At 64.6% G+C, this 55846-nt stretch carries 51 protein-coding genes and 2 tRNA genes (2 of these 53 cut by a window edge); 27 read left to right on the top strand and 26 right to left on the bottom strand.

Annotation, left to right across the window (positions count from 1 at the left end; all coding sequences use genetic code 11):
- The 6 genes from AC0KXH_RS04945 to AC0KXH_RS04970 form a co-directional block, all read right to left on the bottom strand.
- Window positions 1–837 carry the 5' portion of a ribose-phosphate pyrophosphokinase gene (locus AC0KXH_RS04945; RefSeq protein WP_041107585.1) on the bottom strand. Its footprint begins 105 nt before the window's first position, so 837 of the gene's 942 nt are visible here — the first part of the coding sequence; it begins with the start codon at window positions 835–837; the stop codon falls past the left edge of the window.
- A 78-nt stretch (window positions 838–915) separates the two neighbouring features.
- Window positions 916–990, bottom strand: a tRNA-Gln gene (locus AC0KXH_RS04950).
- Window positions 991–1039: 49 nt separating this feature from the next.
- Window positions 1040–1114 (bottom strand) — tRNA-Gln (locus AC0KXH_RS04955).
- A gap of 18 nt (window positions 1115–1132) precedes the next feature.
- Complete coding sequence (gene ispE / locus AC0KXH_RS04960) at window positions 1133–1996, bottom strand: 4-(cytidine 5'-diphospho)-2-C-methyl-D-erythritol kinase (RefSeq protein WP_488224268.1); 864 nt, start codon at window positions 1994–1996, stop codon at window positions 1133–1135.
- Window positions 1996–2616 carry a lipoprotein insertase outer membrane protein LolB gene (lolB, locus tag AC0KXH_RS04965; RefSeq protein ID WP_165563877.1) on the bottom strand — a complete coding sequence of 207 codons (621 nt, stop codon included), beginning with the start codon at window positions 2614–2616 and terminating at the stop codon, window positions 1996–1998. The genes ispE and lolB overlap by 1 nt, the downstream gene beginning before the upstream one ends.
- 3 nt (window positions 2617–2619) lie before the next feature.
- On the bottom strand, window positions 2620–4350 hold the full coding sequence (locus AC0KXH_RS04970) for a tetratricopeptide repeat protein (RefSeq protein ID WP_043218913.1): 1731 nt from the start codon (window positions 4348–4350) through the stop codon (window positions 2620–2622).
- 183 nt (window positions 4351–4533) lie between these two features.
- On the opposite strand from AC0KXH_RS04970, the gene hemA reads away from it, so the two are divergent.
- The 6 genes from hemA (at window position 4534) to AC0KXH_RS05000 (ending at window position 9874) form a co-directional block, all read left to right on the top strand.
- Window positions 4534–5802, top strand: coding sequence for a glutamyl-tRNA reductase (gene hemA, locus AC0KXH_RS04975; protein ID WP_043218916.1), 1269 nt, complete (start codon window positions 4534–4536; stop codon window positions 5800–5802).
- Window positions 5799–6881 carry a peptide chain release factor 1 gene (gene prfA, locus AC0KXH_RS04980; protein WP_061338292.1) on the top strand — a complete coding sequence of 361 codons (1083 nt, stop codon included), beginning with the start codon at window positions 5799–5801 and terminating at the stop codon, window positions 6879–6881. Before hemA ends, prfA begins: the two co-directional genes overlap by 4 nt.
- Window positions 6882–6884: 3 nt before the next feature.
- The gene (prmC, locus tag AC0KXH_RS04985) at window positions 6885–7742 is read left to right on the top strand and encodes a peptide chain release factor N(5)-glutamine methyltransferase (protein WP_488224269.1); all 858 of its coding nucleotides are present in this window, start codon (window positions 6885–6887) and stop codon (window positions 7740–7742) included.
- A complete protein-coding gene (locus tag AC0KXH_RS04990) occupies window positions 7732–8487 on the top strand; it encodes a molybdopterin-synthase adenylyltransferase MoeB (RefSeq protein WP_488224270.1) in 756 nt (251 codons plus the stop codon). Before prmC ends, AC0KXH_RS04990 begins: the two co-directional genes overlap by 11 nt.
- Window positions 8477–9280, top strand: coding sequence for a glutamate racemase (gene murI, locus AC0KXH_RS04995; protein WP_043218921.1), 804 nt, complete (start codon window positions 8477–8479; stop codon window positions 9278–9280). Before AC0KXH_RS04990 ends, murI begins: the two co-directional genes overlap by 11 nt.
- Window positions 9281–9355: 75 nt before the next feature.
- Window positions 9356–9874, top strand: a complete 519-nt coding sequence (locus AC0KXH_RS05000) for an acyloxyacyl hydrolase (protein ID WP_043218922.1) — start codon at window positions 9356–9358, stop codon at window positions 9872–9874.
- Between the two features lie 52 nt (window positions 9875–9926).
- Here the strand turns inward: AC0KXH_RS05000 and AC0KXH_RS05005 are convergent, their stop codons facing one another.
- Complete coding sequence (locus tag AC0KXH_RS05005; RefSeq protein ID WP_041107472.1) at window positions 9927–11186, bottom strand: uracil-xanthine permease family protein; 1260 nt, start codon at window positions 11184–11186, stop codon at window positions 9927–9929.
- Between the two features lie 2 nt (window positions 11187–11188).
- Entirely contained in the window at window positions 11189–11827 is a 639-nt protein-coding gene (gene upp / locus AC0KXH_RS05010; protein WP_041107470.1) for a uracil phosphoribosyltransferase, read from the bottom strand.
- A gap of 224 nt (window positions 11828–12051) precedes the next feature.
- Here upp and AC0KXH_RS05015 point away from each other — a divergent pair, with 224 nt between their 5' ends.
- From AC0KXH_RS05015 to AC0KXH_RS05030, 4 genes are all read left to right on the top strand, one after another.
- Window positions 12052–12609 carry a hypoxanthine-guanine phosphoribosyltransferase gene (locus AC0KXH_RS05015; protein WP_041107468.1) on the top strand — a complete coding sequence of 186 codons (558 nt, stop codon included), beginning with the start codon at window positions 12052–12054 and terminating at the stop codon, window positions 12607–12609.
- Window positions 12610–13040: 431 nt separating this feature from the next.
- The gene (locus AC0KXH_RS05020; protein ID WP_488224271.1) at window positions 13041–14930 is read left to right on the top strand and encodes a DUF1302 domain-containing protein; all 1890 of its coding nucleotides are present in this window, start codon (window positions 13041–13043) and stop codon (window positions 14928–14930) included.
- Window positions 14931–15022: 92 nt separating this feature from the next.
- Complete coding sequence (locus tag AC0KXH_RS05025) at window positions 15023–16384, top strand: DUF1329 domain-containing protein (protein WP_041107464.1); 1362 nt, start codon at window positions 15023–15025, stop codon at window positions 16382–16384.
- A 212-nt stretch (window positions 16385–16596) separates the two neighbouring features.
- The gene (locus AC0KXH_RS05030) at window positions 16597–19218 is read left to right on the top strand and encodes a LuxR C-terminal-related transcriptional regulator (RefSeq protein WP_488224272.1); all 2622 of its coding nucleotides are present in this window, start codon (window positions 16597–16599) and stop codon (window positions 19216–19218) included.
- A gap of 80 nt (window positions 19219–19298) precedes the next feature.
- On the opposite strand, the gene AC0KXH_RS05035 is transcribed toward AC0KXH_RS05030, so the two are convergent.
- The 4 genes from AC0KXH_RS05035 to AC0KXH_RS05050 form a co-directional block, all read right to left on the bottom strand.
- Complete coding sequence (locus AC0KXH_RS05035) at window positions 19299–19559, bottom strand: DUF3509 domain-containing protein (protein WP_041107460.1); 261 nt, start codon at window positions 19557–19559, stop codon at window positions 19299–19301.
- Window positions 19560–19657: 98 nt separating this feature from the next.
- Window positions 19658–19915, bottom strand: coding sequence for a YebG family protein (locus tag AC0KXH_RS05040; RefSeq protein WP_041107458.1), 258 nt, complete (start codon window positions 19913–19915; stop codon window positions 19658–19660).
- A gap of 96 nt (window positions 19916–20011) precedes the next feature.
- Window positions 20012–20476 carry a hypothetical protein gene (locus tag AC0KXH_RS05045; protein WP_043218931.1) on the bottom strand — a complete coding sequence of 155 codons (465 nt, stop codon included), beginning with the start codon at window positions 20474–20476 and terminating at the stop codon, window positions 20012–20014.
- A 62-nt stretch (window positions 20477–20538) separates the two neighbouring features.
- Entirely contained in the window at window positions 20539–20994 is a 456-nt protein-coding gene (locus tag AC0KXH_RS05050) for a DciA family protein (protein ID WP_043218932.1), read from the bottom strand.
- Window positions 20995–21187: 193 nt separating this feature from the next.
- Between AC0KXH_RS05050 and secA the strand changes: the two genes are divergently transcribed.
- The 7 genes from secA (at window position 21188) to AC0KXH_RS05085 (ending at window position 30771) form a co-directional block, all read left to right on the top strand.
- A complete protein-coding gene (secA, locus tag AC0KXH_RS05055; protein WP_061338299.1) occupies window positions 21188–23929 on the top strand; it encodes a preprotein translocase subunit SecA in 2742 nt (913 codons plus the stop codon).
- A gap of 112 nt (window positions 23930–24041) precedes the next feature.
- Window positions 24042–25259 (top strand): bifunctional glutamate N-acetyltransferase/amino-acid acetyltransferase ArgJ, encoded by a 1218-nt coding sequence (gene argJ / locus AC0KXH_RS05060; RefSeq protein ID WP_041107450.1) that lies wholly within the window; start codon window positions 24042–24044, stop codon window positions 25257–25259.
- A 65-nt stretch (window positions 25260–25324) separates the two neighbouring features.
- Complete coding sequence (locus AC0KXH_RS05065; RefSeq protein ID WP_488224273.1) at window positions 25325–26266, top strand: Nudix family hydrolase; 942 nt, start codon at window positions 25325–25327, stop codon at window positions 26264–26266.
- A 158-nt stretch (window positions 26267–26424) separates the two neighbouring features.
- Window positions 26425–26988: an alkyl hydroperoxide reductase subunit C gene (ahpC, locus tag AC0KXH_RS05070; RefSeq protein WP_041107447.1), complete on the top strand. Its 564-nt coding sequence runs from the start codon at window positions 26425–26427 to the stop codon at window positions 26986–26988.
- Between the two features lie 109 nt (window positions 26989–27097).
- On the top strand, window positions 27098–28663 hold the full coding sequence (gene ahpF / locus AC0KXH_RS05075) for an alkyl hydroperoxide reductase subunit F (RefSeq protein ID WP_488224274.1): 1566 nt from the start codon (window positions 27098–27100) through the stop codon (window positions 28661–28663).
- 211 nt (window positions 28664–28874) lie between these two features.
- A complete protein-coding gene (locus AC0KXH_RS05080; protein ID WP_165563870.1) occupies window positions 28875–29996 on the top strand; it encodes a DUF3182 family protein in 1122 nt (373 codons plus the stop codon).
- Complete coding sequence (locus AC0KXH_RS05085) at window positions 29983–30771, top strand: alpha/beta hydrolase family protein (RefSeq protein ID WP_165563869.1); 789 nt, start codon at window positions 29983–29985, stop codon at window positions 30769–30771. The genes AC0KXH_RS05080 and AC0KXH_RS05085 overlap by 14 nt, the downstream gene beginning before the upstream one ends.
- 2 nt (window positions 30772–30773) lie before the next feature.
- On the opposite strand, the gene AC0KXH_RS05090 is transcribed toward AC0KXH_RS05085, so the two are convergent.
- Genes AC0KXH_RS05090 through AC0KXH_RS05110 form a run of 5 tightly spaced genes read right to left on the bottom strand, consistent with a single transcriptional unit; the run spans window position 30774 to window position 36329 of the window.
- Window positions 30774–31775, bottom strand: coding sequence for an ion transporter (locus AC0KXH_RS05090; protein WP_488224275.1), 1002 nt, complete (start codon window positions 31773–31775; stop codon window positions 30774–30776).
- 19 nt (window positions 31776–31794) lie between these two features.
- A complete protein-coding gene (locus tag AC0KXH_RS05095) occupies window positions 31795–32382 on the bottom strand; it encodes a cob(I)yrinic acid a,c-diamide adenosyltransferase (RefSeq protein ID WP_041107437.1) in 588 nt (195 codons plus the stop codon).
- A 12-nt stretch (window positions 32383–32394) separates the two neighbouring features.
- Window positions 32395–34410 (bottom strand): sensor histidine kinase, encoded by a 2016-nt coding sequence (locus AC0KXH_RS05100; RefSeq protein WP_041107435.1) that lies wholly within the window; start codon window positions 34408–34410, stop codon window positions 32395–32397.
- A 45-nt stretch (window positions 34411–34455) separates the two neighbouring features.
- Window positions 34456–35367, bottom strand: coding sequence for a putative 2-dehydropantoate 2-reductase (locus tag AC0KXH_RS05105; RefSeq protein WP_212739471.1), 912 nt, complete (start codon window positions 35365–35367; stop codon window positions 34456–34458).
- Complete coding sequence (locus tag AC0KXH_RS05110; RefSeq protein WP_488224276.1) at window positions 35364–36329, bottom strand: GGDEF domain-containing response regulator; 966 nt, start codon at window positions 36327–36329, stop codon at window positions 35364–35366. The genes AC0KXH_RS05105 and AC0KXH_RS05110 overlap by 4 nt, the downstream gene beginning before the upstream one ends.
- A gap of 154 nt (window positions 36330–36483) precedes the next feature.
- On the opposite strand from AC0KXH_RS05110, the gene AC0KXH_RS05115 reads away from it, so the two are divergent.
- Together AC0KXH_RS05115 and AC0KXH_RS05120 are read left to right on the top strand one after the other, a co-directional pair.
- Window positions 36484–36963: a YajQ family cyclic di-GMP-binding protein gene (locus AC0KXH_RS05115; protein WP_041107429.1), complete on the top strand. Its 480-nt coding sequence runs from the start codon at window positions 36484–36486 to the stop codon at window positions 36961–36963.
- Between the two features lie 75 nt (window positions 36964–37038).
- Window positions 37039–37863 (top strand): mechanosensitive ion channel family protein, encoded by an 825-nt coding sequence (locus AC0KXH_RS05120; protein ID WP_041107427.1) that lies wholly within the window; start codon window positions 37039–37041, stop codon window positions 37861–37863.
- Between the two features lie 58 nt (window positions 37864–37921).
- Here the strand turns inward: AC0KXH_RS05120 and AC0KXH_RS05125 are convergent, their stop codons facing one another.
- Window positions 37922–39622 carry an AmpG family muropeptide MFS transporter gene (locus AC0KXH_RS05125; RefSeq protein ID WP_041107426.1) on the bottom strand — a complete coding sequence of 567 codons (1701 nt, stop codon included), beginning with the start codon at window positions 39620–39622 and terminating at the stop codon, window positions 37922–37924.
- Between the two features lie 38 nt (window positions 39623–39660).
- Window positions 39661–40020: an MGMT family protein gene (locus AC0KXH_RS05130; RefSeq protein WP_041107424.1), complete on the bottom strand. Its 360-nt coding sequence runs from the start codon at window positions 40018–40020 to the stop codon at window positions 39661–39663.
- 131 nt (window positions 40021–40151) lie between these two features.
- On the opposite strand from AC0KXH_RS05130, the gene AC0KXH_RS05135 reads away from it, so the two are divergent.
- Window positions 40152–41156: a DUF481 domain-containing protein gene (locus AC0KXH_RS05135; protein ID WP_061340612.1), complete on the top strand. Its 1005-nt coding sequence runs from the start codon at window positions 40152–40154 to the stop codon at window positions 41154–41156.
- Between the two features lie 73 nt (window positions 41157–41229).
- Here AC0KXH_RS05135 and AC0KXH_RS05140 read toward each other — a convergent pair whose 3' ends face one another.
- Complete coding sequence (locus AC0KXH_RS05140) at window positions 41230–41988, bottom strand: SDR family oxidoreductase (protein ID WP_061340576.1); 759 nt, start codon at window positions 41986–41988, stop codon at window positions 41230–41232.
- Window positions 41989–42075: 87 nt separating this feature from the next.
- Here AC0KXH_RS05140 and AC0KXH_RS05145 point away from each other — a divergent pair, with 87 nt between their 5' ends.
- The 5 genes from AC0KXH_RS05145 (at window position 42076) to AC0KXH_RS05165 (ending at window position 45986) form a co-directional block, all read left to right on the top strand.
- Entirely contained in the window at window positions 42076–42816 is a 741-nt protein-coding gene (locus AC0KXH_RS05145) for a HugZ family pyridoxamine 5'-phosphate oxidase (protein WP_165563865.1), read from the top strand.
- 97 nt (window positions 42817–42913) lie between these two features.
- Window positions 42914–43372 (top strand): FxsA family protein, encoded by a 459-nt coding sequence (locus AC0KXH_RS05150; RefSeq protein ID WP_212739473.1) that lies wholly within the window; start codon window positions 42914–42916, stop codon window positions 43370–43372.
- A 244-nt stretch (window positions 43373–43616) separates the two neighbouring features.
- Window positions 43617–43910, top strand: a complete 294-nt coding sequence (locus AC0KXH_RS05155) for a co-chaperone GroES (RefSeq protein WP_041107421.1) — start codon at window positions 43617–43619, stop codon at window positions 43908–43910.
- Between the two features lie 48 nt (window positions 43911–43958).
- The gene (gene groL, locus AC0KXH_RS05160; protein WP_041107420.1) at window positions 43959–45599 is read left to right on the top strand and encodes a chaperonin GroEL; all 1641 of its coding nucleotides are present in this window, start codon (window positions 43959–43961) and stop codon (window positions 45597–45599) included.
- Between the two features lie 156 nt (window positions 45600–45755).
- The gene (locus tag AC0KXH_RS05165) at window positions 45756–45986 is read left to right on the top strand and encodes a hypothetical protein (protein ID WP_041107419.1); all 231 of its coding nucleotides are present in this window, start codon (window positions 45756–45758) and stop codon (window positions 45984–45986) included.
- Between the two features lie 19 nt (window positions 45987–46005).
- On the opposite strand, the gene AC0KXH_RS05170 is transcribed toward AC0KXH_RS05165, so the two are convergent.
- The 5 genes from AC0KXH_RS05170 to AC0KXH_RS05190 form a co-directional block, all read right to left on the bottom strand.
- The gene (locus AC0KXH_RS05170; RefSeq protein WP_488224277.1) at window positions 46006–47628 is read right to left on the bottom strand and encodes a methyl-accepting chemotaxis protein; all 1623 of its coding nucleotides are present in this window, start codon (window positions 47626–47628) and stop codon (window positions 46006–46008) included.
- 78 nt (window positions 47629–47706) lie between these two features.
- Window positions 47707–48801 carry a DUF1513 domain-containing protein gene (locus tag AC0KXH_RS05175; protein ID WP_488224278.1) on the bottom strand — a complete coding sequence of 365 codons (1095 nt, stop codon included), beginning with the start codon at window positions 48799–48801 and terminating at the stop codon, window positions 47707–47709.
- A gap of 2 nt (window positions 48802–48803) precedes the next feature.
- Window positions 48804–49880: an imelysin family protein gene (locus tag AC0KXH_RS05180; RefSeq protein WP_488224279.1), complete on the bottom strand. Its 1077-nt coding sequence runs from the start codon at window positions 49878–49880 to the stop codon at window positions 48804–48806.
- Window positions 49881–49944: 64 nt separating this feature from the next.
- Window positions 49945–51363, bottom strand: a complete 1419-nt coding sequence (locus AC0KXH_RS05185; RefSeq protein WP_165563862.1) for a di-heme oxidoreductase family protein — start codon at window positions 51361–51363, stop codon at window positions 49945–49947.
- Between the two features lie 129 nt (window positions 51364–51492).
- Window positions 51493–52827 carry an imelysin family protein gene (locus tag AC0KXH_RS05190; RefSeq protein ID WP_041107581.1) on the bottom strand — a complete coding sequence of 445 codons (1335 nt, stop codon included), beginning with the start codon at window positions 52825–52827 and terminating at the stop codon, window positions 51493–51495.
- A gap of 171 nt (window positions 52828–52998) precedes the next feature.
- Here AC0KXH_RS05190 and AC0KXH_RS05195 point away from each other — a divergent pair, with 171 nt between their 5' ends.
- On the top strand, window positions 52999–53571 hold the full coding sequence (locus tag AC0KXH_RS05195; RefSeq protein WP_041107414.1) for a LemA family protein: 573 nt from the start codon (window positions 52999–53001) through the stop codon (window positions 53569–53571).
- 1 nt (window position 53572) lies between these two features.
- The gene (locus tag AC0KXH_RS05200; RefSeq protein ID WP_488224280.1) at window positions 53573–54463 is read left to right on the top strand and encodes a hypothetical protein; all 891 of its coding nucleotides are present in this window, start codon (window positions 53573–53575) and stop codon (window positions 54461–54463) included.
- 4 nt (window positions 54464–54467) lie between these two features.
- Here AC0KXH_RS05200 and AC0KXH_RS05205 read toward each other — a convergent pair whose 3' ends face one another.
- Window positions 54468–55846, bottom strand: the 3' portion of a protein-coding gene (locus AC0KXH_RS05205) for a putative bifunctional diguanylate cyclase/phosphodiesterase (RefSeq protein WP_061337653.1). It continues 673 nt past the right edge of the window; 1379 of the gene's 2052 nt are visible here — the last part of the coding sequence; its start codon lies off the right edge, out of view; its stop codon occupies window positions 54468–54470.

Raw genomic sequence — 55846 nt, forward strand, 5'->3', positions numbered from 1 at the left:
GGCAGCAGACAGCGGAATGGTGTTGGTGACCACCAGTTCGTCGAGCACCGAGCCCTCGATGTTCTCGATGGCGCGACCGGACAGGATCGGGTGGGTGCAGTAGGCGTAGACCTTTGCCGCCCCGTGCTCCTTTAGCGCCTTGGCGGCGTGGCACAGGGTGCCGGCGGTATCGACCATGTCGTCGACCAGGATGCAGGTACGACCGTCGACGTCACCGATGATGTGCATGACTTCGGACTGGTTGGCCTTCGGTCGACGCTTGTCGATGATTGCCAGATCCACGCCGAGCGACTTGGCCACGGCACGGGCACGGACTACACCGCCGATGTCGGGCGAGACCACCAGCAGATTCTCGAAGCGCTGGGCCTGGATGTCGTCCACCAGGACCGGCGAGCCGTAGATGTTGTCCACCGGCATGTCGAAGAAACCCTGGATCTGGTCGGCGTGCAGGTCGACGGTCAGTACGCGGTTGACGCCGACGACGTCGAGCATGTCGGCGACGACCTTGGCGCTGATCGGTACGCGGGCCGAACGCGGGCGGCGATCCTGGCGCGCATAACCGAAGTAGGGCACGACAGCCGTGATGCGAGTCGCCGAGGAGCGGCGGAAGGCATCGGCCATGACCACCAGTTCCATCAGGTTATCGTTGGTCGGCGCGCAGGTCGGCTGGATGAGAAAGACATCCTTGCCGCGAACGTTTTCGTTGATCTCTACGCTGATCTCGCCGTCGGAGAACTTTCCGACATAGGCATCACCGAGGGGAATATGCAGCTGACGCACGACGCGCCGTGCCAGGTCGGGGTTGGCGTTCCCCGTGAAGACCATCATCTTGGACACGCGCAGTACCTGCCTGAGGGTGGGTCCGATGAATAAAAAGCTGTTCAAAAGGCGAGCTCTTGAACAGCTTCGGGAATATGGCAGGGGCGGCTGGATTCGAACCAACGCATGGCAGGATCAAAACCTGCTGCCTTACCGCTTGGCGACGCCCCTGTGATGTCAACTGGATGCGCTGCAGCTGTACGTTTCCCGAAGGGGTTAATGGCAGGGGCGGCTGGATTCGAACCAACGCATGGCAGGATCAAAACCTGCTGCCTTACCGCTTGGCGACGCCCCTGTAACGTACAACCGGATGCTAGGCATCCCCTTCCTGCTCCAATCTCTCGAGCATGCGGTGCAGCATCGAAACGTTGCTGCCTCGCGCCACGAAGCTTGGCAAAGTGGCTGGAAGTTGGCGGCGGACTTTATCAGCCTCGCCTTCGTTTGGGAAGCTCCCAAACACACAAGCTCCAGTGCCAGTCATCCGAGCCGGAACGAATTTGTTCAATAGGCTCAACGCGTTACGCACCTGGGGGTAACGCTTCTCGACGACCGGCTGGCAGTCGTTATGACCACCCCCTGCAAGAAGGCTGCGAACTGTAATTGGCGGGGTATTACGTGTCAACTCCGGGTCGGAAAAAATTTCTGCTGTACTAACAGAGACTTGCGGTACGGCGACGAGATACCACGGCTCCGGCAGCTCAACGGGCTGCAGGCGCTCGCCGACCCCTTCGGCGAATGCCGCATGGCCCCGTACGAAGACCGGTACGTCGGCGCCAAGCGAAAGGCCCAGTTGCGCGAGGCGATCCAGGTCGAGCCCCAGATTCCAGAGTCGATTCAGGCCGAGCAGGGTGGTAGCGGCATCGGAGCTGCCGCCACCGATACCGCCGCCCATGGGCAGGCGCTTGACGAGGGTGATGTCGGCGCCCGGTACATCATCACCTAGCTGCTGAAGGAGGCGGGCGGCGCGGACGATCAGGTTGCTCTCGTGATCGACGCCCGGCAGGTCACTGAGCAGTCGAATCTGGCCATCTTCGCGTCTGGCGAAGGTCAGTTCGTCGCCATGGTCGAGGAATTGAAACAGCGTCTGCAGTTCGTGATAGCCGTCCTCGCGCCGGCCGAGGACGTGCAGCATCAGGTTCAGCTTTGCCGGCGCCGGCAGGGTGAGGGGCGTTGCCATCAGCGGCCCAGCTGGCGCGGCTGCCAGTCCTTGATGACCAGTGTGACCTGCAGGTCGCGGCCCTCGAGGCGGATGCGCTCGGGCAGTGCGTAGCCGTCCTCGTTGCGGTAGGCGAGGTAGTTGACCTGCCAGCCATCCTGCTCCAGGCGCGCCAGGCGGCTCGCGCCGTCCAGGCTCAGGCGGCTGCGGCTGTCCGGTGCGGGCAGGCCGCGAACCCACCAAAGCAGGTTGGAAACCGGCAGCTGCCAGCCCAGCTGGCGTTCGACCAGTGCTTCGGGCGAGTCGGCCTGATAGCGACCCTGGCCGGCGATCTCCAGGGTCACGGCATCCGGGCGTCCGGTCAGGCGGGTGGCGCCACGACCGAGCGGGCCGGACAGACGAATATCGAAGTAGTCCTGGCGTTGTAGCCAGAACAGGGTGCCGCTGCCTGAGTCCTGCGGGGCGCGAATACCGATCTTGCCGCTGATCTGCCAGCCATCGATCTTGGCGATCTGGGCCTTGTGGTGACGCCAGTCCGCCGTGTTGCCGGCGCCCTCGACGGATTCGCGCGGGCCGATGCCGGCGCAACCGGCGAGCAGGAGGCTAAGAAGCGCGGGCAGCAGGTAGCGAAACAGGGGCATGGGTCAGGGCTTCTCCGAGTCGGTCAGGCGCTGGATGGTGTCGCGCAGGATCTGGCTGTCGGGCTGCTTTTTCAGAGCTTCGCTCCAGAGCTTGCGGGCTTGCTGGTGCTTGCCGCGCGCCCAGAGCACCTCGCCGAGGTGGGCGGCTACTTCGTGGTCCTGGAATTCGGCATAGGCACGACGCAGCAGGCGCTCGGCTTCGTCCAGGTTGCCGAGGCGATAGTTGACCCAGCCGAGGCTGTCGAGGATGGCGGGGTCGTCAGGGTTGATCTGGTAGGCCTGCTCGATCAGGCGCCGCGCTTCCTCATGCCGGTCGGTGCGATCGGCGAGGGTGTAACCCAGCGCATTGAGCGCCATCGCATTATCCGGCTCGCGTTCGATGATCGCCCGCAGGTCGCGTTCGAGCCCGGCCAGGTCGCCGCGCTTTTCCGCCAGCATCGCGCGGGTATAGAGCAGGTTCAGATCGTCCGGGTAGGCCTCCAGCGCGTGCTCGACAAGCGTCCAGGCCTGTTCGACCCGGTCATGCTCGGAGAGTGCTTCGATTTCGATCAGGTAGAGCTGGATCGCATAGTCGGGCTGCTCGTCCCGGGCCTTGGCGAGAACGGTCGAGGCCTCGCGGTCGCGCTTGGCGCCAAACAGCAGCTGCGCCTGCAGCAGCTTGGCCGGCAGGTATTCATTGCCCGGGCCGACCTGCTCGAAGGCTGCGAGTGCCTTGGTCGTGCGCCCCAGTGCCTGGTAAGCCCGGCCCAGGTTGAACTGTGCGGCATCCACATGGCTGCCACGCTCGACCAGCTCTTCGAGGTAGACGATGGCCTCGCGCCAGGCTTCGGCTTCCATGCAGACCAGCGCCATGGAGAAGCGCAGGTCATCGTCGGTGGGGTTCTGCTGCACGAGGGTGGCGAATTCGCCCATTGCCGCTTCCAGGCGATTCTGCTCGACCAGCAGCCGTGCGTAGGTCAGGCGCAGACGCTTGTCTTCGGGGTACTGTTCGAGCGCCCGCTCGAGCACGGCCAGGGCCTCCTTGCTGCGGTCCAGGCTCTGCAGCAGGCGGGCGCGCAGCAGTATCGACGGGACCTGTTGCTGCTCGCTGGTTTGCTGTTCAAGCAGGCTCAGCGCCTCCTCCTGGCGACCGTCCTGCTGGAGCAGTACGGCTTTGCCGAACGCGAGCTGCTCGTTGCCAGGGTTGCGCGCCAGCAGGCGATCGAAGCTCTGTAGCAGCCCGGCCCGTGTGTCCGGGTCGCTTTCGGCAGCCGACAGGGCAAGGAAGTCGAAATGAGTGCTGCCCTGGCCCTGCAGCACCTTTTCCATGAAGCCCATGGATTCTTCATAGCGCCCGGCGCGGGCCAGCTGGATGGCGGCGGCCCGCTGCGCGTCGAGATTCTCCGGTGCGTTGCGCGCCCAGACGAGGGCGGTGTCCAGCGCCGCCTGATCGGCTCCCAGGTATTCGGCTATACGAAACGCCCGCTCGGCGACGCCTGCATCCTGTGTCGCATGCGCCTGCTGGACGTAGTTACCCAGCGCGATGTCGAAGCGGTTGCGCTGGCCTGCCAGCTCGGCCACCAGAAGCGCATACAGCGTGTCTTCGCTGAACGAGCCCGCAGCGGCCTGTGAAGAGCGGGCCGGGCCTGGCTCGGACTGCTCCTGCACCGGCGGGCCGCTTTGCGGCTCGTCGTGGAGTAGCGTCTGGCAGCCGCCGAGAAACAGCAGGGCAGAGAGGGCGAGGAGTCTATTCATAGGTGCGGGGGCGGCTTTAATGCGGTCGCGGCATGATGACACAAGCGACAGGGCAAGCACATGGGGCGGCACGGGGCGGCCCGAGCGCGCAGTACGCAGCGTTCGACAATCCCGGACACAGGTTGTTCTGGCTCGGGCGAAGTAGGAGAATTGCGCGCTCCGTTTTCTGATCAGCGACCCCGCATGGCTTTTCTCGCGCTTGGTATCAATCACAAGACCGCTTCGGTGGACGTGCGCGAGCGCGTGGCCTTTACCCCGGAGCAGATGGTCGAGGCGCTGCAGCAGCTTTGCCGCGTCACGCCGACGCGAGAAGCCGCCATTCTGTCGACCTGCAACCGCAGCGAGCTCTATCTGCATCAGGATCAGGCCGAGGCTGACTCCGTGCTGGCCTGGCTGGCCAATTATCACCGGCTGAACCTGGACGAACTCAAGGCGTGCGCCTATGTCCACGTCGATGAACAGGCCGTGCGACACATGATGCGCGTGGCCTCGGGTCTCGATTCGCTGGTGCTCGGCGAGCCCCAGATCCTCGGTCAGATGAAATCCGCCTATGCCGTGGCGCGTGAGGCAGGCAGCGTCGGTCCGCTGCTGGGGAGGCTGTTTCAGGCCACCTTCAGCACGGCCAAGACCGTGCGTACCGATACCGCCATTGGCGAGAACCCGGTTTCCGTCGCCTTTGCGGCGGTGAGCCTGGCGCGGCAGATATTCAGCAATCTGCAACGTAGCCAGGCGCTGTTGATCGGCGCCGGCGAAACCATCACGCTCGTCGCCCGGCATCTGCACGAGCAGGGCGTGAAGAAGATCGTCGTCGCCAACCGTACGCTCGAGCGCGCTAGCGCCCTGGCGGCTGAGTTCGGCGCACAGGCGATCCTGCTGGCGGATATCCCGCAGGAATTGCACAACAGCGATATCGTCATCAGCTCTACCGCCAGCCAGCTGCCGATCCTGGGCAAGGGCGCGGTCGAGCAGGCGCTCAAGCAGCGCAAGCACAAGCCCATGTTCATGGTCGACATCGCCGTGCCGCGCGACATCGAACCGCAGGTCGGCGAGCTCGACGACGTCTATCTCTATAGCGTCGATGATCTCCACGAAGTGGTCGCCGAAAACCTCAAGAGTCGCCAGGGCGCGGCTCAGGCCGCCGAGGAGCTGGTGGCGGCCGGCACCAGCGACTTCATGCTCAGGCTGCGCGAGCTGGCGGCCGTGGACGTGCTCAAGGCCTACCGGCAGAACGCCGAGCGCATCCGCGACGAGGAGCTCGGCAAGGCGCAGCGCCTGCTGGCCAACGGGGCGAGCGCCGAGGAGGCCTTGGCGCAGCTGGCGCGCGGACTCACCAACAAGTTGCTGCATGCGCCGAGCGTGCAGCTGAAGAAACTCTCCGCCGAAGGTCGCGTGGAGGCACTGGGCGTGGTCCAGGAGCTTTTCGCACTTGGCGACGGCACGGACAATCGATGAAACCTTCTCTGCTCAACAAACTCGACGTGCTGCAGGATCGCTTTGAGGAACTGACGGCGCTGCTCGGCGATGCCGAGGTGATCAGCGATCAGGCGCGCTTTCGCGCCTATTCGCGGGAGTACGCCGAGGTCGAACCGGTGATCGGTGCCTATCGCCAGCTGCGCAAGGTCCAGGCGGACCTCGAGGGCGCGCAGGCGCTGCTCAAGGACAGCGATCCGGATCTGCGCGAGATGGCCGAGCAGGAAGTCGGTGAAGCACGCGAACAGCTGGACGTGCTCGAGGCCAGCCTGCAACGCATGCTGCTGCCCAGGGACCCTAACGATTCACGCAACGTGTTCCTCGAGATCCGCGCCGGTACTGGCGGGGACGAGGCAGCGATCTTCGCGGGTGACCTGTTCCGCATGTATTCGCGCTATGCGGAAAAGCAGGGTTGGCGCGTCGAAATACTCTCCGAAAGCGAGGGTGAGCATGGCGGCTACAAGGAAATCATTTCACGGGTCGAAGGCGACAACGTCTACGCCAAGCTGAAGTTCGAATCCGGTGCGCATCGCGTGCAGCGTGTGCCGGAGACCGAGTCGCAGGGGCGCATCCATACCTCGGCGTGCACCGTGGCGGTCTTGCCCGAGCCCGACGAGCAGGCGGCGGTGGAAATCAACCCGGCCGAGCTGCGCATCGATACCTATCGCTCCTCGGGCGCCGGTGGTCAGCACGTCAACAAGACCGACTCGGCAATCCGCATCACTCACCTGCCGACCGGCATCGTCGTCGAATGCCAGGAAGAGCGGTCGCAGCACAAGAACCGCGCCAAGGCCATGGCCTGGCTGGCAGCCAAGCTGCAGGACCGCCAGGATGCGGCGGCGCACAAGGAAATCTCCGAGACCCGCAAGCTGCTGGTCGGCTCCGGTGACCGTTCCGAGCGTATTCGTACCTACAATTTCCCGCAGGGGCGGGTGACCGACCACCGCATCAACCTGACGCTTTACTCGCTGAGCGAGGTGATCGCCGGTGCGGTGGAGCAGGTGATCGAGCCGCTGTTGCTCGAGTACCAGGCCGACCAGTTGGCCTCCATCGGCGACTGAGCGATGGCCTCGATTCAGTCGCTGCTACAGAACGCCGAGCTGCCCGGCTCGCCGAGCGCGCGCCTCGATGCCGAATGGTTGCTCGCCGCCGCGCTGGGCAAGCCCGCGACCTACCTGCGGACCTGGCCTGAGCGCGAGGTGCCTGCCGAGTGCGCCGAACGCTTCGCCGGCATGCTCGCCCGGCGTCGCCAGGGCGAGCCGGTGGCCTATATCCTCGGCCGCCAGGGCTTCTGGAGCCTGGATCTGGAGGTCGCGCCACATACGCTGATACCCAGGCCGGATACCGAGCTGCTCGTCGAGACTGCCCTTGCGTTGCTGCCGGACAAGGCCGCACGGGCGCTGGACCTTGGCACCGGTACCGGGGCGATCGCCCTGGCCCTGGCCCGCGAGCGGCCAAGCTGGCAGGTTGTCGGTGTGGATCGTATTGCCGAGGCCGTGGCCCTGGCCGAGCGCAACCGCCTGCGCCTGCGCCTGGGCAACGTCGCCTTCAGCCAGAGCCATTGGTATCAGGCACTGGCCGGGCAGCGCTTCTCGCTGATCATCAGCAATCCGCCCTATATCGCGGCGAGCGATCCGCACCTGGGCGAAGGCGACGTGCGCTTCGAACCGCCGAGCGCGCTGGTCGCAGGCGCCGACGGGCTGGACGACATTCGTAGCATCATCGGCGGTGCTGCGCAGCATCTCCTGCCGGGTGGCTGGCTGCTGCTCGAGCACGGCTACGATCAGGGCGACGCCGTGCGTGCGTTGCTGCAGGGCGCCGGCTTCGTCGAGGTCCGCAGCTGTCGTGATCTCGGTGGGCACGAGCGTGTCAGCCTTGGCCGTTTGATTGGGCAACCTAGCGAGGCACCGCATGCTCAGTGACGAAGAACTGCTGCGTTACAGTCGGCAGATCCTGCTCAAGCAGGTCGATGTCGAGGGCCAACTGCGGCTCAAGGCCAGCCGGGTGCTGGTGGTCGGGCTCGGCGGGCTCGGTTCGCCGGTGGCGCTCTACCTGGCGGCCGCCGGCGTCGGTGAACTGCACCTGGCCGATTTCGACCGCCTCGACCTGACCAACCTGCAGCGCCAGATCGTGCATGACAGCGCCGCGCTGGGACAGCACAAGGTCGACTCGGCCATGGCCCGGCTCGAGCGGCTCAACCCCGAGATCACTCTCGTCGCGCATCGCGTCGCGATGGATGCCGATACCCTGACGGCTGCCGTGGAGGCGGTCGATCTGGTGGTCGATTGCACCGACAACTTCGCCGTTCGCGAGGCGGTGAACGCGGCGTGCGTGGCTGCGCGCAGGCCATTGGTCAGCGGCGCGGCGATTCGCCTCGAGGGCCAGTTGTCGGTGTTCGATCCGCGTGACGCTTCGAGCCCCTGCTATCACTGCCTCTACGGCCACGGCAGCGAGGCCGAGTTGACCTGCAGCGAGGCCGGCGTGCTGGGCCCGCTGGTGGGGCTGGTCGGCAGCCTGCAGGCGCTCGAGGCGCTGAAACTGCTGGTCGGTTTCGGTGAGCCGTTGGTGGGGCGGTTGTTGTTGATCGATGCCTTCTCGACGCGCTTCCGCGAGCTGAAGGTGCGCCGGGACCCGGCCTGTACGGTCTGCGGTAGCCATGCCGGCTGATGCGGCCGCGCCCGTCGGGGTCTTCGACTCCGGCGTTGGTGGCCTCTCGGTGCTGCGCGAGATTCGGCAGCGTTTGCCGCACGAGGCGTTGCTCTATGTAGCTGACAGTGCGCACGTTCCCTATGGCGAAAAGACACCCGATTTCATCCGCCAGCGCTGTCGTGCCATTGCCAGCTTTCTCCTCGACCGGGGGGCCAAGGCGCTGGTGCTCGCCTGCAACACGGCCACCGCGGCCGGCGTGGCCGAGTTGCGCGAGTTGTATCCGGAGGTGCCCATCGTCGGTATGGAGCCAGCGGTCAAGCCTGCCGCGCGGGCGACACGTAGCGGCGTGGTGGGTGTGCTCGCTACCACCGGAACACTGAAAAGCGCGCGTTTCGCCGCCTTGCTCGACCGCTTTGCCAGCGATGTCAGGGTGATCACCCAGCCCTGTCCGGGCTTGGTGGAGCGCATCGAGGCGGGCGATCTGCAGGGACCGGTCACACGCGCGCTGCTTGCCGGCTGGGTCGAGCCGCTGCTGGCGCAAGGCTGCGACACGCTGATTCTCGGTTGCACGCACTACCCATTCATCAGGCCGCTGCTCACTGAGCTGGTACCGCAGGATGTTCAGCTGGTCGATACCGGTGCGGCGGTGGCGCGCCGGCTCGAGCAGTTGCTTGCTTCCAGTGGCCTGCTGAACCACTCTCAACGGCAGCAGCCGGCGCGCTTCTTTTCCAGCGGTGCGCCGGGCAGGCTGGCCGAGGTATTGCCTTTGCTCTGGGGCGATGAGGCAGACGTACAGGTTTGCCCGGTCTAGGAACTCCTGCCGACGCGACGCCTCAGAATCAGAGCTAACCTAAAACCAACGGTTATAGAAATAAGGAAGTTACGGATGAACAAGCTGATCTCTCTCGGGCTGGCTGCTGCGCTGGGTGTCATGCCGTTCGCCGGTGCTCATGCGATGGGCATTACCGGCGCCGTGGGCGCTACGGGCGAATCGACGATGACCTATCGTCTGGGCCTCCAGCACGATTTCGGCAAGAGCTGGTTCCAGAGTTCCACCGGCCGGCTCACCGGCTACTGGGATGCCGCATATACCTACTGGGAGGGCGACGAAACCTCCGCCAACCACAGCCTGTCGCTGGCGCCGGTATTTGTTTACGAATTCAACGGTGACTCGGTTCGCCCGTACATCGAGGCGGGTATCGGTATCGCCGGGTTCGAGAGCACCGAAATCGAGGATCGCGACCTGGGCTCGTCCTTTCAGTTCGAGGATCGGATCGGCCTCGGCCTGCGCTTTGCCGGTGGCCATGAGGTCGGCATCCGGGCGCTGCATTATTCGAATGCAGGGCTGAAGAACCCCAATGATGGCGTGGAGAGCTACGCGGTTCACTACCGCATGGATTTCTGAGCCAGCGTTCAGCCGGCGAGCGGAGCGGACGCCGCTCGCCGGGTGCCTCAACTCAAAGCGTTTCGTCCAGCTGCTTGTTCTTCCAGCCTTCGGCACCGGGAAGCAGCACGTTCAGCAAGAGCGCCACGATGGCGGCGAGGGAGATGCCGGAAAGGCTGAACTCGCCGTTGCCGACGACCATCCCGCCAATCCCGAACACCAGGGTCACCGAGACGATGATGAGGTTGCGTGCCTCGGACAGATCGATCTGGTGACGGATCAATGTGCTCAGTCCGACTACCGCGATGGAGCCGAACAGCAGGCAAAGAATGCCGCCCATCACCGGCACCGGAATACTCAGCAGGGCCGCGCCGAACTTGCCGATGAAGGCCAGCACGATGGCGAATGCCGCCGCCCAGGTCATGATCTTCGGGTTGTAGTTCTTCGTCAGCATTACCGCGCCGGTAACCTCGGCATAGGTGGTGTTCGGCGGGCCGCCAAAGAGTCCCGCGGCCGAAGTGGCCAGCCCGTCGCCCAGCAGTGTGCGGTGCAGCCCAGGGTTTTTCAGATAGTTGTTGCCCGTGACGCCGCCGATGGCGACCACGCCGCCGATGTGCTCGATGGCGGGAGCCAGCGCGACCGGCACCATGAACAGAATGGCGCCAAGGTGGAACTCCGGCGCGACGAAGTTGGGTACGGCAAGCCAGGGTGCGGCGAGCATGCCGCTGGTATCGACCACGCCGAACGCCAGTGCCAGCGAGTAGCCGACGAATACGCCGGCCAGAATCGGTACCAGGCGGAACAGCCCCTTGCCCAGGACGGCCACCAGCAGTGTGGTAAGCAGCGCCGGCATCGAGATGAGCATGGCCGTGCCGTAAGGCACCAGTTCGGTCGCGCCGTCGCCGGATTTACCCATGGCCATGTTGACGGCCACCGGCGACAGCGCGAGGCCGATCGAGATGATCACCGGGGCGATCACCACCGGCGGCAGCAGGCGGTCGATGAAACCTGCGCCCTTGATGCGCACCGCGAAGCCCAGTAACACGTAGACTAGGCCCGCCGCAACCACGCCGCCGAGCACGGCGGGTAGGCCGAATTCGCCCTTGGCCGCGATGATCGGCGCGATGAAGGCAAAGCTCGAGGCCAGAAACACCGGAACTTGCCGCCGGGTGACCAACTGAAACAGCAAGGTGCCCAGGCCTGCGGTAAAGAGGGCGACGTTTGGATCCATGCCCGTGATCAGCGGCATGAGAACCAGCGCACCAAAGGCGACGAACAGCATCTGTGCGCCAGCCAGTACCTGGCGGGCCAAGGGCTCCTGAGTGCCTGTCATGCTCAGACGTCCTTCTGCTTGGTGCCGAAGATCTTGTCGCCGGCGTCACCGAGCCCCGGCACGATATACCCGTGCTCGTCGAGTCGCTCGTCCACGGAAGCGGTATAGATGGTGACGTCGGGATGCGCCTTGTCCACGGCGGCGATGCCCTCGGGTGCGGCGACCAGGACCAGTGCACGGATCTCGCGACAGCCCGCCTTCTTCAGCATGTCGATGGTGGCAACCATCGAGCCGCCGGTGGCCAGCATGGGGTCGATGATGATCGCCAGGCGCTGTTCGATTTCCGGAACCAGTTTTTCCAGGTAGGTCTGCGCCTGCAGGGTCTGTTCATTGCGCGCGATCCCGACAGCACTGACCTTGGCGCCGGGGATCAGGCTGAGCACGCCGTCGAGCATGCCGATGCCGGCGCGCAGGATCGGCACCACGGTGATCTTCTTGCCGGAAATCTTTTCCACCTGGACCGGGCCGCACCAGCCGTCGATGCTGTATTGCTCGAGCGGCAGGTCCTGAGTTGCTTCATAGGTGAGGATCGAGCCGACTTCCTGGGCCAGCTCCCGGAAGTTCTTCGTGCTGATATCGGCTCTGCGCATAAGGCCGAGTTTGTGACGGATCAGCGGGTGGCGGATCTCTCGAATAGGCATGGGGGGCTCCGGCGGGGTGATTAACCGGCGTAGAGTAAAGCATCGCCGGGCCACGGGCTATGTGGCTTGGCTCATCCGCGCGACTTGCCGCGTGAGGTTCGGGTGGGTATCTTGCCGCCCCTTCCTGGTCGGCTGGATTCGATGGCTTTCCTGACCGCTTGGTCAGCCATGGAGCAGCGTCTTTTACCGGCCGTGGCGCACATCAATTTCAGTGGGGAATCGCGATGCCTGTCGATCTCGAACATATCCGTCAAGTCATGGCAGAGAGCGACTGCCTTTACAGCGAAGCCGAGGTGGAGGCTGCCATCGATGCGGTCGCCGAAAAGATCAACGCGGAACTGGCCGAGCGAAATCCGGTGGTGTTCTGTGTTATGAACGGAGGGCTGATCTTCTCCGGCAAGTTGGTTACCAAGCTCAACTTTCCGCTCGAGCTGTCGTACCTGCATGCGACCCGTTACCGCAACGAGACCAGCGGCGGTGAGCTGTTCTGGAAGGCCAAGCCGGAAATCTCGTTTATCGACCGTGACGTGCTGATCATCGACGACATCCTCGACGAAGGGCACACGCTTGGCGCCATCATCGACTTCTGCCGCCACGCGGGCGCAGCTGCCGTGCACACCGCCGTGCTGATCGACAAGGATCACCAGCGCAAGGCGCGTCCGGATCTGAAGGCCGATTACGTCGGCTTGAGTTGCATCGATCGCTACATCTTCGGCTATGGCATGGATTACAAGGGCTACTGGCGCAACGCGCCGGGTATCTACGCGGTCAAGGGGTTGTAACGGCTGGTTTCCCGCTCCGCCCCTTCCGGGCGGAGCCGCTGGGCCGGCAGGCCTGTTTCCTTTCTCCCCACCTGTGGCCATGCGAAACGTAACGGTCGCAGTTCGTCCCCCTGTTTGGCTGCCCTCTGTGGTCCTTGCCCTGCGACCTTGGTTGGGGGTGGCGCTCACCGATATTGATCTCCTCGACACTTTCGTCACAGAAACCGCGACCTTGCATCCGACCGCTCTGCGGCGGGCTTTCCCGTTCGAAAGAGTGCGGCTAAGCTCAAGCGCAGTCGCTTAGTCGCGGCATTTTGATATTGCCCGCAAAGCCAGCGCCTAGCGGGCTTTTCATACTTAAGGATGACAAAGCAAATCAAACCTTAGTGCGCTTAACCCACTCTTTGCGTCTGGGTAGGGTTGACGTACTTCGAACCAACCAGGAGCGCCTCATGACAAAAACAACAAGGCAAGGAATCTTCCGGCCCACATCCCTTGCTCTCGCAATCGCGCTGAGCACTGCTGCACCGGCTTACGCGGTTACCTTCAATATCGGCGAGATCGAGGGGCAGTTCGACTCCTCCATGTCGATTGGCGCCAGCTGGGCGATGGACGACCCGGACATGGATCTGGTTGGTGCGGCCAATGGAGGAACTGGCTTTACTCAGACTGGCGATGATGGTCGTCTGAACTTCAAGAAGGGCGAGACCTTCTCGAAGATCTTCAAGGGCGTGCACGACCTGGAGCTGCGCTATCGCGACAGCGGCGCCTTCATTCGTGGCAAGTACTGGTACGACTTCGAACTGAAGGACGAGAGCCGACTGTTCAAGGACATCAGCGACAGCAACCGCAAGGAGGCTGCACAGTCCTCCGGTGCCGAGATTCTCGATGCGTTCCTCTACCACAACTACTACCTCGGCGACCTGCCCGGCACGGTTCGTCTGGGCAAGCAGGTGGTGAGCTGGGGCGAAAGCACCTTCATCGGCAACTCGATCAACTCGATCAACCCGCTCGACGCCGCGGCCTTCCGGCGCCCTGGCGCGGAGATCAAGGAAGGCCTGATTCCGGTCAACATGTTCTATGTCTCGCAGAGCCTGACCGATCGCCTGAGCATGGAGGCGTTCTATCAGCTGGAGTGGGACCAGACGATCATTGATAACTGTGGGACGTTCTTTTCTGGGGCCGACGTGGCGGCCGATGGCTGTGATACCAATTACAACGTCGGCCCCGCTGCGCTTGCGGATGTACTGAACAGCGACCTCGGAGCCTTCGCCAGCGCCGCAGGCGTCACCTACACGAATGAGGGGGTAATGATCCCGCGCGGCGGCGATCGAGACGCGAGAGACTCGGGGCAGTACGGTCTGGCGTTGCGTTGGCTAGGTGATAGCACCGAGTATGGTGCCTATTTCATGAATTACCACAGCCGAACGCCGATCTTAAGCACTCATACAGCGGGGCTTTCAACGTTTGCGGCCGCTCAACAAGCCGGGGAAGCCACCGGCGCCGCAATTCTGACGCCCGTTATACAGCAGATTTTGGCAGCTTCTCCTGGATTGACTTTGGCGCAGGCAACGGCAATCGCTCAAAGTACCGCTGCAGGCCCGCTCGCTGCGGCTGCAGGTGAGGCGGTCGGCGGGGCGGTCGTGCTTGGGAATGGACAGTATTATCTGGAATATCCTGAAGACATCCGCCTTTATGGCTTCAGCTTCTCGACAACTCTCCCCACCGGTACGGCCTGGTCCGGTGAGATCAGCTATCGTCCTAATGCCCCGATACAGATCAATACGACAGACGTCACTCTCGAACTGACTGATCCAACTCGTGCAGGGCTGGACAACCGTGGCTATAACCGCAAGGAAATTACGCAGTTGCAGACCACCTTTACGCACTTCTTCGATCAGGTGCTGGGGGCGGGGCGTGTGACGGTGGTTGGTGAGATCGGCTACGCACATGTGGGTGGTCTGGAAAGCACGGCCGACGTGCGTTACGGACGCGATGCAATTTACGGCACGCCGACCGATCCAGCAGCGTTGGCTGCCAATGGCCGTCACGGTTTTGTAACCGCAGACTCCTGGGGTTACCGCCTGCGCGCCATTGCTGACTACAACAACGTCTTCGCAGGCATCAACTTCAAGCCGAACCTGTCGTTCTCGCATGACGTCGACGGCTACGGCCCGAACGGCCTCTTCAATGAGGGCGCCAAGGCAGTCAGCGTAGGGCTAGATGCTGAATATCAAAATACCTACACCGCCAGCCTGTCCTATACCGACTTCTTTGGTGGCGACTACAACATGCTTACCGACCGCGACTTCCTGGCCTTCAGCGTAGGCGTCAACTTCTAAGGAGACAGTGTGCTGCCGGCGGCCGATGCCCGGTCGTCGGCCTTAAAATTTTCGGCCCGGTTGTCGAACACGATCAAGAGGAACTGGAACCTATGAAAACAACAAGAAAGCTATTCAGTGTCTTGGCCTTTTCCCTGCTCGCGAGCAGCGTGATGGCGGCGGTATCCCAGGAAGAGGCCGCGAAACTCGGCGACTCGCTAACCCCGCTGGGCGCGGAGAAGGCGGGTAATGCCGACGGCACGATTCCGGCCTGGACGGGTGGCCTTTCAACCGATGCGGCGCCACTCAAGGGCGGGCACCTCACCAATCCGTTCAAGAATGAGCAGCCGAAGTTCGTGATCACGGCTCAGAACGTCGATCAGTACAAGGACAAGCTGACTGCCGGTCAGCTGGCCATGTTCAAGCGTTATCCGGAAACCTACAAAATCCGGGTATTTGAAACCCACCGCAGCGCAGCGCTGCCCGATTCGATCTACGAAGCCGCCAAGAAGAGTGCGCTGAACGCCGAGCTGGTGGAAGGTGGCAACGGCATCGCCAACTTCACGGAGAGCCGCTACTACGCATTCCCGATTCCGAAGAACGGCCTGGAAGTCATCTGGAACCACATCACCCGTTACCGCGGCGGCAATGTTCGTCGCAACATCGTGCAGGCGACCCCGCAGACCAATGGCAGCTACACGCTGGTGCACTTCGAAGACGAAGTCGCATTTCCCAGCGATATGTCCGATCTGGATCCGGAACGCGCCAAGAATGCGCTGCTGTTCTTCAAGCAGCGCGTGACCGCTCCGTCGCGTCTGGCCGGTAACGTGCTGCTCGTGCACGACTCGCTCGATCAGGTAAAGGACCCACGTCAGGCCTGGATCTACAACGCAGGTCAGCGTCGCGTTCGTCGCGCCCCGCAAGTCGCCTACGACGGCCCGGGTACCGCTTCGGATGGCATGCGTACCACCGACAACTTCGACATGTTCAGCGGCGCGCCGGATCGCTACGACTGGAAGCTGATCGGCAAGAAGGAACTGTATATCCCCTATAACAGCTTCGATATCGCCTCCAGCGACCTCAAATACGACGATGTGATCAAGGCAGGCCACGTCAACCAGGACCTGGCGCGTTACGAATTGCACCGTGTATGGGAGATCGAGGCCAACCTCAAGAGCGGTGAGCGCAACATCTACGCCAAGCGTCGCTTCTTCGTGGACGAGGACACCTGGACGATCGTCCAGTCCGAGCTTTACGACGGGCGTGGTCAGCTTTGGCGCGTGGGTGAGGGCCATATGCTGCAGTACTACCAGCACAAGGTTCCGGCCTACGCCTTCGAGGCGCTGTACGACATCATTTCCGGCCGCTATATCGCGATCGGCATGAGCAACGAGGAGAAGCCGTTCGACTGGGGCTACAAGGCATCGGCCCGCGACTTTACTCCTGCAGCGTTGCGCAACGCAGGTGTTCGCTGATAGCGAGATATCGCGCTGATGAATCGAGGCGGCCAATCGGCCGCCTTTTTTTGTTGTGCTGAGCCAGCGGTGCTAGGTTCGCAAGAGCCCCAGGTTGCGGCTGTGATCGACAAACCCTTTCGTTTGCGGCAGTTTTGCCAAGGACGACAGCTTGATCGGCGCCCAGCGCCGTCGGTTCGATGGACTGAACAATTCCAACAAGAGATGCTGCCATGTCCGTAAGCTTCCTGCCGGATGCCATGACTGGCGAGGCGCCAGCACAGGTGCCGGGGCCAGTGATTCCACGGCTGCCGCCTGTTCATGTCGCGCGTCCGCGACTATCCGATGCGCTGCTTTCCTGTGATTGCCGTTTGCGACTGGTGTGTGCGCCGGCCGGCTTTGGCAAGAGCGTGCTGATGAGCGAGTGCGCCCGACAGGTGCCTGGCGACACCTTGCTGGTGTGGCTCGATATCGGCGGGCGCGCTCTTTCCGTCGACCAACTCTACGCGCGGCTTGCTGCCGCACTGGGACACCCCCCGGCGGCGGGGCAGTCGCGCGAGGATGTCCTGCGGCTGCTGGGCCATGTGCGCCAGCCGCTCTGGATCATGCTCGACGACTATCCGCGCCAGCCAAGCCCCGAGTTGGACGAGTGCCTCGACATGCTGCTCGAATTCGGTCCCGAGTCGATCAGCTGGTGGGTAACCAGTCGCCGCCAGCCAGCCTGGAAATTGCCGCGCCTTCTGCTTCAGGGGCATCTGTTCGAGTGCGAAGCCCAGGCGCTCGCCTTTACCCCCGATGAGCTCGGGCAGTTGCTGCGAGCGCATCGTTTGCAGCTGCCGGGGGACAGTTTCCAGCAGCTGCTGCAGGGGACGGAGGGCTGGCCGGCAGGTGTCTGCCTGTTGCTGCTCAATGCCGATGAACAAGCCGTGCGCGAACGCCTGGTAGCCGGCACGCCATTGCTGCGTGACTACGTGCAGCGCGAGGTGCTCGATGGACAGAGTGACGAGATCAGGCGTGCGCTGTTCGCGCTGGCGCGTTTGCCACGCTTTTCCGCCACGCTGTGCGATCACGTGCTCGACGGTATCGATGGGCGGATTCTGGAAACCCTGAGCACCTACCAGCTGTTCGTGCGTCAGATCGATAACTGCGGCGAGTGGTTTCGCCTGTGGCGGCCGCTGGCTCTACTGCTGCAGCGGCTGCCCGAAGCGGTTTCGTCCAGCCACATCCATCTGCGCGCCTGTCAATGGTTCGCCAGCCGCGACGAAATGCGCGAGGCGGTCGAGCACGCACTGTGGGCTGGCCAGCCGGAAGTGGCGGCCAACTATCTGCAGCGCTACGGCCAGGAGCAGCTGCTGATCGGCGACAACGTGTCGCATTTTCTGAAATGGCGCAGCCAGTTGCCGCAGGATCTGTTCGTCAGCACAACGCGCCTGATCGTGTTGCAAGGCTGGGCGCTGATCGTTTCGGCGCGCCTGGATGAAGTAGATGAATGCCTCGCCGAACTGGCCAAGTTCTTTCCGCAGCCGGATGCGCGTCGCCAGGCTCAGCTGCTGGCGCATTGGCAGGCCCTGCGCGGTTTCGTGGCGCGCCTGAGGGGCGACCCCGCTGCCCGCGAGCATTGCATGCAGGCGCTGGAGGTGCTGACCGATCATGCCTGGGCCCAGCGCGTGCTCTGCTATCAGACGTTGTGCCAGCAGGCCATGGCCGAGGGCAGCCTGGAGCTGGCACAGCATTACAACAGCGAGGGCATGAAGCTGGCGCGGCTCAAGGGCAGCGTCATCTACGAGACCATGCTGAACGTGGACCGTGTTCAGTTGCTGGAGCTGACCGGCGAGTTCGAGCGGGCTGTCGGGGTGCTGGACGAGGCCATCAGAATGCTGCGCGACACCGTGCGTCACAGCCCGATTATTGGCCGCCTGCAGTTGCTGCAGGGACACCTGCTCGCGTATCAGGGGCTCGACGATCCGGCGCGCGAAGCATTCCAGAAGGGGCGGGTGGAAACCGAGACCTGTGGCGACTCCTACACCTTCTTCGGTTATGTCGGGCTTGCCGAGCTGGCCGCACGCAACCACGAATTCACTGATGCCTATCACTGGTTGCGGGAGGCCGAGCGGCTGACCCAATGGCGTCACGTTCCGGAGGCCCGCTTTCGCGGCATTCTGCGCTTGATGAATGGTGTCGCCTGGCTGCACCAGGGCGATCTGGCCAAGGCGCGCAGCGCCATGCAGCAGGTATGCGAGCAATACGCCGAGGGTGGGCATCTGGCGCCTTCCGGTTTCTACGAGTTGCTGCCACGCGCGAGGCGTTACCTGGCACTGCTGGATCTTCTCGAAGGGCGCCCCGAGCAGGCGGCGGCTGCGTTGCGGCAGCTGATCGACGAGAACCTGCAGGCGCAACGACTCGGTCTTGCCTGCGAATGCCGCTTCACCCTGGCCGAAGCCTTGTTTGACCAGGGCGCGCTGAACGACGCCGAGCAGGAGTTGCGCAAAGCCCTTGGCGAGGCGCTGCGCCAGCAACTGGTCAAGCCGTTGTACGAACTCCATCATCGGCAGCCGCAGTGGCTGGCGCGAATCCTGCCCGCCGCAACCAAGGGTGAGAGCCTGCGGGATCGCTTGCTACAGTACGAGCGTTCGCCGGAGGACATGGTCGTTGCCAACGATGACATGCTGCTGAGCAACCGCGAGCTGACGGTGCTCCGGCTGATCGCCCAGGGCTGCTCCAACCAGGAGATCGCCGAGCAGCTGTTCATCTCGTTGCATACCGTCAAGACCCATGCACGACGGATCAATACGAAACTCGGCGTGGCGCGCCGGACCCAGGCAGTTGCCAAGGCCAAGGCGCTCGCCTGGCTCTGAGCGCGCAGCAAGCCAGGCCGCCCGAGGTATCGGCGGCCGCGAAAATCCGTTCTGTTGTTATTGGTTTACGGGCGGGGGCGTCAGAGGGCGGGGCGCAGTTCGCCCGCCGTGGGCAAGGGAGGCTCGCCGTACTCGATCGCCAGGCTGAACTTCAGGCTGGTGATCAGGCGCTGCAGCTGCGTCTGATCGCGCCATTGCGCAGCGCTGATATACCGTTTGACCGCCACGCCTTGCGCCCCGGTCAGCGTCAGCAGAATGCTGCCGTCTGGTTTCTCGATACTGAAATTGACGTTGTAGCCTGGCTGAAAGGCGTCGCTGATCTCCTGAAACGAGCTTTTCATTGCGCAGTACCTGTGTGTAGTGGCTGCGACTAGAGACCTGCGGCAGTCGAGACAGTTTCATCGCCGGCTGCCGAGTGGTCCTGCACGGACGTCGCACCTCAGTCGGCTGTGCTGGAAAGCTCCGTCAGAACATCGGGGTTGCCCTTGAAGGCCTTGGCGAACACCTCTCGATTCTTCGCCATGAAGATGCCGAGCTCCTCGGCATGGCGCTCCTCGAGCGATGGCGCGGCGGCATGAAGCACTGCGGTGAGCGCTTCGGCCAGTTCCAGCATCTTGTCATGACGATCGGCTTCGGCTTTATCCATGAACAGGCGCTCCACATCCCGGCTACTGCGATAGACCACTTCGACGGCCATTGGCTACCTCGGTTAGGTTGGCAAATACTGTTTGTATATACAGCTTAATGGCCTTGCTGGCAGTTGGGAAGCTGCTGCGTGCCGGGGCTGCTCGGTTCAATCGGTAAATTCGCCCTCCAGGTCCGTGGCGCCAAAGCTGAGGGTACTGGCGCGATAGCCGCTGCGCAGGGTGGGAAGTGGCAGGCAGCTCTGCCAGCTGGCGCCTGCCTGCAGGTCGGCCGGAAGCGAGTAGTCCGGTTTCTCGAAGCTGCCCTGGGCGACATTCAGGCGTGAATTCGGTACGTAGGCGGCAATGCGCCAGCTGAGCTGGCTAACGCGCCTGTCGCTGTGATTGGTCAACCGTGCCAGCAAGGGGCGGGCGGCCGGGCATTGCCTGGGCTCGTAACTTATCGTCACCTCGAGCCGTTCAAGCAGCCGTGCCTGCTGGCGGTCCTGCAGGATTGCCCAGCCAACCACCAGCGCGAACGCCGCCGCAGCGCCCAGCGATATGGGCAGCGCGCGCAGCGGGTAGCGCAGCAACAGGATGAACCACAGGAGGATGAGCAAGGCACCGATCAGCATGAGCGCTCCTTTGGCCAGAGCAGTGGCCCGCATGAGGGGCGGGCAACGTTCGCGCCGACAGACTAGTCGCGTGGCAGGCCATGCGCCGCAAGGCGCTCCAGTGCGGCCCGCAGTCGCGGGTCGTCGATACCTTCGGCGCTGGCTTTTATGTGTTCCGCCGACGCTTGGGAAATCTGCGTCGGCTGACGAGGAGCCGGCCTTGTCGGTTGCGGAGGCTGCACGCGGAACAGAATACGTTGCAGGCCGGCAAATGCCTCGTGCGTCTCCAGCTGGCGCTGCAGGCGACGCTGCTGATAACGCAGGCGCGTCGCCCAGTGCCCATCGGTGATGATCAGCAGCAAGCAGCCCTCGCGCCACGAGGCTACCCGGCAGTGAGGACGCGCAGCGGGTTGCAGCTGGCTTTCGACGATCTGCTGCAGCCGGTCGAGTCGTTGCGCTTCGCCGAAAAGCGCTCGCAGCGGCTTGGCTTCGCGCAGAAGAACCAGCGGGGGGCGTGCGGTGAGAGGGCGCAATGCCATTACGGTAGCGTCTCGAGGTTGCCGGGCTCTGGATGGTAGCAAAAGGGATGGGGCGTCGCAGGCTGGCTGCGGGCTGCCGCTGCGCAACCGTGCCGCTTTTCACGAGTACGTTTCCGAGTAGAATGCCCCCTTTGCACGCGGGGCCAGCCGGCGCCGTCGTGCCTCCATCCCCAGCATGGAAACCCTTTTCGATATGTTTGCGCCTTTATTGAAGAAACTCTTTGGAAGCAAGAACGAGCGTGAAGTCAAGCGCATGCTCAAGGCGGTGCAGGCCGTCAACGCGCTCGAAGAGCAGATGGTGTCGCTCAGCGATGAGCAGCTGCGAAGCAAGACCGAGGAGTTCAAGGCGCGTCTGGAAAAGGGGGAGACCCTCGACAAGATTCTTCCCGAAGCCTTTGCCGTCTGCCGCGAGGCGGGCAAGCGCGTCATGGGCATGCGTCACTTCGACGTCCAGCTCATCGGCGGCATGACCCTGCATGAAGGGCGCATTGCCGAAATGCGCACCGGCGAGGGCAAGACGCTGGTGGCCACGCTGGCGGTGTACCTCAACGCGTTGTCCGGCAAGGGCGTGCATGTGGTCACGGTGAACGATTACCTGGCCCGGCGAGACGCCAACTGGATGCGCCCGCTGTACGAGTTCCTCGGCCTGTCGGTCGGCATCGTCGTACCGTTCCAGCCGCCGGAGGAAAAGCGCGCCGCTTACGCCGCCGACATTACCTACGGCACCAATAACGAATTCGGTTTCGATTATCTGCGCGACAACATGGCCTTCAGCATGGCCGACAAGTTCCAGCGGGAACTGAACTTTGCCGTGATCGACGAGGTGGACTCCATCCTCATCGACGAGGCGCGCACGCCGCTGATCATCTCCGGTCAGGCCGAAGACAGCTCCAAGCTGTACATGCAGATCAACCAGCTGATTCCGCGCCTGAAGCAGCACATCGAAGAAGAAGAGGGGGTCGTCACGCAGGAAGGCCATTATTCGATCGATGAGAAGACACGGCAAGTCGAACTCAACGAGGCCGGGCACCAGTACATCGAGGAACTGCTGACCCAGGCCGGTCTGCTCGGCGAGGGCGAGAGCCTGTATTCGGCGCACAACCTCGGCCTGCTGACCCACGTTTATGCCGGTCTGCGCGCGCACAAGCTGTTCCATCGCAATGTCGAGTACATCGTGCAGAACGGCCAGGTGATCCTGATCGACGAACACACCGGCCGTACCATGCCGGGGCGTCGCCTCTCCGAGGGGTTGCACCAGGCGATCGAGGCCAAGGAGGGCGTGAACATCCAGGCCGAAAGCCAGACCCTGGCTTCGACCACCTTCCAGAACTACTTCCGTCTCTACGCCAAGCTGTCCGGCATGACCGGTACGGCGGATACCGAAGCCTTCGAATTCCAGCAGATCTACAACCTGCCGGTGGTGGTCATTCCGACCAACCGGCCGATCGCACGCAAGGACTACAACGATCTGGTCTACCTGACCCAGGCCGAGAAATACGCGGCGATCATCACCGACATCAAGGAATGCCAGGCGCAGGGTCGACCGATACTGGTCGGCACGGCCTCGATCGAAAGCTCCGAATACGTTTCGCAGCTGCTGCAGAAGGAAGGTATCGCCCACCAGGTACTCAACGCCAAGTATCACGACAAGGAAGCCGAGATCATCGCCCAGGCGGGTAAGCCGGGTTCGGTGACCATTGCCACGAACATGGCCGGTCGGGGTACCGACATCCTCCTCGGTGGTAACTGGGAGGTCGAAGTCGCCAAACTCGAGGCCCCGACCGAAGAGCAGATTGCGCAGATCAAGGCCGATTGGCAGAAGCGTCACCAGCAGGTGATCGAGGCGGGTGGCCTTCACGTCATTGCATCCGAGCGTCACGAATCCCGTCGTATCGACAACCAGCTGCGTGGCCGTGCCGGCCGTCAGGGGGACCCGGGCTCCAGCCGCTTCTACCTGTCGCTGGAAGACAACCTCATGCGCATCTTCGCCTCCGATCGGGTGAAGAACTTCATGAAGGCGCTGGGTATGGAAGCGGGCGAGGCGATCGAGCACCGCATGGTCACCAATGCCATCGAAAAGGCCCAGCGCAAGGTCGAAGGCCGCAACTTCGACATTCGCAAGCAGCTGCTCGAGTTCGACGACGTGGCCAACGAGCAGCGCAAGGTCATCTACCACATGCGCAACAGCCTGCTGGCGGCTGACGACATCGGGCAGACTATTGCCGAGTTCCGCGAGGACGCGCTGAGCAACGCCATCAGCTCGCACATCCCGCCGCAGTCGCTACCAGAGCAGTGGGACATCCCCGGTCTCGAGGCGGTGCTCTACAGCGATTTCGGTCTGCGTCTGCCGGTCCAGCAGTGGCTCGACGAAGACGAGAAACTCTACGAGGAGACCTTGCGCGAGAAGATCATGCAGGCGCTGCTCGAGGCGTACCGCGAGAAGGAAGAGCTGGCGGGTGCCGAGGCCCTGCGCACGTTCGAGAAGCAGATCGTGCTGCGTGTGCTGGATGACCTGTGGAAGGACCATCTGTCCACCATGGATCACCTGCGTCACGGCATTCACCTGCGCGGTTACGCGCAGAAGAACCCGAAGCAGGAGTACAAGCGCGAGTCTTTCGCGCTGTTCCAGGAGCTCCTGGAATCGATCAAGCGCGACAGCATCCGCGTACTGTCCCATGTGCAGGTGCGCCGCGAGGACCCGGCCGAAGAGGAAGCGCGTCTGCGTCGCGAAGCCGAGGAGCTGGCGCAACGCATGCAGTTCCAGCACGCCGAGGTGTCAGCGCTCGAGGAATCGCAGGACGAACCGGCTGAAGGCGAGCAGGACGGCGCGTCGAACGTCACGCCGATTCGCAGCGAGCCGAAGATCGGCCGCAACGAGCCGTGCCCCTGCGGCTCCGGCAAGAAGTACAAGCACTGTCACGGGCAGGTGCAATAGCCCCCCTGCCAGGCAGGTATCCGCGCCGCGACCGGCCAACCGCCGCTCGCGGCGTTTTTCTCTGTTGATCGGGCGGTCCGGGTGGGTCGCCACAAGTTGAGGAGTGCGTTCAATGGCTGTCGGTCTCGGTCCTCTACCCAAACTGCATCCGGTTCCAGGCTTTGCGCTCGGGATCGCCTCGGCGGGCATCAAACGTCCCGGCCGCAAGGACGTGGTGGTCATGCGCTGCGCCGAGGGCTCGCGCATTGCCGGCGTGACGACCACCAACGCGTTCTGCGCAGCGCCAGTGATCGTCACCCGCGAACGTATGCAGGGCGAAGTTCGCTATCTGCTGACCAACACCGGTAACGCCAACGCCGGCACCGGTCCGCAGGGCTTGGCCAATGCGCGCCGGACCTGCACGGCGCTGGCCGCGCTGACGGGCGTAGCGGAGGAGGCGGTGCTGCCGTTCTCGACTGGCGTCATCGGCGAGCCGTTACCGGTGGAGAAGATCGAGGCCGCTCTGCAGGCCGCGCTGGACGACCTGGACGAGGATCACTGGGCCCAGGCCGCCAGCGGCATCATGACCACCGACACGCTGCCCAAGGGCGCCAGCCGCCAGTTCCAGCACGACGGTGTGACTGTGACCGTGACTGGCATCAGCAAGGGCGCCGGCATGATCCGTCCGAACATGGCCACCATGCTGGGCTACATCGCTACTGACGCCAAGGTCGCCCGCGAAGTGCTGCAGGACCTGGTGCGTGATGCGGCAAACAAGTCGTTCAACCGAATCACCATCGATGGCGATACCTCGACCAACGATTGCTGCATGCTGATCGCCACGGGCCAGGCCGCGCTGCCTGAGATTACCGAGGCCTCCGGTGAACTGTTCGGCAAGCTGAAGCAGGCCGTGTTCGAGGTGTTCATGGAGGTGGCCCAGGCCATCGTCCGTGATGGCGAGGGTGCCACCAAGTTCGTCACCGTGCAGGTCAACGGCGGCGGCAACCATCAGGAATGCCTGGATGTCGCCTATGCCGTGGCTCACTCGCCACTGATCAAGACCGCGTTGTTCGCTTCCGACCCGAACTGGGGGCGCATCCTCGCCGCGGTTGGCTATGCCGGCGTGCCGAACCTGGATGTCAGCCTGATCGACGTGTATCTCGGCGAGGTCTGCATCGCCAGCCAGGGCGGGCGTGCCGCCAGCTATACGGAAGAGCAGGGCGCGGCGGTCATGGCCCGCGAAGAGATCACCATCCGGATCGAGCTGGGCCGTGGTGACTGCAGCGAGACGATCTGGACCACCGATCTGTCCCACGAGTACGTGAAAATCAACGCGGAGTACCGCACCTGAGCGATCCGGCCGCTCAGTTAGCGCCTGCCGACCGGACCGAGGCCGGCAGGCTGGAGTCACAAGCGATGCAACGAATCCACGTGGCCGCCGCTGTCATTCGTGACGCACAAGGGCGCGTCCTGATCGCCAAGCGCCCCCTGGACAAGCACCAGGGCGGGCTCTGGGAATTTCCCGGTGGCAAGGTCGAGGCCGATGAATGCGTCGAGGTGGCACTCGCCCGTGAGCTGCACGAGGAGCTGGGCATCCATGTCACGCAGGCGCAGCCCCTGATTCAGGTGCGGCACGACTACCCGGACAAGCGGGTTCTGCTGGACGTTTGGGAAGTCACTGCGTTTGCCGGCGAGCCTCACGGCGCCGAGGGACAGCCACTGGCATGGGTTGAGCCGGGCGAGTTGGTGCGTTACCAGTTTCCAGCGGCGAACCAGCCGATCATTGCCGCCGCGCGGCTGCCTCGGCGTTACCTGATCACCCCGGACGGCCTCGCGCCGCAGCAAGTGCTCGACGGCCTGGCCCGGGCGCTGGAGGCGGGCATCGAGCTGGTCCAGCTGCGTGCTCCGTCGCTCTCGGCGCAGGACTACCGGGCGCTGGCGCAGCGCGCCCAGACACTGTGCGCCGGGCGTGCCCAGCTGATGCTCAAGGGGCCGCTGGAATGGACTGAGGATTTCCCGGACGCCGGCTGGCACCTGACAGCCCGCCAGTTGCGCGAGTGCATTGGCCAGGCGCGTCCCCTGCCGGCTGAGCGCTGGCTGGCGGCGTCTTGTCATGATGCGGACGAGCTGGCGGCGGCCGCGTCGTTGGCGGTAGATTTCGTCACGTTGTCGCCGGTGCATGCAACGGCCAGCCATCCGGACGCGCAGCCGCTCGGGTGGCCGCGCGTGGCGGAGTTGCTGCTAGGCTTCAACGGGCCCGCCTATGTGCTGGGCGGTCTGCAGCTGTCCGATACCGACCAGGCACGGCGCGTCGGCGCTCAGGGCATCGCCGCGGTGCGGGCATTCTGGCCGGGTTGAACTGCCGCGCTGCTGCCGGAGTCGATAGCCGGCCACTGGCGCAGGCGATCGATAGGTAAAGACAATCGGCGCTATGCCCTTAATCAATTAACGACATGCCGCGGGCTGCGTTATCGTAGGCCCCGTCAAATTTCTGAACCCCCTAAAGGAGTTAGCAGATGTCCCTGATCAACACCCAGGTCCAACCGTTCAAAGTCAACGCCTTCCACAACGGCAAGTTCATCGAGGTTACCGAGGAGTCCCTGAAGGGCAAGTGGTCCGTGCTGATCTTCATGCCGGCTGCCTTTACCTTCAACTGCCCGACCGAGATCGAAGACGCTGCCAACAACTACGCCGAGTTCCAGAAGGCCGGCGCCGAGGTGTACATCGTCACCACCGACACCCACTTCTCGCACAAGGTCTGGCACGAAACTTCGCCGGCCGTTGGCAAGGCCCAGTTCCCGCTGATCGGTGACCCGACTCACCAGCTGACCCGCGCCTTCGACGTGCACATCGAAGAAGAAGGCCTGGCGCTGCGCGGTACCTTCCTGATCAACCCGGAAGGCGTGATCAAGACCGTCGAGATCCACTCCAACGAGATCGCTCGCGACGTCTCCGAGACCCTGCGCAAGCTGAAAGCCGCCCAGTACACCGCCGCTCACCCGGGCGAAGTCTGCCCGGCCAAGTGGAAGGAAGGCGAGAAGACCCTGGCTCCTTCGCTGGACCTGGTCGGCAAGATCTAAGGCCTACGCCTCGCTTGCTGTAGAAGGCACCTCCGGGTGCCTTCCCTATGACGCCTGGACGCGACCCGTCCGGGCGTTTTGCTACCTGTTACCCGATGAGGTGCTGTTGATGCTCGATGCCAATCTCAAGACCCAACTGAAGGCCTACCTGGAAAAGGTCACCCAGCCGTTCGAGATCGTCGCTTCGCTGGACGACAGCGCCAAGTCCGAGGAAATGCTCGCGCTGCTGAACGACATCAACGGCCTGAGCGACAAGATCAGCCTGAACACCGCCGGCAACGATGCGCGCCGGCCGTCGTTTGCCCTGGTGCGCCACGACCGCGAGATCGACCTGCGTTTCGCCGGCCTGCCCATGGGCCATGAGTTCACCTCGCTGGTGCTCGCGCTGCTGCAGGTCGGCGGCCACCCGTCGAAGCTGGCGCCAGAACTGATCGAGCAGATCCAGGCGCTCGAGGGCGAATACCGCTTCGAAACCTACTTCTCGCTGTCCTGCCAGAACTGCCCGGACGTGGTCCAGGCGCTGAACCTGATGGCGGTGCTCAACCCCAACATCCACCACGTGGCCATCGACGGCGCGCTGTTCCAGGACGAGGTCGAAGCGCGGCAGATCATGTCGGTGCCGAGCCTCTACCTCAACGGCGAACCCTTCGGCCAGGGCCGCATGGGCGTCGAGGAGATCCTCGCCAAGCTCGACACCGGCGCCGGTGCGCGTGATGCCGAGAAGCTCAAGGCCAAGAGTGCCTTCGACGTGCTCGTCATCGGTGGTGGCCCGGCCGGCGCTGCGGCGGCGATCTACGCCGCGCGCAAGGGCATCCGCACCGGCGTCGCCGCCGAGCGCTTCGGCGGCCAGGTGCTGGACACCATGGCCATCGAGAACTTCATCTCGGTGAAGGAAACCGAAGGCCCGAAACTGGCCCGCGCGCTCGAAGAACACGTGCGCGAGTACGAGGTCGACGTGATGAACCTGCAGCGTGCCAGCCAGTTGGTCCCGGCGGGCGACGACGGCCTGCACACCGTGCGGTTCGACAACGGCGGCGAGCTCAAGGCCAAGACCCTGATCCTTGCTACCGGGGCGCGCTGGCGCGAGATGAACGTGCCCGGCGAGCAGGAATACCGCGGCCGCGGCGTTGCCTACTGCCCGCACTGCGATGGCCCGCTGTTCAAGGGCAAGCGCGTGGCGGTGATCGGCGGCGGCAACTCCGGCGTCGAGGCGGCGATCGACCTGGCCGGCATCGTCGCCCACGTCACCCTGCTGGAGTTCGGCGAAAGCCTGCGGGCCGACGCGGTGCTGCAGCGCAAGCTGCAAAGCCTGCCGAACGTGACCATCCTGACCATGGCGCAGACCACCGAGGTCAAGGGCGACGGGCAGAAGGTCACCGGGCTGGTCTACAAGGACCGCCACAGCGACGAGGTCCACGACCTCGAGCTCGAAGGCATCTTCGTGCAGATCGGCCTGCTGCCCAACAGCGACTGGCTCAAGGGCACGGTCAACCTGTCGCGCTTCGGCGAGATCGAGGTCGACGCCAAGGGCCAGACCAACATCCCCGGCGTGTTCGCCGCCGGTGACGTGACCACGGTGCCCTACAAGCAGATCGTCATCGCCCTCGGCGAAGGCGCCAAGGCCTCGCTGTCGGCCTTCGACCACCTGATCCGCAGCAGTGCCCCGGTGATCTGAGGCGCGAAAGCGGCATGAAAAAGGGAGCGGACCGCAAGGCTGCTCCCTTTTTCGTCGAGCCGGGACCCCGGCGCAGTTCCGCCACCGGATAGATAACCGCCGCCTGCGGTCTAGATGGCTACACCGGCCCCAACAGCGGCTCGGGTGAAAGCGCGTGCCGGCCACGATGGGCCGTGCACCTCGTCTTTACGCAGTCCATGGAGCTGTCTCGATGAGCAAAGAAGGTTCGGTGCGGGCGCCGCGCGGGGTGGTGCTGACCTATCCCAACCGACATCACGAGCCCCAGCACGAACGAAGCGTCCACGCCGCGCTGGCCGAGCGGCTGGCAGACTTGCTGGGTTACCACTACGGCGGCGACTACCGCCCCGGAACGGTACCGGGCGGGCACATCTACCTGGTGCCTTCGGGAACCATTGTCGGCAGTCAGGAGGCGCGCGAGCTCGGCCTGGAGGCTGAAACCGACCTGTTTGGCGGCTTCGTTCCGCATCCCTTCGTGCAAACCAAGGCGATTACCCATCCGCTGGTGCGCAGCGAGGCCGATGCGCCGGTGGGCTGGTCCAGGGACTTCTGTGCGCAGGTGCGCGACAGCGTCCTGCCCGGTTACAGCGCATTCACCCGTGATGATGCCCGGGATGCCGGGTTGCGCCTGCTGCATGAAGGCCCCGTGCGGATCAAGCCGGTGCGCGCCACCGGTGGCCGCGGGCAGGTCGAGATCCACGACGTGGCGGCGCTGGATCAGGCGCTGGCGGAACTCGACGAGCGAGAACTGGAAACCTATGGGCTGGTGCTGGAAAGCAATCTCGCACAGGTGACCACTTTCAGCGTCGGGCAAGTGCAAGTCGGCGATCAGCTGGCCAGCTACTACGGCACGCAGTGCCTGACGCCGGATAACAACGGTCAGCAGGTCTATGGTGGTTCCGATCTGGTGGTGGTCAGCGGCGATTTCGATGCGCTGCTGCGCTGCGATCTCGACGAGGCGACTCGTCTGGCCGTGGAGCAGGCCCGGGTCTATGACCGGGCGGCGCGCAGCTGCTTCCGGGGCCTGGTCGCCTCGCGGCGCAACTACGACATCGCCCGCGGTGTGGACGCCCGAGGCCGGGCCTGTTCCGGCGTGCTCGAGCAATCGTGGCGCATCGGCGGCGCCAGCGGTGCGGAAATCGCGGCGCTGCAGGCGCTGCGCGCCGACCCCGAACGGGTCGTGCACGCGGCGACTCGCGAGCTGTATGGCGAGAGTCAGGCGATTCCACCGGATGCCGAAGTGCTGTTTCGTGGTGAAGACAGCGAAATCGGTTTCGTGACCAAGTGCGTGGTGGTGCGGCATGGCAGCGCATAGCGAGGCAATCGACATCCTGGTCGATGAGGAGCACATCGCCGGGACCTTTCTGACGCCACCGCCGCGTATGCCCGGAGTGCTCTTCGTGCACGGCTGGGGCGGCAGCCAGCAGCGCGACCTGGAGCGCGCACGGGGCATCGCCGGGCTCGGTTGCGTGTGTCTCTCGTTCGACCTGCGCGGGCACGGTCAGACCTTCGCGCAGCAGCAGACCGTGACGCGCGAGCAGAATCTCAACGACGTTCTGGCTGCCTACGACATGCTGGCGGCTCACCCGCATATCGACCCGGCGGCCATCGCCGTGGTCGGGACCAGCTATGGCGGCTACCTGGCTGCGCTGCTGACCGGCTTGCGCCCCGTGAAGTGGCTGGCCCTGCGAGTGCCGGCGCTGTATCGCGACGAGGATTGGGCGGTGCCCAAGCGCCAGCTCGATCGCGCAGTGCTCAATGAGCTGCGCACCAGTCGCGTGCTGCCGACCGAGAACCGGGCCCTGGCGGCTTGCGCGCGGTTCGAGGGCGATGTGCTGCTGGTCGAGTCGGAGAAGGACCACCTGGTGCCGCACCAGACGATCATGAACTACCGGGCCGCCTTCCAGAAAACCCACTCGCTGACCCATAGGATCATCTTCGGCGCCGACCATGCGCTGAGCCATGAGCGCTGCCAGGAGGCCTACACCTCGATCTTGGTCAACTGGACGACCGAGATGGTCATCGGCGCGCGCCTGCACGAGCGCTCTGCTGGTGGTTTCCGCCCGGTCGGCGAGCCGCCGCCGAACTGAGTTCAGCGCGGCGGCGTGGGCGGTGGGTTGGGGCCGACGAAGCGGCTCCAGCGCCGGTCCAGCACCTGTTGCTTGAGCACCTCAAGCACATCGACGAGAACCTCTTCCAGGGCCAGATCGGTGTTTTCGTCCTGATACACCCAGGCGTCGAAGCACTTGTCGGCCAGGCGATTGGCCAGCGCCTGGAACTGCTCGCCGCGCAAGCCCTCGACAGCTGCCCTGATCAGCCGCGTGACAATATCTATGAGGGCCGTGTCCAGGCTGTCGGCCAGATGGCCACCAAGCGGCAGGCGACGCAGGCGGCGAATCTCCGGGGTGTCTTCCATGGCTTGGTGGATCAGCTGGCTGATGTACCCGTCGATGTCGCCGCGGTTATCGCGGTAGCCGCTCTCCAGCATGCTCTGCACGCGGCGCGCGATGTCGGCGATCAGCCGCTGCTTGCGCGGCCGGACCACCTCTTCGATCAGCCGGCGCGACAGGTCGTCGGTACTGCCGAGCTCCTGCTGCATGCGGCCGAACAGGCGCACCATCACCCGGTCGGAGAGTTCCTCGATCAGCAGCAGGTAATAGCGGTTGATCACCCCGTACAGCGCCCAAGTGCGCATGTCGATCACGCCCAGGCGCTGCAGGCGAATCAGCAGGGCGCCCACGCGCAGCACCCGCAGCCAGCGGAAACCGGAGAGCGGTATGCAGCCGAGCACGTCGTACCAATGGGCGAACGGGTAGTAGTACCAGCGCGCATAACGGCGCTCGAACAGGGCGATGGTCCAGCCGAGTAGCACATCGAACAGAAACACCGCCACGAAGGCCAGGTCGATGAGCGGAAAGTGGGCATGGACACGCTGGTCGTAGAGGCGGTGGGCAGCCGGCGCCACCTCGGCGATCAGCTGGTTGATCTGCGGCACCGCGAACAGGCTGTCGAACAGGATCAGCCCCAGGTTGAGGCAAACCAGCGCCACGACCAGCGCTTCCCAGGCCGCATGCAGGCCCTCGCGGGTCCGCATGCGCCTGTCGAGCGGTGAATCAGGCGTGCGTCGCATCGGGCGTGGCGGCCTGCCAGAGTACCTCGGCGCAGCCCTGGCGGCGCGCGATCAGGCGAGCCGCGACGAACAGCAGGTCGGACAGGCGATTCAGATAAGCCAGCAACACGGGCCGCAACGGCTCACTGGAGCTGAGTTGCTGGCAGCGTCGCTCGGCGGTGCGCGTCAGGCTGCGGCACAGATGGGCCTGCGCGATGAGGCGCGAGCCCCCCGGCAGGATGAACTCCTTGAGCGGGCCGAGTTCGGCATTCCAGCGATCGATCGCAGCCTCCAGGCGGGCGACTTCCGCCTCGTCGAGTGCCTGGTACTCGGGCATCGCCAGCTCACCGCCGAGGTCGAACAGGCGGTGCTGGCAGGGCGCGAGCACCGGAATCAGCTCATCGAGCGCCGGCCACTGGATCTGCGCTTCGGCCAGTTCGGCCAGCAGCAGGCCGAGGTGGCTGTTGAGGGTATCGACCTCGCCCATGGCCTCGACGCGTGGATGGTCTTTCGCCACCCTGCGGCCGTCGCCCAGGCCGGTTTCACCGCGGTCGCCGGTGCGGGTGTAGATCTTGGAAAGTCGGTTGCCCATTGCATGTCCTTGTCAGCTGTTGGCCGGCTCGGCTGTGGCCAGCGGTAAACGCAGGGTGAAGATGGCGCCCTGGCCGGGTTGCGACTGGACTTCCATCTGCCCCTTGTGATTGTTGGTGATGATGAAATACGAAACGGAAAGGCCCAGTCCGGTTCCCTGGCCGACCTCCTTGGTGGTGAAGAACGGCTCGAAGATGCGCTTGCGCACCGCCTCGGGAATGCCGCCGCCGTTGTCCTCGACCTGTATCTCCGCCCACGGCGGGTGGAACCGGGTGCGCAGGATAATCTGTCCCGGGCGGTCGCGGTCCTGCTTCTGGTGAATCGCCTGCGCCGCGTTCTTCAGCAGGTTGAGTAGCACCTGCTCCAGCTCGTTGCCGATGCAGGGCACGCGGTCGACCCGAGGGTCGAAGTCGCGGACGATACGGATGGCCTTGAAGTCGAAGCTGTCGAGCAGGGCGAAGTCGTTGCCGGCGATCTCCAGCGCCTGCTCGATCAGCCCGGTGAGCTGGCATTCGGCGAGCTGGCGGTTGCTCATGCGGCTGAAACTGAGCATGTGGCTGACGATCTTGGCCGCGCGCGAGCCGGCCTGCTGAATGCCGTCGAGCATCAGCGGGATTTCGCGCTTGTGCAGGTAGCGGTTGACGGCATCGAGGTGCACGCCGGTCTCCTCGGCCACCTCGCGGTTACGCTCCAGTTCGGGCGACAGGCGCCGGCGGATGTTCTGCACGTTGTGCAGGATCGCTCCCAGCGGATTGTTGATCTCGTGGGCCATTCCCGCCGCCAGGCTGCCGACCGACAGCATCTTTTCCGACTGCACCATCATTTCTTCCAGGCCGATGCGCTGGGTGATGTCGTCGATGCGGATCACCACGCCGCGTCCGGCGGCCCCGCTCAGCGGATAGAAAGTAAGGGTGTAATGCCGCATTTCATCGTTGCGCGTCCAGGTGACCCGCTCGATGACCTCCACCTCGCGGCGTTCGGCGGTCCGGCGGATCTGCGCGAGGTAGGGTTTGAGCGGCTCGAAGGCGATGAAGATCGGCTGGTTCAGCGCATCGTCCAGGGGGGTGCCGGACAGCACGCTGGCTTCGCGATTCCACTGCGTGATGTAGAGCTGTTCGTCGAGGGCGATCAGTGCGGACGGCATCGAGTCGATGATGCTGTTGAGGTAGTTCTGGAAACCGGTGAGCTTCTGCTCGATCTTGCTGCGTACCTGAACCTCCAGCTCCAGGCGACGGTTGGAGTTGCGCGTTTCCTCGGCCAGCCCCTGGGCCTGACTGAAGGCTTCCTGGGCATCGTCGCGGGCACGCTTGAGCTGCTGTTCGCGTGCCTCGATGCGCGACAGCATGGTGTTGAACGCATCGCCCAGGCGGCCGATCTCGTCGCCGTTGCCCGGCGCCGAACGCAGGGCGTAGTTTTCCTCGCGCGTGACCTGTCTGGACAGCGCCTCCAGGTCACGGATCGGTTGGGTGATCAGCCGACGGATCTGTCGTGCGACCAACAGCCAGAGCAGCAGGCTGATCACCAGGATCGCCGCGCTGGCGGTAAGCGTGCCGGTGTAGAAGGCGCCCGGCAGTTCGCTGCTGATCACCAGCAGTAGATGGCCGGGTGCGCCCGCTGCCTGGGGCAGCTCGCTGAGAAAGCTGGCGCGGATCTCGCCGGCGCGCCAGCTGGCGACCTCGTCCATGCGTTCCGGCAGCGGCAAGGCTTCACCGCGCTGGAGTTGGGCGTAGCGGTTGCCACGGGCGTCATAGATGGCCGCAGCCCGCAGCGGGGGATAGCCGCCGAGGCGTTGCAGAAAGGCTTGGGCGTCTTCGGCAGAGGTAAGGATGTCCTGGCTCAGGTGCGGCATCGAGGACAGCGCGCCGATGGTGTGCATCGCCTGGGGCGCGACGCTCTGGCGGGAGATCCAGTAGGCGGCGCTGATGAAGGCGAGATTGGACACCAGCAGCACGGCGGCGAGCAGGACCAGCAGCGCGGTGAGCAGCTTGCGGCCGACCGGCAGATTGGCGAGACGCTGACGCAGGTTCATCGGCTTGGCCGGGTTGCAGAGGGAGCCTGCAGGGTACCGGCTGTGTCAGTCGGGCGGCAATCCAAGCGCGATCAGCTTCGTCTGCAGGCGCCGCGCGAGCGCCTGCAGACGAGGCAGGGCGAGGCCCTGCTGCGCACCGGTGCGGCAGGCATGGCCGAGCAGGTAACCGATCTCCGTGCGTCGCCGCGCGGCCACATCCTGCTGCATGGATGAGTAGTTGGCGGCAGTCGCCTCGATCACCCGCAAGACCTCATCGGCCAGCGCGTCGGCAGCCTCCGCCTGGCCGATCGCCGTTAGCAGGTGCCCGAGCTCCTCGCACAACGCCAGCACTTCGCTGCGATGCTCGAGCAGGCCGCCGTTGCGGCAGTCGTAGAGCACGGTCAGCGGGTTGATGGCGCAGTTCAGCGCCAGCTTGCGCCAGAGCCGGGCGAGGATGTCTGGCGTCCAGTGCGCGCTGATCTGCGCCTGTTCCAGCGTGTTCAGCCAGGCAGGCGGCTGTGCGTCCTGCGGATCGCCCAGCCAGTTCTGTCCCTGGCCGGCGAACACGACTTCGAAGGGCGCCTGGCGGTAGGCGCCCTCGGTGCTCGAGATGAACAGGCTGCGCGCCTGCGGCCAGCGCTCGGCGATGCGCTGCTGGCTGCCGAGCCCGTTCTGTAACAGCAGGATTTCGCCGCCCGCTGCGAGGCGATGAGCAACCGAGGCGACCGCCGCTTCGGCGTCATAGGCCTTGCAGGCGACCAGCAGGCGTGCGATGGGGAACTCTGCGTTCGGCAGCTCCGCCGGCAGGTTGTGCCGCTGCCATTGACCGCCCGTCTGCAGGGCGAGCCCGCCGGCAGCGCGATAAGCTGCCAGTCGCGCCTCGTTGCGCAGGATCAGCTGCACGGCTTCACCGGCCTGGGCCAGCCGGCAGGCCCAGAGGCTGCCGAGGCTGCCGGCGCCCAGCACATGCCAGGTCATGCCGGTTGCTTCAGGCGTAGCGGGACGATACGGCCGGTGCTGTAGGCGCTGGGCAGCAGCGCGCCGGCCTGTTGCAACAGCTGTTCGGCATTGGTCGGCAGGCCGGAGGCATCCAGGGTGACCAGGCTGACCCCTGCCTTTACCGAAATGAAGCCTTCCTGAGTCTTGAAGGCCTTGAAATTGAGCCCTTCATGCAGACGCTTGAAACTGCTCGGCGAGCAGTTCTGCAGGTTGTCGACCTGGGCCAGCACGCCAAAATGCCGGTCGTCGATGCGCACCAGCGTATCGAGCGGGCGGACCAGCTGCTGCAGGTGCCGGGCCATCGCCTGCAGCACCTCCTCATAGGTTGCCTCGCCATGCTGCGCCCGGAGCTCGGGGCCGTTCTGCAGGCCGATGTGCAGGTAGCACAGGGCGGTGTTGCGGCTTTCCATCTGGCGCAACGTGGCCGCCAGGCGCTGCTCCAGATACCGGCGGTTGCCCAGCCCGGTAACCGCATCGACCTGATTGTGACGCTCCAGCGTGGCGACGTCGGCCGCCAGCTGGCGGTTCTCCTGCTTGAGCTGCTGCAGCGAGCCGCACAGGCGATCGGCGGCGAGCACGCGCGGCAGCAGCTGTTCATGCATCGCGGCCTTGCTGATGAAATCGTCGACGCCCTGATCGAATGCCTGGGCCAGCACCTCGACGCCGTCGCGCCCGGTCAGCAGGATGATGTAGGTGTAGTGACCGCTGCCGCCGTCGAGCTGGCGCACGCGAGCGGTGAGTTGCAAACCGTCCATTTCCGGCATCAGCCAGTCGGCCAGCAGGACGTGGGTCGGGCGTTCGGCCAGCTGACGCAGGGCGTCCTGGGCACTGCTGGCGAAGCGGACATCCCGGTAGCCGGCCTTGTTGAGCACGCGACCGATCATGACGCTGGAGAACTTGGCGTCGTCGACGACCAGGATTCCGAGTTGGGGGTTGGGCATGGGCAGACTCATCGAGAGGGGTGACATCCTTGTCGCTTCGCCGCGGGGCCAGCGGTCTCGTGTCGAGCAGTTATAATGACGGCGCATTCTCAACCGTCAAGCCAGGCGCGAGGGGCTTTGCCAACCGTCGCGCTACTGAATTGGAGAAGATTCAATGCCCTCGTTCGACGTGGTGTCCGAATTGGACAAGCACGAAGTGACCAATGCGGTCGATAACGCCATCAAGGAACTGGACCGTCGCTACGACCTGCGCGGCAAAGGCTCGTTCGAGCTGAAGGATCTGACCGTCCAGCTCACGGCCGAAGCCGATTTCCAATTGGAGCAGATGATCGAGATTCTCAAGTTGAGCCTCGTCAAACGCAAAGTGGATATCCAGTGCCTGGAGTTCAAGGATCCCTATGCCTCGGGCAAGGTCGTCAAGCAGGAAGTGACTATGCGCGAAGGCATCGACAAGGAGCTGGCGAAGAAGATCGTCGCGCTCATCAAGGACGCCAAGCTCAAGGTCCAGGCCGCCATCCAGGGCGAGCAGGTGCGCGTCACCGGCAAGAAGCGTGACGATCTGCAGGAGGCCATCGCCCTGCTGCGCAGCCAGGAACTGGGCATGCCGCTGCAGTTCAACAACTTCCGCGACTGATTACCTCGGCGGGGCGCGATGCCCTGCCAGGCGCCGGCATCGATGCCGGCGTTTTTGCATTGAAGGAGCAACCTTTTGGAATTGAACGTCGACTACCTGATCGATCTATCCGAGTCCTGGCTGCCGCTGGTCCTGCAGTATGCGGGGCAGCTGGGTCTGGCGCTGATCACGCTGGCGCTGGGCTGGTGGCTGATCAACGTGATTACCAGCCGCGTCGGGCGACTGCTGCAGCGCCGCCAGGTCGACCCGACGCTGCACGGCTTCATCGGCAGCCTGGCCAGCATCGTATTCAAGGTGCTGTTGCTGGTCAGCGTGGCGTCGATGGTCGGGATCGAAACCACGTCCTTTGTCGCAGCCATCGGTGCGGCCGGCCTGGCCATCGGCCTGGCGCTGCAGGGCAGCCTGTCGAACTTCGCTGGCGGCGTGCTGATCCTGCTGTTCCGTCCGTTCCGGGTCGGAGAGTTCATCGAGGCGCAGGGGGTCAGTGGCACGGTGGATTCGATCCAGATCTTCCACACCATTTTGCGCACGCTCGATAACAAGACGGTGATCATGCCCAACGGCAGCCTGTCGAACGGCAACATCATCAATTACTCGCGCCAGCCCCAGCGCCGCGTGGAGACGGCTGTCGGCATCGACTACAGCGCCGATATCAAGACCGCACGCCAGGTGCTGCTCGGTATCGCCGAGGACCCGCGCGTCCTGCGTGAGCCTGCGCCGGTGGTCGTGGTGACCGGGCTGGGCGACAACTCCGTGAACCTGGCGCTGCGCGTCTGGGTCGCGACGGCCGACTGGGGCGCGGTGAATGCCGAGTTTCTCGAGCAGGCCAAGGAGAAACTGGAAGCGGTCGGCATCGGCATTCCGTTTCCGCAGCGGGTGGTGCATCTGGTCCAGCAGTGAGCTGGCGCCCGAGCCCCAGGTCGGATCAAAAAAGCCCGCATCGAGTGCGGGCTTTTTTTCAGCTGCGTTCGGACACCGCCGCGGTTTCGGCCTCGTTCGGTGGCAGGTTGCCGCGCCGCCATTGCCAGAGGATCAGCACCAGCGTCGGGATACCGAGTAGGGCGGTCACCAGGAAGAAGTCGTGATAGCCGAGCTGCTCGACCATCACGCCCGAATAACCGCCCAGCAGGCGTGGCAGCAGCAACATCAGCGAACTGAGCAGCGCGTACTGCGTGGCGGAGAACTTCACGTTGGTCAGGCTCGACAGGTAGGCGACAAACGCGGTCGAGGCCAGGCCTCCGCTGAAGTTATCGCAGGAAATGGTCACGATCAGCATGTTCAGGTTGGCGCCCATTTCGACCAGCAGCATGAACATCAGGTTCGTCGCTGCCGAGGCCAGGCCACCGATGAAGAGGATCGGCAGGATGCTGAAACGCACGATCAGCAGACCGCCGAAGGCCGCGCCAAGCAGGGTCATCGCCAGACCGAACAGCTTGCTGACGCTGGCGATCTGGTCCTTGGAGAAGCCCTGGTCGATATAGAAAACGTTGGCCATCACGCCCATTACCGTATCCGACATGCGGTAGGTGGCGATCAGCCCGAGCAGCAGCAGGGCCTGCCAGCGATAGCGCAGGATGAAGTCGGTGATCGGCGTCAGCACCGGGCCCATCAGGATGCGCCCGGGCGCCGACAGACAGCCTGCGCAGATCAACAGATACATGGTGCCGCGCGGCCAGTAGCCGCCCCAGTAGGACTGGAACATGCCGGTGGTGGAGACGATGAGGATGATCAGTACGATCACCGACACCGCCTGGTGGACAAAGTCGAAGCGGGCGGGGCGCTCGCGCTGCGAGGCCTGGTGCAGCATCACCCGGACCGGTACCAGCAGCATCCGCCCCATCGGCGACAGGCTGCCGATGATGAACAGTGCGTACAGCGTGGCGCGCGGCCAGGCCTGGGCGATCAAGGCGTTGATCATTGCCGGAACCGAGATCAGCAACACCAGCAGCAGGCCGACGGCAGCCAGCTGGTGGTTGAAGCTGTAGCGCGGCGGGGTGCTTGGCAGCGGCGTGGCGACCTCCGGCTCGCTGATCACCAGACTGGTGATCAGCCCGGGCACGATCAGCAGGGCGAAGGCGACATAGGTGGCTGCCCAGGCTGCATGGTCATAGCCGAGGCTGCTCGAGCCCAGCCACTCGGCAAGAAACAGCGCGCCGGCGCTGGCCAGCAGCATGGCGACGCGATAACCGGTCATGTAGCTGGCTGCCAGCGTCGCTTGCAAGCGGTCTTCGGCGATTTCCAGGCGATAGGCGTCGATCGCGATGTCCTGGGTCGCCGAAGCGAAGGCCACCGCCACGGCCAGGGCGATCAGCAGGGTGAGGTTGTGCTGCGGATTGCACAGCGCCATGCCTACCAGCCCCAGCGCGATCACCGCCTGCGAAAGGACCAGCCAGGAGCGCCGCCGGCCCAGCCGGCCGAGCCAGGGCAGGCGCCATTGATCAAGCATCGGCGACCACACCCACTTGAACGCGTAGGCCAGGCTGATCCAGCTGGCGAAGCCGATGGTCTCGCGTGACACGCCGGCCTCGCGCAGCCACACCGACAGCGTGGAAAACACGAGGATTGCCGGCAGGCCGGCCGCGAAGCCGAGCAAGAGCAGGGCAATGCTGGCGGGACTGGCGTAGGCGAGGATGGCAGAACGCCAGGACTCACGGGACATACAGCGGTTTTCTACGACGATCGGGCGAAGCGCGCACTCTAACCGCTCGACTCCGTCGAACGCCAGCCGTGCCGACGCATGTCCACGCGGTCCTTGACGATGGTCAGGCCTTCGGCGCGCAGCCGCGCCCGCTGCTCGGCACCGGCCACCGAGCCGGCCGGCAGGCTGAGTCGGCCGCCGGCGGCGATCACCCGATGCCAGGGCAAGGTGGTGTCGTCCGGCAGTTGCGACATCAGCCGCCCCACCCAGCGTGCGGCGCGTCCGAGGCCGGCCAGTGCCGCCAGCTCACCGTAGCTGATCACCTTGCCCGGCGGAATCTGCGCCATGATCGCGTAGACGGCGCTGCGCCGTGCGGCCGGGTCGTCCGGCGAGGAAAAAGCAGAGAAGTTGTCAGGCATGGGGCCTCGCTTCGATCGGTCGCCGCTCGCTGAACTCGCATGCCGCCTGGCGGTCTCTGATTGCTGCAGCTGTGTGCATAGGGATAATGCCTCGCTTTTCCATGGCCCCCAACAAGTTGCCGTACTTCGATATGTTTTCCAGAACCCTGCTGTGCGCTTCGCTTTGCGCGTTTTCCCTGCCTGCTCTTTCCGACACCATCTGGCTGAAGAACGGCGACCGCCTGACCGGCAAGATCAGTGTGCTCGACGGCGGCAAGCTGCTCATCGAGACCGACTATGGCGGTTCCATTCCGGTCCAGTGGAAAAAGGTGCGAACCCTGCAGAGCGACCAGAAGCTGCTAATCAAGCTCGACGAGGTCACCGGCGAGGTGGCGCAGTCGATGCAGGCGGCCGAGGACGGCAAGGTTACGCTGACCAACGGTGGCGAGCCGCAGACCGTCGCGCTTGCCGACATCTCGCAGATCATTCATCCCAAGCCACTGATCCAGGATTTCCTCTGGGAAGGCAACGTCGATGTCGCGCTCGACTACAAGCGCGCCGAGAACGACACCGACGACTACGACATAGCGTTCGATACGAAGGCGCGCCACGGCCTCTGGCGGCACAACGGCAAGGCCAGTTACAACCGCGAGTACCGCGATGGCGTGACGGTGACCGACAACTGGGACGCCGAGTATGCGCTGGACCGTTTTCTCGATGACAAGTGGTTCTGGCAGGGCCGCCTGGACTACAAGCGTGACCAGATCGAGGACGTGCGCCGCCAGCGCACCGTGGGTACCGGTCCGGGTTATCAGTTCTGGGACAACGATCTGGGCGCATTCTCGCTGGCCGGGCTGATCAACCGCAGCGACTACGAGTTCGCCGATGGCAGCAAGGAGAATTTCTACCTGCTGGCCGGCAAGTGGGACTACAACCGTTACCTGATCGGCAAGACCTTCGAGCTGTTCAGCACCGGCGAACTGGGCAAGCCGCTGGAGGACGTGGCCGACTACTCGCTCGATGCCGAGGTCGGCCTGCGCTACAAGGTCACCGACTGGGCCTCGCTGAACATGAAGGCCGAAAAGGACATCATCAGCGGTGCCGACAGTGACCTGGACGAGACCCGCTACAGCCTCGGCTTTGGTGTCGGCTGGTAAGCGCGGCGGGTCTCTGCGCTCTTGCGGCCAGGCCCGCCTGCGGCGGGCTGGCTGGCTCGCGTGGTGACATCGATTACAGGCGCAAGCCGCCGTCGAGTTCGAGAATGCGTCCGCTGTAGTAGTCGTTCTCGAAGATGAACGCCACTGCCTGGGCGATCTCCAGCGGCTTGCCCATGCGCCGGAGCGGAATGCCGGCGGTCATCTTCTCCAGCGCTTCGGGCTTCATGCTGGCGACCATTTCGGTCTCGATGAAGCCAGGCGCGACGCCGGCCACGCGAATACCATAGCGCGCCAGTTCCTTCGCCCATACCACCGTGGCCGAGGCGACGCCCGCCTTGGCCGCCGAATAGTTGGTCTGGCCCATGTTGCCAGCGCGGGAAATCGAAGAGATGTTGACGATTGCGCCTTCGCACTTGAGTTCGACCATCTTCGCGGCCACCTCGCGGGTGCAGAGAAACACGCCGGTCAGATTGACATCGATCACCGCCTGCCATTGGGCCAGGCTCATCTTGCTGACCTGCCCATCCTTGACCTTCAGCAGCAGGCCATCACGCAGGATTCCGGCATTGTTGACCAGCCCGTGCAGCGCGCCGAAGTCGTTCACCACCTGGGCAACCATCGCTTCGACCTGCTCCTCACTGGCGACATTGCACAGATAGGCACGTGCCTCGCCGCCGGCCTGCTGGCAGGCGGCGACGGCTTCGCCCAGGCGCTCCTGGTTCAGGTCGACCAGCGCGAGGCGGGCCCCCTGGCCGGCCAGGTGTTCGGCCATCGCGCGTCCCAGGCCCTGGCCGCCGCCGGTGATGATGATGACTTTGTCTTTGAGCTGCATCCGAGCCTCCTGTTGTTGTTCGTTCCAAGCCTGCACGCGCCGAAACCGTTATGCTGGCGGCTTCAGACCTTTCGTGAGGATCCCGCCTTGAGCGCAGAATCCGCCAAGCATGCCCGACATCTGTTGCTCGAGGAATACCGCGGCGTGCTGTCCACGCAGTCGCAGGCAATGCCCGGGTTTCCCTTCGGTTCGGTGGTGCCCTACTGCCTCGACGAGCAGGGCAGGCCATTGATTCTCATCAGTCGGATCGCTCAGCACACGCGCAATCTCAAGGCCGACCCGCGCTGTTCGCTGCTGGTTGGCGAGCGCGACGCCGAGGACGTGCAGGCCGCCGGCCGTCTGACCCTGCTCGCCGAGGCCCGTCAGCTGGTCGAGGCCGACGCCATCGACGTGGCCGCACAGCGCTACTACCGGTATTTCCCCGATTCGCGGGATTACCATCGGGTGCACGACTTCGATTTCTGGGTACTGCAGCCGGTGCGCTGGCGCTACATCGGTGGTTTCGGTGCCATCCACTGGCTCGAGCAGGTCGCCCTGGCCAATCCCTTTGCCGGTGAGGGCGGCGCGGTGGAACGCTCGATGGTCGAGCATATGAACGAAGACCATGCGGCGGCCATCGCCCATTACGTGCGCGAGGCTGGCCTGCCGCAGGAGCCCAAGGCCAGCCTGGTGGGCATCGACAGCGAGGGCTTCCATCTGCGCATCGGCCAGCGCCTGTTCTGGCTCGCCTTTGCCGAGCCCTGCGCGACGCCCCAGGCGGTACGTCAGGCGCTGGTCGCAATGGCGCGCGCGAGTCGTTCAGCTGGGCTTCAGGCTGGCGAGGAATAATCCGGTTACAGGCTGCAGGGGCGTCGGCTTGAATTCACCCGCTGCCGCCGTCATCTATCGCTCACTGGAAGCCGGTTGCTTCCGTCAAGGATTCTCGATGCGAATATTCATGTTGCTGTTCCTGCTGTTTCCGCTCGCCGAGCTTTTTCTGCTGATCAAGGTCGGCAGCGAAATCGGCGCGCTGGCCACCATTCTGTTGCTGATCATCAGCGGCCTGGCCGGCATTCTGCTGATGCGCCTGGCGGGCTTTGCCACCGCCTGGCGCGCCCGCGAGCGGCTGGCGCACGGCGAGCTGCCCGAGCGCGAGATGCTCGAGGGGCTGATGATGGCGGTCGGTGGTGGGCTGCTGTTCCTGCCCGGTTTCATCAGCGACGTGCTGGCGCTGGTCATTCTTTTCCCGCCGACCCGCAAGCTGCTGTTCGGCTTCTTTGTCCGGCGGCTCGAGGCTCAGGCCGAGCGCCGGCGCGCCTTTGCCGACGACCTGCAGGCACGCTCCGCGCCACAGCGACCGAATGTGATCGAGGGCGAGTACGAACGCCGCGATCGCGACCAGTGATCGTCCCGTCCGACCGGCATGCCTTGGCATGCCGGTTTTCTTTTGCGCGCCACGAAATTTTCATCGGCAGCCCTTGAAATACCCTGGCGCGCCCGCATGTAGCGGTCACCGCAAGGTCGCTGTCGTACCGACAGTCCGTTTTTCGCGGCTCGCTCCTGGCGAGTCGCAACCGGCGAAGCCGGTATTTGCCAACCCGCCGATGAAGATCATCGGCATGGAACCACTCTACTAGGAGAGATCGACAATGAAGCTTCGTCCTCTGCATGACCGCGTCGTGATTCGTCGCAGCGAAGAAGAAACCAAGACTGCAGGCGGTATCGTCCTGCCGGGTTCCGCTGCCGAGAAGCCGAATCAGGGTGAGGTCGTCGCTGTCGGCGCTGGCCGTCTGCTGGACAACGGCGAAGTTCGTCCGCTGACCGTCAAGGTTGGTGACAAGGTGGTATTCGGCCCTTACTCGGGCAGCAACACCGTCAAGGTCGACGGCGAAGACCTGCTGGTGATGAGCGAGAACGAAATCCTCGCCGTCGTCGAAGCCTGATTCGCGCAAATCTCCGTCTGATAATTCAAGAATTGAGGATCAATCAAAATGGCTGCTAAAGAAGTCAAGTTCGGTGACTCCGCACGCAAGAAGATGCTGGTTGGCGTGAACGTCCTGGCCGACGCGGTCAAGGCCACCCTCGGCCCGAAAGGCCGCAACGTGGTGCTGGAAAAGAGCTTTGGCGCTCCGACCATCACCAAGGACGGCGTTTCCGTTGCCAAGGAAATCGAGCTGAAGGATCGCTTCGAGAACATGGGCGCCCAGTTGGTCAAGGACGTTGCCTCCAAGGCCAACGACGAGGCCGGTGACGGCACCACCACCGCTACCGTTCTGGCCCAGGCCATCGTCAACGAAGGCCTGAAGGCCGTCGCTGCCGGCATGAACCCGATGGATCTCAAGCGCGGCATCGACAAGGCGACCATCGCCATCGTCGCCGAGCTCAAGCAGCTGGCCAAGCCGTGCACCGACTCCAAGGCCATTGCCCAGGTCGGCACCATCTCCGCCAACTCCGACGAGTCCATCGGCCAGATCATCGCCGAGGCCATGGAGCGCGTGGGCAAGGAAGGCGTGATCACCGTCGAGGAAGGTTCGGGCTTCGAGAACGAACTGTCCGTCGTCGAGGGCATGCAGTTCGACCGCGGCTACCTGTCGCCGTACTTCATCAACAAGCCGGACACCATGGTGGCCGAGCTGGACAACCCGCTGCTGCTGCTGGTCGACAAGAAGATCTCCAACATCCGCGAACTGCTGCCGGTGCTGGAAGGTGTCGCCAAGGCCGGTCGTCCGCTGCTGATCGTGGCTGAGGACGTCGAAGGCGAAGCGCTGGCCACCCTGGTCGTGAACAACATGCGTGGCATCGTCAAGGTCGCGGCGGTCAAGGCACCGGGCTTCGGTGATCGCCGCAAGGCCATGCTGCAGGACATCGCCATCCTGACCGGCGGTACCGTGATTTCCGAAGAAGTCGGCCTGAGCCTGGAAACCGCTACCTTGGAGCACCTGGGTAACGCCAAGCGCGTCGTGCTGAACAAGGAAAACACCACCATCATCGACGGCGCTGGTGCCCAGGTCGACATCGAAGCTCGCGTGGCGCAGATCCGCAAGCAGATCGAAGACACCACTTCCGACTACGACAAGGAAAAACTGCAAGAGCGTCTGGCCAAGCTGGCCGGCGGTGTTGCCGTGATCAAGGTCGGTGCCGGTACCGAAGTCGAGATGAAAGAGAAGAAGGCCCGTGTCGAAGACGCCCTGCACGCGACCCGTGCGGCCGTCGAAGAAGGCGTGGTGCCTGGCGGTGGTGTGGCGCTGGTGCGTGCCCTGCAGGCCATCTCCGAGCTCAAGGGTGACAACGAAGACCAGAACGTCGGTATCGCGCTGCTGCGTCGCGCCGTCGAGGCTCCGCTGCGTCAGATCGTGGCCAACGCTGGTGGCGAGCCGAGCGTGGTGGTCGACAAGGTCAAGCAGGGTTCGGGCAACTACGGCTTCAACGCCGCGTCCGACACCTACGGCGACATGATCGAGATGGGTATCCTCGATCCGGCCAAGGTCACCCGTTCCGCGCTGCAGGCGGCTGCCTCCATCGGCGGTCTGATGGTCACCACCGAAGCCATGGTTGCCGAAGTGGTAGAAGACAAGCCGGCCCCGGCGATGCCGGACATGGGCGGCATGGGTGGCATGGGCGGCATGATGTAAGTCGCTGAGCCCTCGCTCCAGAAGAACCCCGCCTCGTGCGGGGTTTTTCTTTTTGTGGCGGATTGTTTTCAGGCAGACGACCGTCGGTCGCAAAGTTGGCGGCACGAAAACCCCTGGGCTAGGGTCAATAAAGCCCCACTCTCAAGGACTTGCGCGATGAAGCTTGAAATTGCACGAGGAGTTTTCCTCGTCGGCGCCCTTGGCGTCGCATCGCTGTGCTTCGCGGCGTGGAACCAGCCCTCACCGGGCGTGGTGCGCGGCAACCTGGACCGCGACCATTGCCCGATACCCGCCGGCATGCGGGTCGAGACGCTGCAGGTTCGCCCCGACGCCGACCTGCTGCTGTTCCTCTACGGCATGTCCCAGCAGCTGGGCGTGCGCGGCTGAACCAGCCGGCGCGCGGCGATCAACCGCCCAGGCGGGCGGTGACCTCGTTGAGCTGCGTGGCCAGGCCGTGGAGGTTGCGGCTGGCGCTCTCGGTGCGTTCGACGTTGTGCTGGTTGGCGTCGGCGATGGCGGTGATCTCGGTCAGATTGCGCGAGATGTCCTCGACCACCGACGTCTGCTCTTCTGCCGCCGTGGCGATCTGCCGGTTCATGTCGCGGATGGCTTCTACCGCCTGGCTGATCTGCTGGAGCGATTGGCCCGCTTCGGTCACTTGCGCGAGGCCGGCGTCGCTGTGCTGGCGCGTGTTGTCGATCGCGCTCACGGCATCCGTCGCACCGTTCTGGACGGCGGCAATGATCTGGTGAATCTCCGCGGTGGACTCGGCAGTCCGCTGCGCCAGGGTGCGTACCTCGTCCGCGACCACGGCAAAGCCGCGTCCGGCCTCGCCGGCACGCGCCGCTTCGATGGCCGCGTTGAGCGCCAGCAGGTTGGTCTGGTCGGCGATCCCGCGGATCACGTCGAGCACCTTGCCGATACGGCCGGTATCGTCTTCCAGCTGGCCGATGACCGCGCTGGTGGTGGCGATCTCGCTGCTCATGCGGCTGATGGTGTCGATGGTCGCGTTCATCACCGCCTCGCTGCGATGCGCCGAATCATCGGCGGCGTCGGCTGCCTGGGCGGCTTCGGCGGCATGACGGGAGACCTCCTGCGCCGTCGCGGACATCTCGTGCATCGCCGTCGCGACCTGGTCGGTACGGCTGAACTGCTCGCGCGCACCCCCGGCCATCTGCGCGGCGATGCCGCTCAGCTCGCCGCTCGCGCCATCCAGGTCGGCGGAACTCTTGCGCAGCTGGGCAAAGGTGTCGGCAAGGAAATCGCGCAGCGTATTGGCGGCCCGGGCCAGTTGCCCAAGCTCGTCGCGCCGCGAGACGTCAAGTCGTGCGCCGAAGCGACCGTGGCTGAGTTCGGTGACATGGCCGATGAGCATGCCGATGGGGGCGATCAGGTTGCGGTTGACCAGCCACAGGCTGAGCAGGGCGACCAGCACACTGGCGATCAGCATCAGCAGCGGGCCGGCCAGGGCGGCTGTCTCGGCGCTGTCACGGATGGCGCTTGAGGATTGCGCGGCCTTGGCGGCGAGCTTGTCGACCAGCTCGCTCAGCTGGCTGCTGGTGGCACGGTCAATACCGGCGACCGCTCGATCGCCGGCCCGTGGATCATTGCCGGCGGCGGCGAACGCATCCAGCCCCTGGCGATAGGCCTGGCCCAGCCGGCCATGCTCGTCGCGCAGTGAACGCACGGTGGCGCTGAGTGCCGGGTCGTCGGCGACCTGCTGCAACAGCTCGCCGAGCAAACGCTGGACCTTTGCCTCCTGATCCTGAAACTGCTGCCAGTAGCGGGTACGCTGGGCGTCGTCCTGGCCACGCAGCAGCACGTTCTTCCACTCCTGAACCTGCGTCTTGAATTCGAGGTTGACCTGCTCGATCAGCTGCGATTCGCGGATCGGGCCGTCAAGCAGCTCGGCGAACTCGCTCACCTGGCGCGACAGCAGTTGGGTACACAGCAGGGCGATGCAGAGCAGCACCAGCAAGCTGCCGGCGATCAGGCCGAGCAACTTCGCGCGCAGCGACGTTTGGAACATGGAAACGAGACCTCGATACGTCTTGGAGGGGCGGCTGCCCGACGCAGAATGGGTCGGCCGGGTAGGTGGGAACTTGAATCAGGCCAGCCGCAGATGGTTGTCCCAGAGCCCGGCCGGCAGCGCCAGTGGCTCGGCGGCGATGCGCTCGCCGCGGCAATCGAACAGTCGACAGCGGCCTTGCCCGGAGCTGACGACGAAGCCGTCGGCAACGGCGGCAACGCCCGCGCAGTCCGGCAGGTGTACTTGCTGGCGCAGCGTCGCGCTGTCGAGGTCCCAGAAGAAGACGCTATTGCCGCGCGGCGCGGTGACCGCCAGCAGACGCAGCTCGTCGTGGATCGCCAGGCTCGCGGTGTACTGGCGCATGGTCTGGCGCACGTCCTCGCTCAGCGGGAAGGGCTGAAACGCCTGGCCGGGGCGCTTGATCGCGACCAGCGGCGCGTGATCGAGTGGGTCGCCCTCGTATTGCTGGCCTGAAACCACAGTGCCGTCGGCGGCCACGGCCAGGTGCCGTACGCTGTTCATCCGCTCGGGCAGTTGTTCCTTGCTGACCAGGGTGCCGTCCCGGCGCAGCAGCACCAGGCTGGGCTCCATCGCGTCGAGGTTCATCATCTCGCGGCTGTCGGCTTCGGTGCGGATGCCGCCGTTGGCGATCACCAGCGTCTCGCCGTCCGGCATCCAGAGCAGCTGGTGCGGGCCGATGCCGTGGGTGGCATGCTCGCCGACGCGTTGCAGGCGCCGTTCCTCGACCCGATAGATGCCAAGCACGCCGCGGCCGGCATCGGTGGTGTCGTTTTCGGTGCTGTAGAACCAGTCGCCGCTGGCATGAAACACGCCATGGCCGTAGAAATGCCGGTCCGCGGGGGCGGCGAGCACCTGCAGCAAGGTGCCGTCGCGGCTGTCGAGCAGGTAGCTTTCACGGCTGGGCCGGCGCCCGACGAACACCACCAGCGGCAGGTGCGGATGGGCGTAGACGTCGTGGCAACGTTCCTTGACCGGCGTGGCGAACACGCGGCTGCCATCGAGGCGATAACCAACGGCATAGTGGCGACCGTCCGCGCCGTCGCGAGCGGAGAAGAGCATCGGTGCGTGGCCCTGGCGCGAGAGCGTCCAGCCACCGACGGCGCCTGCGGCGAGCAGGGCCGAGCCAAGGCCGAGCAGGGTGCGGCGCTTCATGCTCAGTCTCCGTCGTGGGCGTTGAAGCCGATCTGCACGCCGAGAGCGCGGGCCAGCTCGGTCTGGTGCAGGCGATGCAGCGCGTCCAGCTGCTTGTACAGCGCGGACAGCTGATCACGTCCTTCGGCCTCGGCGAGGCGCTCGGCAAAGGGGGGCTGCACGGCGGCGATCCCGGCCCGCAGTTCGGCGTAACCCTGGTCGATGCGTTCGGCGAGCGAGCTCTGGCTGTCGTCGAGCAAGGCGCGCAGGCCATTGCCCTGGTCGCCTTGCCAGAGTCGCTGCGCTGCGGCGAGCGCTGCATCCAGGCTGGCGAGGGTGGTGTCGCTGCGCCAGCCTTCGGCCTGGAACGGCTGCGGGTGTCCCTTGGTCTGCCGGCCGAGCGGGGCGCCGAGCTTCTTCTTCAGCCCGTCGAGCGCATTGACCTGCACGCGCAGCAACTCGGCGACCGCCTCGCGTGGCTCGGCATAGCGGCTGCTGGGAAACTCCAGCAATTGAGCGACCATGCCTTCCTTGGCCTTCCACTGCTCGACGATACCTGCCGAGAGGCGCTGCTGGTGCTCGCCGATGGCCACCAGCAAGGGGCAATAGCGCGCCCGCGTGGCAGGCTCGGAAATGGCCAGATCGGGATCGAACAGGATGTATTCGTAGGCGGTCAGCCCCTGGACGACGACGCTCGCTTCGTCGAGATCGGCGCGCGTCAGGTCCGGCTTGTCATCCAGCAGGCGATTGACCTGGCGTGCGACCAGGTTCTTCTTGTCCGGCCAGAACTGCACCTGCCAGGCCGTATTGCCTTCGCCCAACGGGCCGATCAGCAGAGGTTGCAGCCCGGCCCAGGCGGTCTGTGCCTCGACGAAGGCCTGCCGCGCCTGATCCAGCGGTTCGTTGTCGGCGCAGAAGGCGATGGCACTGGCGGCCAGGCGGCGGTCGGTTTCTGCCCAATCGACGTAGGCCGGCAGCAGCACCTGTTCGGTCAGCGCCTTGCTGGTTTCGGCGAACGGGTCGGCAGGGCTGCAGGCAGTGAGCAACAGGCTGCCGAGCAGGGCGCCGGTGATACCGCCAAGTACGGATCTGAGTGCCATGGTTCCTCTTCAGGCCGGGGTTTCCGGCGGGCTATGCCGCAGCGAGCCGGCTGCGGCGGGTGAGTCAGAGCGATTCCAGAAAGCGCAGCAGTGCGGCGCGTTCGGTCTGGTCGAAGGTCAGCACGGTCTGGCGCGCCGTTTCGGCTTCGCCACCATGCCAGAGAATCGCCTCCATGAGATTGCGCGCACGACCATCATGGAGAAAGCGGGTATGCCCGCTGACCGCCTGGGTCAGGCCGACGCCCCAGAGCGGTGGGGTGCGCCACTCGCGGCCCGTGGCCTCGAACTCCGGGCGGCCGTCGGCGAGCCCATCGCCCATGTCATGCAGCAGCAAGTCGGTATAGGGGCGAATGACCTGTCCTGCCAACTCCGGCTCGACACCGCTGCTGGCGGTGGTGAACTGCGGCGTATGGCAATTCTGGCAACCGGCGCGATGGAACAGGCGCTTGCCGGCCAGAACCTCGGGATGATCGACGTCGCGTCGCATCGGTACGCCGAGGTTGCGGGTGTAGAACAGAACCTGCGCCAGAATAGAGTCACTGACCTCCGGCTCGCCACCATGCGGCATCTCGGCACAGGCGCTCTGCGCATCGGTGCAGCTGCTGCCGCTGAACAGGCTGGTGCTCAGGCCCATGTCGTTGAAGAAGGCGTCGGCATTCTGCTGGTTCAGCGTCGGTTGCCCGGCCTTCCAGCCGAAGCGACCGATCACGGTGTCACCGCTGACCTGGTCGTAGACCCGGTTCGGTCGCCCGGAAATCCCGTCACCGTCTCGGTCCTCCGGGTCGGCATTGGCCAGCAGCGCCTGTTCCGGAATTGCCTCGAGCAGTCCCAGGCCGATCATCTGCGGGGCGGTGCGCAGCGAGAACAGCGTGTCGGGGTGCAGCGGGCCATAACCCAGCTCGCTGAGCTGCAGTATCGGTGAGCGCAGTTCGACCTCGTGGCCATCGGCGAAGCGAACCCGCCGGGTGTCGTACCGCAGGCGCACGCGAGCCTCGGGCGCGATGCCGGGAATGGCCATGTCCTGTAGTTGGCCACCGTAGGTCGGCTCCGGTGCAATGCCCCGCTGGCGCACGACCTCGCTGTGCTCGGGCCCGGCGGGTATCGACAGGCGCACCAGCATGGACACGGCGCTGGTCGCGGTTTCATCCGGCGCATGCCCGCGACCATCCTTGATGTGGCAGCTCTGGCAGGCATTGGTGTTCAGCAGGGGGCCCAGTCCGTCGCGCGCTGTCGTCGACGCCGGTGCGATCACCCAGGGGTTGCGGAAGAAACTGTTACCGACGCTGAAGTCCAGCCGGCGCATGGGAGAGAGGTTCGCCGACGGCTGCGAGAAGGCGTTCTGATCGTACTGCCTGACGCTGGTCGCGCCGCCACTGAAGGCCTCGCCGGGTTCGGCCGCGGCGAAGCGATCGGGCGCTTTATCGCAGGCGCTGATTCCGAGGATGACGAGAGCGGCGAGAGACAGACGAGCGAGGAGGGGCATGACGATCGGGGATGGCGAAACGAAGGCTTAATCTTAGCAGGCTAAGCGAGCTTGAATAAGAGCTGTTTTCATTTATCCAAGGCTTGCGCGGGGCAAGCGGGGGTGCGGATTGCCCGCACCCCCTGGCGGTCAGAACTGATGGTCGGCGGTATCCGGATTCAGGTCGGAGATGCCCAGCGCAGCGGCGGCCTGCTCGATGGCGGCAGTCTGCTTGACCAGCGCGGCGATGGCGTTACGCACCTTTTCCTGGCCCTCGGCGTTGTCCGCGGCGATCAGCTGGTCGAAGGCCTCGCCTTGTTCGGCGCTGGCGACAAGAACCTGAAGCTTGGCTTCGGTGCTCTCCAGATCGGTCTTCAGCGTGCTGTCGACCTCAGGGCTGTTGGCGGCCACCAGCGACGACAGGCTCGGGCCGGTCAGGGTGCTGCCATCGATACGCTGATACTCGCCCAGATACACGTTGCGGATGCCCTTGGCGTTGTAGAAGTGCGAGTTGTGCGTGTTGTCGCTGAAGCAGTCATGCTCGTCTTCGGTGGAATTCGCCTCCAGCGCCACCTTCATCCGCTCGCCGGCGAGCTCGCCGAGCGACAGGCTGCCCATGCCAAAGAGCATCTTGCGCAGGCCGTTCTTGGCAGGTTCGGCGAGCAGAGAGGCTCGGTAGTTGCCATCGTTACCAGCCTTCCATTGCTCGACCATTTCGGCCAGATCGCTGACCAGGAGCTCGGTCGCCGCTTTCAGGTAGGCGCGACGACGGTCGCAGTTGCCGCCGGTGCAGCCTTCGCCCTCTACGAAATCGCTGACCGGACGCTGGCCGGCGCCGGGGTTGGTGCCGTTGAGGTCCTGGCCCCAGAGCAGAAATTCGATGGCGTGGTAGCCGGTGGCGACGTTCGCTTCGGACCCCGCCAGTTCATTGAGGCTGGCCAGCTTCTCGCCGGTGATCTCGCTGATGTCGATCTTGTCTTCGCCGATCTGGATCTCGCGGTTGGCGATGATGTTGGCGGTGGCGCCCGGGTTGCCCAGGGCATGCTGGTAGTCGCCTTGCACGTAGTCGATCAGCCCCTCGTCCAGCGGCCACGCATTGAGCTGGCCTTCCCAGTCATCGACCACCGGGTTGCCGAAGCGGAACACCTCGGTCTGCATGTAGGGCACGCGCGCGGCCAGCCAGGCCTGCTTGGCGGCATCCAGCGTCTGCTCGTTGGGGTTGGCGAGCAGGGCGTCGACCGCGTCCTGCAGCTTCACGCCGGCGGCATGCGCATCGCTGAAGATCGCCAGCGCGAGATCGGCGTAATGTTCGACCACGGCCTTGGCTGCGGCCTGGTCGAGCTTGGCGGCCTGGTCGGCGGCCGGTGCCTGGGTGGTCGCTTCGGGCGCGGCGGTCTGGTTATAGGGCTCTTCCTTCTCGCAGCCTGCCAGGGAGACAGCAACGGCCAGCAGGGTAACGGTTGCCCAAGTGGGGGTGCGTAGCATGAGCGGGGTCCTTTTGCGTTCGAACATCGGCCTCAGTCGGGGAGGCCGTAGGGACAGTAATAATGCGAAAGATTTGCATTTTGTGCAAAGGCAATGCGTGAGCCGCCTCTCCGTCATCTTGCCGGCTGACCGCTAGAATGCTGGCCATTCGACTGCGCTGGAGGCGCCACCATGAGTCTGACCACGGTAATCGTTCTCGTATCGGGATTCTTCATTGCCGCGTATGCGGTGATTCTCTACAACGGCTTGGTGCGGCTGAAGCACGGGGTCGGCAAGGCGTGGGCGAACATCGATGTGCTGCTGCGCCAGCGACACGAGGAGCTGCCCAAGCTGGTCGAAACCTGCAAGCAATACATGCAGCACGAGCGCAACACGCTCGAGCAGGTGATCCGTGCGCGTGGCGAAGTGGCCAGTGCGCGCGAGCTGGGCGACATCGGCTCGCTGGGACGGGCCGAAACCGGCCTGCGGAGCAGTCTGGGGCGGCTCTTTGCGCTGGCTGAAAACTACCCGCAGCTAAAGGCCGACAGCAGCTTCGCGCACCTGCAGCAACGCATCTCCGGCCTGGAAAGCGGCATCGCGGATCGCCGGGAGCTGTACAACGAAGCGGTAAACCTCAACAACGTACGCATCGAGCAGTTTCCGGATGTGCTGCTGGCGCGGCTGTTCGGTTTCAAGCCGGCGTCTTTGCTCGTGTTCGGCGAGGCGGAGAAGGCCGACGTCAATCTCAAGGCGCTGTTCGGCTGATATGGACCTGGGCGCGTTTCTGAGCCTGGCCATGGGAGCCTCCTTCTGCGTGGGCGGCGCGGTTCTTTGCATTGGTCGCTGGTCGCGTGTGCGCCATCTGCAGGACACGCCGACGTCGCGGATCCGCTCGGCGGCGCAGGGGTATACCGAACTGGTCGGAGTGCTCGGCGCGGCCAGTGAGAGCCCGTTGTTCGCCCCGCTGACCGGCGAGCCGTGCCTGTGGTGGCGTTACTGCATCGAGGAATACCGTGCCAGCGGGAAGCGCAGCAGCTGGGCCGTGATCGAGCGGGGAGAAAGCGAGGGCTGGTTGCGCCTGACCGATGCGACCGGCGGGTGCCTGATCGATCCGCGTGGCGCCGAGGTGCTGCCGGCCTGGCGGCGACGCTGGACCGGCGACCGTCGGCACCCGCGGGGCGGCGCACCGGGCGGCCTGCTGCAGCTGTTGGGGATGGGCAGCCGCTATCGCTATACCGAAGAGCGCCTGCACGCCGGTGAGCCGCTCTACGCCATCGGCGAGTTCCGCAGCGCCGGTGGTGGGCGGCAGGCGATGAATCTGGATGCCCTGCGCGCGGAGGTCATTCGGCAATGGAAGGGTGATTTTGCCGGCCTGCTCGCGCGTTTCGACAGCAATGCCGACGGCCAATTGGACGAGCAGGAATGGCGTCGGGTGCGGCTGGCGGCAGGCCTGGAGGCGGAGGACCGCCAGCGGCAGGCGAGTCAGGAGCCGCTGCTGCATCGCCTGGGCAAACCGGGCGATGGCTTGCCGTTCGTGCTTTCCAGTCATGGCGAGGATGTGATCGCCCGGCGCTTCTATCTGCAGGCTGCCGGTGGGCTGCTGCTCTGCCTGGCCGGCGCAGTCTGGCTGGCCGTACACCTGGGGAGCGTTTACTGAGCGCTCAGGTCGTCAGCGCGCCGAGCGTGGCGGTACGCTGCAGCAGCGGCGTCAGTTCCTGCGGGGTGATGGGCTTGCTGTAGTAGTAGCCCTGGCCTTCATGGCAGCCTTCGCCGATCAGATAGGCCTCCTGCTCCGCGGTTTCCACGCCTTCGGCAATCACCTTCATACCCAGACTCTTGCCGAGCTGGATAACCGCGCGAACGATGGTGGCGCCGCCTTCGTCGCAATGGATGTCCTGGACGAAGCTCTTGTCGATCTTGATCTTGTCCAGCGGCAGGCTCTTCAGATAGCTGAGCGATGAATAGCCAGTTCCGAAATCATCGATGGAGATCAGGGCACCCGAGCGGCGCAGGCTGTGCAGGTTCTCGGCGGCGGCCTGGATATCTTCCATCAGCCCCGTCTCGGTCACTTCCAGCTCCAGTGTCTCAGCCGGCAGCGCATAACGACTGAGCAACTGCTCGACCCGTGTCGGCAGCTCCGGGTGGTGCAGTTGGGCGGTCGACAGATTGACGGCCACGCGCAACCAGGTCAGCCCCTGGCTACGCCACTCGGCCAGCTGTCGGCAGGCTTCCTCGAGCACCCACTCGCCAATGGCGAGAATGCTGCCGTTCTGCTCGGCCAGCGGGATGAACACGTCCGGCGGGACCAGCTTGCCATCGGGACGTTTCCAGCGAATCAGCGCTTCGACGCCAGTGATGCGCTGCTGCCGGTAGTCCACCTGCGGCTGGTAGACGAGGTAGAACTCGCCCTGCTTGAGCGCTTCGCTCAGCTCGGTCTCCAGCTCGCGGCGCTGGCGCATCTCCTTGTCGATACTGGCGACATAGAACTGGTAGCGGTTGCGCGCGCGACTCTTGGCCAGCGTCATGGTCTGCTCGGCCTTTTGCAGAAGTTTTTCCGGGCTGTCGCCATCTTCCGGAAACAGGGTGATGCCGAGCGTTGCGCGGAGCCTGACCCGTTGATCGTTGAGGTCGATCGGCGTTTCCAGGTTGTCGAGCACTTTCTGCGCCAGCTCGGCTGCCTCGTAGGGCTCGTCGAGGTCGTCGAGCACCATGACGAACTGATCGCCGCCCAGGCGCGCCAGCGTGCCCAGATGTCCGCTCAGGTTGCCGAGCCGCTCGGCCAGGGCGACGAGCAGGCGGTCGCCGGCCTGGTAGCTGTAGCGCTCGTTGATGCCCTTGAAGTCATCGAGCCCGAGACAGAGGACGGCGACCTTGCGCTGTGTGCGGCGTGCCTCGTCGAGGATATGGTCCAGCTGGCGTTGCAGTTGCTGGCGGTTCGGCAGCCCGGTGAGCGCGTCGTACAGCGTCATTCGCTGCAGGCTGCTTTCGGCCTGCTGGCGCAGGCGCATGTTGTGCTCTATGGCGCCGAGCAGGCCGTTGG

This window comes from Stutzerimonas sp. CXK-1, from assembly GCF_057738225.1.

Coding starts and splice junctions, on each gene's coding strand:
- ispE (WP_488224268.1), bottom strand. CDS start 1,996: ATGGCAACGCCCCTCACCCTGCCGGCGCCGGCAAAGCTGAACCTGATG.
- lolB (WP_165563877.1), bottom strand. CDS start 2,616: ATGCCCCTGTTTCGCTACCTGCTGCCCGCGCTTCTTAGCCTCCTGCTC.
- AC0KXH_RS04970 (WP_043218913.1), bottom strand. CDS start 4,350: ATGAATAGACTCCTCGCCCTCTCTGCCCTGCTGTTTCTCGGCGGCTGC.
- hemA (WP_043218916.1), top strand. CDS start 4,534: ATGGCTTTTCTCGCGCTTGGTATCAATCACAAGACCGCTTCGGTGGAC.
- prfA (WP_061338292.1), top strand. CDS start 5,799: ATGAAACCTTCTCTGCTCAACAAACTCGACGTGCTGCAGGATCGCTTT.
- prmC (WP_488224269.1), top strand. CDS start 6,885: ATGGCCTCGATTCAGTCGCTGCTACAGAACGCCGAGCTGCCCGGCTCG.
- AC0KXH_RS04990 (WP_488224270.1), top strand. CDS start 7,732: ATGCTCAGTGACGAAGAACTGCTGCGTTACAGTCGGCAGATCCTGCTC.
- murI (WP_043218921.1), top strand. CDS start 8,477: ATGCCGGCTGATGCGGCCGCGCCCGTCGGGGTCTTCGACTCCGGCGTT.
- AC0KXH_RS05000 (WP_043218922.1), top strand. CDS start 9,356: ATGAACAAGCTGATCTCTCTCGGGCTGGCTGCTGCGCTGGGTGTCATG.
- AC0KXH_RS05005 (WP_041107472.1), bottom strand. CDS start 11,186: ATGACAGGCACTCAGGAGCCCTTGGCCCGCCAGGTACTGGCTGGCGCA.
- upp (WP_041107470.1), bottom strand. CDS start 11,827: ATGCCTATTCGAGAGATCCGCCACCCGCTGATCCGTCACAAACTCGGC.
- AC0KXH_RS05015 (WP_041107468.1), top strand. CDS start 12,052: ATGCCTGTCGATCTCGAACATATCCGTCAAGTCATGGCAGAGAGCGAC.
- AC0KXH_RS05020 (WP_488224271.1), top strand. CDS start 13,041: ATGACAAAAACAACAAGGCAAGGAATCTTCCGGCCCACATCCCTTGCT.
- AC0KXH_RS05025 (WP_041107464.1), top strand. CDS start 15,023: ATGAAAACAACAAGAAAGCTATTCAGTGTCTTGGCCTTTTCCCTGCTC.
- AC0KXH_RS05030 (WP_488224272.1), top strand. CDS start 16,597: ATGTCCGTAAGCTTCCTGCCGGATGCCATGACTGGCGAGGCGCCAGCA.
- AC0KXH_RS05035 (WP_041107460.1), bottom strand. CDS start 19,559: ATGAAAAGCTCGTTTCAGGAGATCAGCGACGCCTTTCAGCCAGGCTAC.
- AC0KXH_RS05040 (WP_041107458.1), bottom strand. CDS start 19,915: ATGGCCGTCGAAGTGGTCTATCGCAGTAGCCGGGATGTGGAGCGCCTG.
- AC0KXH_RS05045 (WP_043218931.1), bottom strand. CDS start 20,476: ATGCTGATCGGTGCCTTGCTCATCCTCCTGTGGTTCATCCTGTTGCTG.
- AC0KXH_RS05050 (WP_043218932.1), bottom strand. CDS start 20,994: ATGGCATTGCGCCCTCTCACCGCACGCCCCCCGCTGGTTCTTCTGCGC.
- secA (WP_061338299.1), top strand. CDS start 21,188: ATGTTTGCGCCTTTATTGAAGAAACTCTTTGGAAGCAAGAACGAGCGT.
- argJ (WP_041107450.1), top strand. CDS start 24,042: ATGGCTGTCGGTCTCGGTCCTCTACCCAAACTGCATCCGGTTCCAGGC.
- AC0KXH_RS05065 (WP_488224273.1), top strand. CDS start 25,325: ATGCAACGAATCCACGTGGCCGCCGCTGTCATTCGTGACGCACAAGGG.
- ahpC (WP_041107447.1), top strand. CDS start 26,425: ATGTCCCTGATCAACACCCAGGTCCAACCGTTCAAAGTCAACGCCTTC.
- ahpF (WP_488224274.1), top strand. CDS start 27,098: ATGCTCGATGCCAATCTCAAGACCCAACTGAAGGCCTACCTGGAAAAG.
- AC0KXH_RS05080 (WP_165563870.1), top strand. CDS start 28,875: ATGAGCAAAGAAGGTTCGGTGCGGGCGCCGCGCGGGGTGGTGCTGACC.
- AC0KXH_RS05085 (WP_165563869.1), top strand. CDS start 29,983: ATGGCAGCGCATAGCGAGGCAATCGACATCCTGGTCGATGAGGAGCAC.
- AC0KXH_RS05090 (WP_488224275.1), bottom strand. CDS start 31,775: ATGCGGACCCGCGAGGGCCTGCATGCGGCCTGGGAAGCGCTGGTCGTG.
- AC0KXH_RS05095 (WP_041107437.1), bottom strand. CDS start 32,382: ATGGGCAACCGACTTTCCAAGATCTACACCCGCACCGGCGACCGCGGT.
- AC0KXH_RS05100 (WP_041107435.1), bottom strand. CDS start 34,410: ATGAACCTGCGTCAGCGTCTCGCCAATCTGCCGGTCGGCCGCAAGCTG.
- AC0KXH_RS05105 (WP_212739471.1), bottom strand. CDS start 35,367: ATGACCTGGCATGTGCTGGGCGCCGGCAGCCTCGGCAGCCTCTGGGCC.
- AC0KXH_RS05110 (WP_488224276.1), bottom strand. CDS start 36,329: ATGCCCAACCCCCAACTCGGAATCCTGGTCGTCGACGACGCCAAGTTC.
- AC0KXH_RS05115 (WP_041107429.1), top strand. CDS start 36,484: ATGCCCTCGTTCGACGTGGTGTCCGAATTGGACAAGCACGAAGTGACC.
- AC0KXH_RS05125 (WP_041107426.1), bottom strand. CDS start 39,622: ATGTCCCGTGAGTCCTGGCGTTCTGCCATCCTCGCCTACGCCAGTCCC.
- AC0KXH_RS05130 (WP_041107424.1), bottom strand. CDS start 40,020: ATGCCTGACAACTTCTCTGCTTTTTCCTCGCCGGACGACCCGGCCGCA.
- AC0KXH_RS05135 (WP_061340612.1), top strand. CDS start 40,152: ATGTTTTCCAGAACCCTGCTGTGCGCTTCGCTTTGCGCGTTTTCCCTG.
- AC0KXH_RS05140 (WP_061340576.1), bottom strand. CDS start 41,988: ATGCAGCTCAAAGACAAAGTCATCATCATCACCGGCGGCGGCCAGGGC.
- AC0KXH_RS05150 (WP_212739473.1), top strand. CDS start 42,914: ATGCGAATATTCATGTTGCTGTTCCTGCTGTTTCCGCTCGCCGAGCTT.
- AC0KXH_RS05155 (WP_041107421.1), top strand. CDS start 43,617: ATGAAGCTTCGTCCTCTGCATGACCGCGTCGTGATTCGTCGCAGCGAA.
- groL (WP_041107420.1), top strand. CDS start 43,959: ATGGCTGCTAAAGAAGTCAAGTTCGGTGACTCCGCACGCAAGAAGATG.
- AC0KXH_RS05165 (WP_041107419.1), top strand. CDS start 45,756: ATGAAGCTTGAAATTGCACGAGGAGTTTTCCTCGTCGGCGCCCTTGGC.
- AC0KXH_RS05170 (WP_488224277.1), bottom strand. CDS start 47,628: ATGTTCCAAACGTCGCTGCGCGCGAAGTTGCTCGGCCTGATCGCCGGC.
- AC0KXH_RS05175 (WP_488224278.1), bottom strand. CDS start 48,801: ATGAAGCGCCGCACCCTGCTCGGCCTTGGCTCGGCCCTGCTCGCCGCA.
- AC0KXH_RS05180 (WP_488224279.1), bottom strand. CDS start 49,880: ATGGCACTCAGATCCGTACTTGGCGGTATCACCGGCGCCCTGCTCGGC.
- AC0KXH_RS05185 (WP_165563862.1), bottom strand. CDS start 51,363: ATGCCCCTCCTCGCTCGTCTGTCTCTCGCCGCTCTCGTCATCCTCGGA.
- AC0KXH_RS05190 (WP_041107581.1), bottom strand. CDS start 52,827: ATGCTACGCACCCCCACTTGGGCAACCGTTACCCTGCTGGCCGTTGCT.
- AC0KXH_RS05195 (WP_041107414.1), top strand. CDS start 52,999: ATGAGTCTGACCACGGTAATCGTTCTCGTATCGGGATTCTTCATTGCC.
- AC0KXH_RS05200 (WP_488224280.1), top strand. CDS start 53,573: ATGGACCTGGGCGCGTTTCTGAGCCTGGCCATGGGAGCCTCCTTCTGC.